A 56377-nucleotide genomic window follows, 5' to 3' on the forward strand; every position below is an offset into this window, starting at 1 on the left:
GAGGGATACGGTTTGCGTGCAGGCGTCATCCCTCATTACTGCACCAATCAGGCACGAAAGTACATAACACCCTCTAGACGCCCAGGCTCCTAAAAATGAGGACAAGAGGCGTTGATGGGGAAGCCCAATTTCAGTGATGAGTTCAAGCGTGATGCGGTGGCGCAGATTACCGAACGGGGATATGCGGTAGCGGAACTTTCGCAGCGGCTCGGGGTCATTACACATTCGCTATATGCGTGGAAGCGGCAATTCGCGAAGGTGGCAACAGGCGATACCGGCAAGGATGCCGAGATCCGGCAACTGAAGCGCGAACTGGCCCGGGTGACCAAGGAGCGTGACATCTTAAAAAAAGTCACCGCGTATTTCGCCAGGGATGCAAAGTGAGATACGCCTTCATTGCCGAGTATCACGATCATTTTGGAATTCGGTCGATGTGCCGCTGTCTGGCCGTGCAGCCCAGTGGCTATTATGCTTGGTGGAAGGAGCCGCTGAGCCGACGGGCTTGCGAGGACGCCCGACAGATCATGTTGATCCGTCAGGCCTGGAACGACAGTGGCAGGGTTTATGGCTACCGTAAGCTGCACGATGATCTGCTCGATCAGGGCGAGACCTGCTGTCCGAACCGCGTGGCACGGCTGACAAAACTGGCGGGCATCAAAGCGCAGATTGGCTACAGGCGGCGGCCAGGTAGCCATAGTAGCAGGCCATCCCTTGTCATCGACAACACGCTGGCCCGGCAGTTTGATGTCGAGGCGCCCGACAGGGTATGGGTCACAGACATCACCTACATCCGCACTCTGGAAGGATTTGCCTACCTGGCAGTTGTGCTCGACCTCTATTCGCGTCGTGTCGTGGGCTGGTCGATGCAGAGCCGCCAGACCACGGACGTGGTACTGCAGGCGCACCACATGGCCATCTGGCGACGAAAGCCCAAAAGCCGGGTGCTGATCCACTCGGATCAGGGCAGTCAGTTTACCAGCATGGACTGGACTGCCTTCATACAGGCTCACAATCTGGAACACTCGATGAGCCGACGCGGCAATTGCCACGATAATGCTGTGGCGGAGAGCTTTTTTTCATCGCTCAAGCGCGAGCGCATCCGGCGTCGAACCTACAAAACGCGCCAGGAAGCCCGACAGGACGTGTTTGACTACATAGAAATGTTCTATAATCCGGTGCGCAAGCACGTCAGAAACGGGATGCTGTCACCCGTGCAGTTCGAACAACAGCAGATTTTGAATGCTCAAGGCGTCTAGAAAACTAGGGGCTATTCATCCGGGCGTCTTCCCGCAGGCCAATGGAACAGTCGCTCTCCGGCCTCTATCGGCAGGTCATTGATTGATACGACCCGGCGGCGCATAAGCCCGGCGGTATCGAATTCCCACAGTTCATTGCCGTACGACCGGAACCACCGACCCGCACCATCATGCCATTCATAGACAAAACGGACAGCCATACGGTTATTTCGGAAACCCCAGAGTTCCTTGATCAGGCGGTATTCGTGCTTCCCGTTCCATTTGCGTGTCAAGAAGGCCACGATCTCATCGCGCCCATGGATGAATTCCACCCGGTTGCGCCATTGGCTATCTACTGTATAGGCCCGTGCCACCTGTTCCGGGTTCCGGGAATTCCAGGCATCTTCGGCAAGCCGGACCTTGCGTGTCGCACTTTCAATATCAAAAGGCGGGAATGGCGGTCGTGACATGGATAAGCCCTGTATGGTGTAGCAGTCATGGTTATTGCAGCATTGTGTTTCCTTCACGACACTGACGAAATGACAGTCATCCCTCGTTTCAGGACATGACCGGATCCATTGCCTTTGTCCTTTATCCGGATTCCCAGATGCCTGATGCGGCGGGTTCCGCCACAGCCTTCAGAATTGCAGGACGTGTGCTTGAGCAGGGTTAAAAGTGATGGTGAAAGCGATAGCCCTACACAGGGTAGCAGGACGCCTTTGACACCCCCATTGCATCCTTAGCTCCCATGCCCGAGCCGATGGCCGGGTCGAAACCCATGGGACCGGGCCTGCCATGCGATCAGGAAGCCGACCGCGACAAGCCCCATCACCGCCCAGGGAAATGATGCCGCCCCCCATGTGTCTAGCAGCGCGCCGCCCAGAAGGCCTCCACCGGCTATGGCACTGTTCCACGCCACCACATTCATCGACAGCGCGACATCCGCGCCATCGCCGGCTGCATCAGCCAGTGCTGTCTGGAGCAATGTCGCAGCACCACCAAATGTCAGCCCCCATACCGTCACCCCGATCATGATGACTGCAGGCGATGCTGAGCCGATGGCGAAAGCCGCTGCCACGACAGCGAATATGGCAAGGCTGAGCAGGACGGACAGGCGCAGGGCGTGATCGACCGTGCGGCTGGTCAGCCAGATGCCGGCAAGCGCGGCGACCCCGAACAGCAGCAGGATACGATCTGCCTGCCCCGCCAGTCCGGCCGGTGTCACGAACGGCACGATGTAGGTATAGAGAACGTTGTGCGCGAGCATCCACGCCATCACGACACCGAGGACAGACCGCACGCCCGGCATGTACAGAACATGCCGGAACGGCAGACGCTCATCATGCGCGGCACCCGGAAAGTCAGGAACTTTCACCAGCACCCATGCGATCAGCAGCATGGTCAGACCCGACATGATCCAGAAAGCCAGCCGCCAGCCAACGGCAGCGCCCAGCCATGTCCCGGCGGGCACCCCTAGCGAGAGCGCGATTGGCGTGCCGACCATGGCAATCGCCAGGGCGCGGCCCTGCTGGGCGCGCGTCACCATCCGGCGTGCATAGCCGGCCAGCAATGCCCAGGCGAGACCCGCCGCCGCACCTGCTCCATACCGGGCGACAAGGGTCATGCCGTAATGCGTCGAAAACGCGGTGATGGAATTGAATACCACGAAGCCTATGATCGCCAGCAGCAGGACCTTCCTGCGCCGCCATCGCTGCGTGGCGAGTGTGAGCGGGATTGCCGCACTCAGCGAGCCTATGGCATAGGCCGTCACCATCTGCCCGGCGAGCGCCGGAGAAATATGCAGGCCCGCACCGATCTGAGGCAGCAGACCTGCCGGAAGGGTTTCGGTCATGATGCAGATGAAGCCGGTCATGGCCAACGCGAGCAGGCCAGCAATTGGGAAGCGTGCGTCGGTTTTTTGCGTAGGCACAGTGATGGTCGGGTTCATGGGGTGCTCATATATGGATCGTTCGATACACATATAGAGTGACAGTGGCCTTGGCAATCACTTATGGATCACTTAATATGGAAGTCTTTCGGAAGGAACGATGACATGGCGCGGACCGGGCGTCCCCGTGAGTTTGACCGCGACAGGGCGATTGACGCCGCCACGGCGCTCTTCTGGGCGCAGGGGTATGAGCCGACCTCCCTGAACCAGCTCAAGGCCTGCATGGGCAATATCTCTCCTGCGAGTTTCTATGCCGCCTTCGGCTCGAAGGAAGCCCTGTTCCGCGAAGTCGTGCAGCGTTATCTGGACACATACGGGCAGGTGATGGCGCCGTTATGGGATGAAAGCCTGTCGCCGCGCGAGGCCATCGAACGGACGCTGCGCGGCTCGGCGCGTATGCAGTCCGCTCGTACACATCCTGCCGGTTGTCTGGTCGTGTGCGGTGCCAGCAATTGCTCACCTCAAAATGAACCCGTTCAGGCGCTTCTTGCGGCGGAACGACAGCGCACGCGCACCGGCATCAGGGCCTGTGTGGAGCGCGCCATCGCCAATGGTGAACTGAACGCGTCCCCGGCGACAGATGTGCTGCCCGATATTCTCACGACTTTTTTCCACGGCATGACATGCGAAGCCCGGGACGGGATGCGTCCGGACACTCTGGATGCGGCCGTCACGTCGCTGCTGACGTTGTGGGATATCAACGCGGTGAAACGGGAAACAGCAAAGCGGCCCAAGAAAAAGCTGACGGACTGACAGCGGCGAGACGATCCGGACCCGGCACAAAATTCCATATCGGTCGGTCCACAAATCCTTGACCCTGCTTCATGTCCCTATTATGGATCGGTCGATATGGAAATGGTGTCTTCGGAACCCGACGCCATGCCTCTTCAGGGAATCCGATCATGAGCCCATCAAAAATCGCCCTCGTCACGGGTGCCAATCGTGGCATCGGATACAGTATTGCCAGGCATCTTACGGCCGTCGGCATCAACGTGATCGGCACGTATCACGCCAATGCAGATGAGGCGAAGGCTGCTGAAACCGCCCTCAGCCAGAAGGACGCAAAGCTGCGCATGCTGCAGCTGGACATCGCGAACCATGCGTCGTTCACGGATTTTGCAGGGCAGGTCAAAACCCTTCTTGCAAATGAGTTCGGGCAGGGGGAACTGAATTATGTTGTCCAGAACGCGGGCAACATCATCCACACCCGCTTTGATGCCGCGACATCCGAACAGCTCGACAATCAGTACAACATCCACTTCAAGGGCCCGTACCTGCTGACGGTAGCACTCCTGCCCCTGATCCGTGATGGTGGCCGCATTCTCAACATCACCTCTGCCGCGACGCGCTTCTACCTGCCGGATCATGGGCCCTACGCGGCCATGAAAGCTGCCACCGAAGTCATCTCGCTCTATATGGCAAAGGAACTGGGTGCGCGGGGCATTACCGTCAACGCGGTCGCACCCGGCGCGGTGGCATCCGATTTTGGCGGTGGCCTGGTCCGTGACGATGCCACGATCAACAAAAGCCTCGCAGAGATCACGCCGCTGGGGCGCGTCGGCCAACCTGACGACATTGGGGCCGCGGTCCGTGGCCTCCTGTCCGACGACATGCACTGGGTGAATGGCCAGCGCATTGAGGTGACGGGAGGCCAGTCGCTTTGATCCCACACAGAAAAAGGCAGGGGAAGTCCGTATGATCAACGTTATGGCCAGCAGCGTCCTCAATGCACCCGTTTCGTCCGTCTGGGGAGTAATCCGTGATTTTGGTGCCCTTGGTCGCTGGTTGCCGGGCGCGAAAAACTGCGTGATCGAAGGCGATGATCCCGGTGATCGTGTCGGCGCGATCCGCCGTGTTGAAATGGGCGATGTCGGTGTGATCCGTGAACAGCTTCTGGCGCTGTCGGACGTGGAGCATGCGGTGACGTTCTCGATCATTGAATCGGCCCTGCCGATCCGGAACTACCGCTCGACCATCATGCTTCTGCCCATCACGGATGGCGATCGCACGTTTATCCGGTGGCGCGGCCAGTTCGAAGCATCGGCCGAGCACGCAGCCAGCATGGAGGCCCGGATGCCGACACACATCTATCAGCCGGCTTTCGACAGACTGGCGGAAATTCTGGCGTTGAGGGAAACACGGTCATGACCAGCTTTCATGGTAAATCCGTTCTCGTGCTGGGCGGCAGTCGCGGGATTGGGGCCGCCATCGTGCGTCGCTTCGCAATCGATGGCGCGAAAGTTATTTTCACGTATCTGTCATCTCCTGACGATGCCCAGGCATTGGCTACCGAGACCGGAAGCAGGGCCCTGCCCGCCGACAGTGGCGACCGCGATGCCCTCATCGCGCTGATCGCCTCGCTCGGCCCCTTGGACGTGCTGGTCGTCAATTCCGGAATTCTTGGCGCGGGTGATCCGCTGGATATGCCGCCGGATGCCATCGACCGGCTTTTCCGTATCAATACCCTCGCGCCCTATCACGCGGCAGTTGCCGCCGCACGGACCATGCCCGACGGCGGCCGCATTATCCTGATCGGCTCAGCCAATGCAGACCGGATGCCGATGCGTGGGCTTGCGGCCTACAGCGCCAGCAAGGCGGCACTGAAAGGCATGGTCAAGGGACTGGCGCGCGATTTCGGGGCGCGCGACATCACCGTCAACGTTGTCCAGCCCGGTCCCACCGATACCGACATGAACCCTGCCGACGGGCCGCTGAAGGACGTGATGCACGACTTTATGGCGATCAAGCGCCATGCCACGGGCGCGGAGATCGCGGGGCTGGTCGCGTATCTTGCCGGGCCAGAGGCTGGCATCATCACGGGGGCTGCATACAACATTGATGGTGGCTTCGCGGCCTGACGGAATGACTGATCCCCACCCATTCGCTGGAAAAAAGGAATGAGGGCCATGACCCATTCATCCGCTAATGCCGCCGACGCGGGCACTTTCAGGATTGGCGGCGATCTCGCCGTTCATCGGCTTGGCTTCGGTGCGATGCGCATCACAGGCCCGGGCATATGGGGACCGCCTGCCGATCACGACGAGGCCATTCGCACGTTGCGGCGGCTTCCCGAACTCGGCGTCAACTTCATCGATACGGCGGATTCCTACGGGCCGGATGTCTCGGAATGGCTGATCAGGGAGGCGCTGCACCCGTACCACAAGGGCCTCGTGATCGCGACCAAGGGCGGTCTGACCCGGTCAGGGCCGGATATCTGGAAGCCGGTCGGGCGGCCGGAATACCTGCTGCAGCAGGTGCACAAGAGCCTGCGTAACCTCGGCGTCGAGCAGATCGATCTGTGGCAGTTACATCGGATCGATCCCAAGGTCCCGGCCGATGAGCAGTTCGATGCGGTCAGGTCCTTCATCGACCAGAAACTGATCCGTCATGCGGGACTGAGCGAGGTGTCCGTCGACGACATCAAGGCTGCGTCAAAGTTCTTTGACGTAGCCACCGTCCAGAACCGCTACAATCTCGTCGATCGCACCAGCGAGGACGTGCTCGACTACTGCGCTGGCCAGAACATCGGGTTCATCCCCTGGTTTCCGCTCGCCGCCGGCGACCTCGCCAAGCCCGGCTCAATTCTGGACACCATGGCAGGGAAATACGGCGCGCACCCGAGCCAGATCGCACTGGCCTGGGTTCTGAAACGCAGCCCGGTGATGCTGCCAATCCCCGGCACCTCGAAGGTCGCTCATCTGGAGCAGAATGTCGCTGCTGCCAGCATCACACTGTCCGATGAAGATTTCGCGGCATTGGACTCAGAAGGACGAAAGGCGTTTCAGTCATCGCGGTAGGGGAGGCCCCTCGGACAGTCACAGTCTTGGCGCCGAAAGGCCGGTGTGACTGTCCGGACGACGCCTGACATTTTCGCTTTCGATGCCAATAAGGCTGCTCCAATGAAAATTTATGACTGGCCCACCGGGCCCTATCCAGCCCGTGTTCGGATTGCGCTGGTAGAAAAGAATCTCGCATCCAGCGTCGAATTCGTGCCGATCAACCTGTGGAAGGGGGAACACAAGACTCCGGGCTTCCTTGCCAAGAATTATTCCGGAACGTTGCCAGTTCTTGAACTGGACAACGGAATTTGCCTCGCTGAATGTACGGCGATCACGGTCTATCTTGATGCGCTTGTCGGGGAACCCACACTGACCGGTCGAACGCCGCTTGAGAAGGGCATGATCCAGATGATGACAAAACGTGCCGAGATCGAGATGCTGGACGCCATCAGCGTGTATTTTCATCATGCCACACCGGGTCTTGGTCCCGATGTGGAAGTCTACCAGAACCGGGAATGGGGCCTGCGCCAGCGCGATAAGGCCCTGCGCGGGATGCATTATTTTGATGGGGTGCTACGAAAACAGCCCTTCATAGCCGGTGAGGCTTTTTCAATGGCGGATATTGCAGTTATCGGCGGTTTTATATTCGCCAAAGCCGTAAAATTGCCGATCCCACAGGAGTGCGAAGCACTTTTAGCCTGGTTCGCGCGGATGCAGGAGCGTCCGAGTGTCCGGGCGCAACTGGCAATTGTTCCGCCAAAGCACTGACGCGCAAAGTAATCCCGAACGGACAGATAGCGTCTGTCCTCATTCGGGATACCCGGATATTTCCAGAAGGGAGATGAAAGCAGGCATTCGTGGCGGGCAATATCATTTTAATAAGTGCGCTGGATCAGCACCGTAACCACAGCAAGCAGGCCTGCGCTACCAGTCAGCAACGTCAGGAGTGCTGGGGCAACGCCAAGCTGATCGATCAGCAGACCTGTAATCCACGGTAGGATACCGCCAAGCAGATAACCGCCCGTCTGGGTTAGCCCGGCCAGTCGTGTCGCCTCTGATCTGTCGCGCGCGAAATCCAGAGGCTGGATGAGCGCTATCGGGAACAGGCCCCCAGTCGCAATCCCGATCATCACGGGCGCCAGCCATGGCACAGACTTTGCAAGCAGCAGGCTGAGCGTACCCAGAATGGCGAGGCCGGAAAAAGCCAGAGCTGCCATGATGGTTGTAAGTTTTAGAGCGCGCATGATGACATGCATGCCAAAGCTGATGCCCGTCTGGAAAAGCATCATGATGGCGACAAGAAGCCCTGCCGTATGGTCGGAATAGCCCAAGGCACCATACAGCGACGGCAGCCACGCTATTGCGATGTAATTGATTCCGGCCTGAAGACCGAAGAACAGCGTCAGTCCCAGAATGCCGCTCTGGCTGATCGTGAGAGAGGACTGTGACGCGGAGCGCGCAGGCGCAGCGATATCCTCACGCCATAGTATCCAGCAGAACCCGGCGAGTGCCGTGGGAAGCGCCCAGATAGCCAGCCCCAGCGGCCAGCTCCCGGTGACGTCACTGATGCGGGGCGTTCCGAATGCGGCCACGGCCGATCCCACGCCCATGCTGGCAGCATAGACGCTCATGGCCGCAGGCGCGCGGGCGGCAAACTCACCCTTGATGAAACCCGACAGCAGTGGCCGGATGATCGCGTCGCCTACGCCTACCCCGACAGCCGTGAAAAGCAGCAGCCCATAGCTGCCACCATCGAGGCGAAGGAGCAGGACGATCGTCAGAAGCGCCAATGCCATTATCATGGAGCGTTTCAGGCCAAGTTGCCGTTCCAGCATATGCCCGAGCGGAGAGAGTCCGCCCATGCACAGGACTGGAAGTGTGGTCAGCAAGCCCAGTTCTGCGTTGGAGATGGCAAGAGTTCGTTCGATCCGGTCGAGAATGGGAGAGAGGGATGCAATTCCGGTACGCAGGCAGATACCGGCACCGAAGATCATCAGCCAGGGCAAAAGCGTTTTGGCGGAACGTGTCATGCCCTCTGCTATACAGGCTGATTTTTTATCCGGCGCTCGACAGGATGCCATAAACTGTCGAAAATATGCCAGATGAAGCAATCCCGATCCCTGCAGGCCAGCAGTCTTGCTGATCGCACGCCTCCTACAGAGTTACGGCCAGTGCGCGTGCATGCGGAGCATCATGTGGAAGCAGCGGATGTTGAAGCTCATTGTCACGCTGATCTCGGGCAACTTCTGGCAACCACGCATGGCGTACTCCGCGTCACGACGGAAAATAGCCAGTGGCTGGTACCGCCCGGTCGGGCGCTCCTGCTGCCACCGGGTGTGGTGCATGCCGTTCACAGCCCCAAGGAAAGCAGGTTGCGTGCCGTGCTGATTGCGCCGCAGATGTGTCAGGATTTTCTGCCAGTCTGTCGCATCATCGCCATTACAACGCTGTTGCAGGCACTGATCGATGCCGTGGCTCGATGCCCATCAGATTATCCCGTTCCTTCACCGGCGTCGCGCATGGTGTCGGTGCTGCTGGACCAGATCGCGTTGGCACACTCCGAACCTCTGGGTGTACCGCGTCCTTCGGATGCACGGCTGCGGCGTGTCACGGATGCGCTGATGGCCTCTCCGGCGGATGGCCGCTCACTATCCGAATGGCAGGATGTGGCTGGGGCCAGCAGTCGGACGCTGGCCCGGTTGTTTGAAGCTGAGGTCGGCATGAGCTTCAGTCACTATCGCCGACAGGTGCAGATGCAGGCCGCCGTTGGCATGCTGGCATCAGGCCTGCCAGTTGGAGAGGTCGCGCACGCACTTGGTTATTCCACGGCATCCGCGTTTGCGTTTGCATTCCGCAAGACCCTCGGCAGTCCGCCCAGTCGATTTCGTGATCAGGTTGAATGATCTGATTATCAGTCTGTTTAAGAACGAAAGATTTCGTTCTTCGTCGAGGATATTTGGCCGCGAGGCGATAAGTCCGACCGGCTGCTCCCGCCTCATATCAGATATTCAATGAGTATTGCCTTCTTGCGTAAAGCGGTCATTGAAGAGCTGACTATCCTGTCATTATTCGTCAGATCTGCCTACTGTGACAGATAGATCAGACCAAGCTCTCTACAAAAGCCACCAATGGCCCTTTACATTTCATCTAATGTATGATTGATTGCGTCTATATACTCCTTAAGTGAAGGTAGGGAGCGACAAACACAATCAAAGCAGGTTAGCTGCAATCTATCCTGCTGAAAACTGAGGAACTCATTATGCAAGTAACGCTCACACTTAATGACCTTAACGCACTTTCTGACATTGCGCGACAGGAAATTCAGGAACTTCTGTTTCCTAAAGGCGCAGGGAAGCCTGAAGGTTACGAAAATTATGATTGGGACAACGTTTATGATCTGACGGAGAAGCAGATTGAAAGACTAGTAGCTGGTCTTGGAGAATCGTCACGTAATGCATTAAAGGTGATTGCAAGTAAAGGTCCTGCAATTGATGCCAGGGATCTGGATGAGACAGGAATTTCCAGCTATGGTTCTTTTCAGTCCGGTATTCACCGTCGTCTAAGAAAAATTACAGGAGATGAAGATGCCTGCTTATTCACTTTTGACGATTGGAATGAAGACGAAGATGGAATCGGTCACTTTGTTGTTTCTTTGAAGACCTTTGATTCTTTAAAAAAATATTTTGAGGAATAATGGTAATATTTTGAAATTGAGGTTAATATAATCTCAAAAAACTGTAAGGTGCATTACATTAAAAATGTCCGGTTTTTCATTATGTCTAGTGAGACCGGACATTTCCGTTCGTCTGTTACAAACCGCCTGTCGATTAAACGTAAATAGGGCAGCGGACAGGCAGCAATCGCCTCATTTCAGACGCCCAGAAGGCTGCTCGACCATTCGGTAAGCGGACCTATGATCACAAGTAATCAGTTATAATTGCTGTGTAGTTTCATGTCTGGGCTATGACCTGTGATACCGGGAGCACCACAATTTTACTCCAGATCGCTCTATATTCTCACGAACCCACGAGAGGAATCCAAGTGTGGAGCGTATAGATGAATAAGCGGTCGTACCTTGTGGCGCTCTCCATTGCCATGATCGCGTCAAATATTTCGCCTGCAAAAGCTGACAGTTTTGCTGAACAAACGCGCGATGCGTTCCAACCCGTAATGGAGGAATACGATATACCCGGCCTTGTTGTCGGCATTACCCGCAACGGCAAACATGAATTTTATGCCGCTGGCGTAGCATCACGAGCCGATAACCGTCCTGCCACACCTGATACTCTGTTTGAACTCGGCTCAATAAGCAAAATTTTCAATGTAACGCTTGCAGCATTGGCCGAGGAACGCGGTGAACTCAGCCTTAATGACACAGTGGCACATCATGTCTGTGCAGACGCCTGCTCGATAGGCAATCGGCTGACCCTCATGGATCTGGCAACGCACCATTCGGGAGGACTGCCCTTGCAGGTGCCAGACAACATAACCGACGTCGATGGGCTGGTGACCTAGCTCAAGAACTGGCACCCGCCGGAACCGGGAGCAAGAAGCTATTCCAACATCAGCATCGGAATGCTCGGCTACATCACCGGCAAGACCATGAACTCGAACTATAAGCAGGTCGTTCAAGACCTGCTTTTTCCGATGTTCGGGCTGCAGCATACCTGGATTGACGTACCAGAGAGCAAAATGGCCCAGTACGCCTGGGGATATGACCGAAAGACCAACGCACCAATCCGCATGACCCTTGGCGTTTTGGCAGATGAAGCCTACGGCGTAAAATCGAGCGCCCGGGACATGCTGAAGGTTCTGGATGTGGAGATGGGGCAGGGGACAGATTCGGAAGAATTGCGTAAGGCAGTCAGGAGAACCCAAGAAGGACAGTACAAAACAGCGTTCTTTACGCAGGATATGATCTGGGAGCAATACACCTGGCCCACTGAGCTGCAGAAGATGATACTGGGCAATGGCTATGACTTTATTATGAAGCCACAACCAGAACAGAAGTTGAGCCCGCCGCTCTCCCCCCAGAAAAACGTTTTCCTGAACAAGACTGGATCAACGAACGGCTTTGGCGGCTATATTGCGATTCTGCCCAGTGAAAATATCGGCATAGTTGTCCTGGCGAACAAAAACTATCCGAATGAAGCCCGGGTGAAGGCGGTCTACTCGCTCATCGAGTCACTGAATTCCAAGCCTTAGTTGCCATCGGCAAAAATGTTTGAGTTTGAAGACAGGTGTCCGAAACCGGACATTCCATTGCCCCCACATTGCCGTCATCTGACGATATGGACATGTGAAGCGTTTATGTGGCCAGTCCTACGAAGACTTTGCTTTGATTGCTATCCGTCGCTGTCCTACAGCTACTTGCAAAGGCTATCTGTTTGGGAACGCGCTGTGGAATCAGGGCCACCACGATATTCAAGGAGCGCATTCCGGACGCAGCGTCAACTTCGACCAGCAAAGAGATAACGGAACGATACATTCTGCCTGTGAACCTATTGGCTTCGGATCGAACGGATGTGGGTCTGGTCGGATCGCTTTAAACGGTGAGTGATAGAACTATGTGAACTTAACTCTTTGGACAGGACATTAACGCGACGAATTGGCGTGATGATCTGCACGGAGCACGCAACCATAATCTGTATCGATCATTATTGCACGGATTGTATGGTATATGGTCGAATGGAATCTCATCGAATGTATGGAAATTCCATCCCATGTCAGCATACCCGTATCTCGCCCACTGGAAAGAAGAGATCAGCCGCAGCCCGAACGCGATTTACATGACGCTGGCCGATGCCCTGGCACTTTCCATCCGCAAGGGCGACCTGAGGGAAGGCGACAGGCTACCACCACAGCGCATGATCGCAGAATATCTTGGCACCAATCTGACGACCGTGACCCGGGCATTTACCGAGGCCCGCCGACGCGGTCTGATTGACGCAACGGTCGGGCGAGGCACCTTCGTCCGTGTCGGTGCGGGGGAAAGCCACTGGCGCCATACCGGTCCAGCCGTAGTTGACCTGACCATGAACCTGCCGCCCATCCCGCAGGAACCGCCGCTTCAGCGGATTATCCAGAGCGACATCGCAGCCATCCTGAAGCAGCAGGATCTGAACAGCCTGATGTCCTACCGGGTGACGGGTGGCACACAGGAAGAACGCCAGCTTGGCGCGAAATGGATCGCGCCCATTATCGGTCAGCGGCGAACGGAGGAAATCCTTGTCTCGCCTGGTGCCCAGAGCGCTCTGGCGGCCATCGTCAGCACCCATACCCAGCCGGGCGATATGATTGTTACCGACCGTATTGCCTATCCCGGCATCCGGACCATCGCGGCGCAGTTTGACCTTATTCTGGTTGGTGTGGATAGCGACATGGAAGGCATGATGCCGGAGCAGTTGGATCGGGTCTGCGCCGAGCATCATCCCCGGCTGCTCTACTGCATTCCGACCATCCACAATCCCACCACGGCCACGATGTCCCTGCAACGACGCAAGGACATCCTGAAGGTCGCCCAGCGCCACCATCTGCATATCGCCGAGGATGATCCCTACAGCCTGCTGATGGACAATCCGCTGCCAGCGCTGGCGGCTCTCGACCATAGCCGTGTCAGCTATGTCGCCACGCTCGCCAAGACGCTCAGCCCGGGCCTACGCACGGCCTATGTTGCCCTGCCCAATGCGGACATGACCCGACGGGTCGCGGCGGCCATCCGGGCCATTGCGCTCACCAATGCCGGCCTGCTCAGCGCGCTCACGGCGCGATGGATGCAGACAGGGCAGGCGCATACAATCCTGCACGCCATCCAGAAAGAACTGCGCCTGCGCCAGTCCATTGCCCACAGGGTGCTGGGGGAGGGGCATTGCATGAACCCCGACGGGCCGCATGTGTGGCTGAAACTGCCGGACTGGTGGGGCAGTGCGGATTTTGTGGCCTATGCCCGCAGGCGAGGCCTCGCGCTGGTGCCCAGCACCGTTTTCACCATCAGCGGCGAGCCGCCGCAGCGGGCGCGCATTGCATTGGGCAGCGCACCGGATGCTGCAAGCCTTGAGGAATCCCTGCATGGCGTGCTGTCGGTGTTGCAGCACAAGCGCTCACCCGGCTTCGCCGATATTGTGTGACCTGCGCGCAGTGTCTGGAATCGATGGGAACATCTGATTCCGGGGCACGTCATGCGGGCACATGGAAAAACAAAAAGGCACTTCATTCACGACTGCGTGATTATAAAATCACGCTAAAACAGATCCTTATGGTTGCCCCTTACGATTGTATGGTTGTCGTATATTTTTTGTATGTCTCTGTCTTGGCAGGATGGCGGCATGTAATCTGATTTGAGCCGTTTGTACCTTTTTCATAAAGCATACAATATTTTGGCTCTCTGCCATCCCGTGCCACGTTTGCCTCGGCAACGCGGTCAGTCCCGGCTCTCTGCCGGAGACCGCAGCACACGGGAGACATACCATGCCGAAAGTTGAACACGCTCCGTACAAAGACGGCGATTGCTTCGTCAATTATGAAAACAAGGTCTTTGAGGACGTCAAAGCCCAGCCCGGCGAAAAAGCCCTCATCACCTTCCACACCGTCGCCAATGAAGGCTCGGTCGGGTTCGTCAACCTGCTGCAGGCCACCCGCCTGATCCGCAAAGGATTTGAAACCTCGGTGCTGCTGTATGGCCCGGGCGTGACCCTTGGTGTGCAGCGCGGCTTTCCCCGCTTGGGCGATGAGGCCTTTCCGGGCCACATGAACTGCAACAAGCAGATCGTGAAAATCCTTGAGGAAGGCGGAAAAGTCTATGCCTGCCGCTTCGCGCTCCAGGCCCTCTACGGCTACGGCGAGCAGAACCTGATCCCCGGCATCACGCCGATCAACCCGCAGGACGTACTCGACATCATCCTGCTGGCCCGGCGCGACAACGCCTTCATCCTCAATACCTGGACCCTCTGAAGGCCGAAGGGAGGACCGCACGCCATGTCCCGTATCGTTCGCGCCGCAGCCATCCAGATCAGCCCCGTCCTTGGTGACGATGGTCTGGGAACTGCCCGGAAAGTCTGTCAGGCCATCCGCGAGGCCGCCGAAAAAGGCGTGAAACTGGCGGTCTTTCCCGAAACCTTTGTGCCGTACTACCCCTATTTCTCGTTCATCCAGCCGGCTTTCCGCTTTGGTGGCGAGCATCTGGAACTCTACGAGCGCGCTGTCGTCATTCCCGGTCCGGTCACCGACATGGTGGCCGAGGCCGCGCGCCAGACCGGCATGGTCGTGGTGCTCGGCGTAAACGAGCGCGATTTCGGCACGCTCTACAACACGCAGATCATCTTCGACGCCACGGGTGAAATCCTGCTCAAACGCCGCAAGATCACGCCCACCTATCATGAACGCATGGTCTGGGGGCAGGGCGATGGTTCCGGGCTGAAAGTAGTGGAAAGCGCAGCCGGTCGCATTGGCGCACTGGCCTGCTGGGAGCATTACAATCCGCTCGCCCGCTACGCGCTGATGACCCAGCACGAGGAAATCCATTGCGCCCAGTTTCCGGGCTCGTTGGTCGGGCAGATCTTTGCCGACCAGATGGAAGTCACCATCCGGCACCACGCGCTGGAATCCGGCTGCTTTGTGGTGAACGCCACGGGTTGGCTGACGGAAGAGCAGATCAAGGAAATAGCCCGCGACCCTGCGCTGGAAGGGCCGCTGCGGGGTGGGTGCTTCACGGCGATCGTCTCGCCTGAAGGGAAGCTGCTCGGCACACCGCTGACGGAAGGCGAGGGGATGGTGATTGCCGATCTCGACTTCGCCCTGATTACCAAGCGCAAGCGGATGATGGATTCCGTGGGGCATTACGCACGGCCCGAACTGCTCAGCCTGCTTCAGGACCGGCGACCCGCCCGCACTGTTCATTACGTTGGGGAAGCCAATCCGGTTCCCACATCTACAGATGAGGCTGCGTCATGACCATTCCGACGCTCGGTACACTTTCTGGTCGCAAGCTCGTTACCGATCTACAGTCCTTCGGACTGCAGATCGGTGAGCAGACCGGCGGCATCGCCCGCAAGGGAGGCGCCGGTCCTTCGGATCACAAGACGATTACCATTGCAGGCCAGACCGTCATGGTCCCGGTCTATACATCTGGCGCGCGGCATTCACCATTTCAGGCCAGCCCGCCGGACCAGCACGGGGCCAGCACGCTGCTACGCGATGGGCAGACACTGGGCACCATCCATTTCCCAGCCGCCCCGCGCTTTTATGGCCTGAGCACGGCGGATGGTATTCCCTACTGGAAGATCGCCCTGCTGCATGGTCGTGACACGCTGGCGACCACGGTGCACCAGACCTGCATCCGCTATGCCGACCGGCGCACATCCTGCCAGTTCTGCGCCATCGGCCAGTCGCTGGAGGCCGATCGCACCATTGCCTACAAGACGCCAGCACAACTGGCCGAGGTCGCCAAGGCCGCCGTGGAACTCGACGGCGTGCGCGACATGGTGCTGACCACCGGCACGCCCAACGTGGTGGACCGGGGTGCAGCCGTGCTGGCGGAATCAGCCCGTGCCATCCGGACGGCTGTGGATCTGCCGCTTCAGGTGCAGTGCGAACCGCCGCGCGATCACGACTGGTTCCAGCGCCTGCGCGACGCCGGGGCCGACAGCCTGGGTATGCATCTCGAAGCCGCAACACAGGCGGTGCGTGAGAAGATCATGCCCGGCAAGGCCACGGTCAGCGTCGATCGTTATATGGACGCTTTTGCCAGCGCCGTGCCGATCTTCGGGCGCGGACAGGTCAATACCTACATTCTGGCAGGTCTTGGCGACAGCGCTGGAGACATTCTGGCCTTGGCCGAACGGCTGATCGCACTTGGGGTCTATCCCTTCGTGGTGCCGTTCGTGCCCATTTCCGGCACACCGCTGGAAAATCATGCGCCGCCTTCGGCCGATTTCATGAAGTCCGTGCTCGCACCACTCGGGCGGATGTTGCGCGAGGCGAACATGAAATCCACCGACATCCGCGCCGGGTGTGGCCGGTGTGGCGCCTGTTCCTCCCTTTCGGCGTACGAATAATGACCACGATCCTCGAAGGCGTGGACGACCGCCCGTTCATCCCTACGGAATATGTCGTGCGTCTGGCCCGCACGCCGTGGGAACGGGCGGGCTACCATGCGCTGCGCCGCGACGTGTTCTGTACCGAACAGCAGGTCTTTGCGGATGATGACCGGGACGCAATCGACGCGGTTGCCATTCCCATCATCGCGGCGTGCTGCATGGCGGGTATGCCGGACCGGGTGGTGGGCGCGGTGCGCATCCATGAAGCCGAACCCGGCGTCTGGCGCGGTTCCCGTCTGGTCGTCCATGAAGACCATCGCAAACTGGGGCGGATCGGCGCGGAACTCATCCGCATGGCGGTCAGCACGGCACACGGGCTTGGGGCCACGCGCTTCCTGGCCCAGGTACAGGAACAGAACGTGCTGTTCTTCCGCCGCCTGCACTGGACAAGCCTTGGAGCCATGACCCTGCATGGGCTGCCCCATCACGACATGCAGGCCGACCTCTCACGCTATCCGGCGCATGGCCAGGACCAGACCTGGCTGCTGCGCCCGCAGCCTCGTAACCGGCAGGTGGCATGATGGCACACGAACTGACGACACTGCTGCGCACGCTTCGACACGGTCGGGCCCTTGCGGGCAAACAGGATATTGCCGAAACCGTCGCAATTCTTGGTCGTGATACAAGCGATGGTATCCGACTTGGCGATGACTGCGCCGCCATACCGGATGGCGATGGCTATCTCCTGCTGGCCAGCGAGGGGTTTCAGGACAGCTTCGTGCGCGCCATGCCGTGGTTTGCCGGGTATTGCGGCGTGATGGTCAATATCAGTGACATCGCGGCCATGGGCGGTCGCCCTGTGGCTGTAGTGGACGCGTTGTGGAGCGATACATCCGAGGCGGCTGCGTCCATTCTGACCGGTCTGCATGAAGGTGCGCGCACCTATGGCGTGCCGGTTGTCGGCGGCCATACCAACATGCGCAGCACCCATAATTCGCTGTCAGTCGCGATCCTTGGCCGTGCCCGTCATCTGCTGACCAGTTTCGATGCCCGACCGGGCGAAGTCCTGATCGCCGCCCTCGACCTGCGCGGCCGCTGGCACGACCCGCACCCGTTCTGGGATGCCAGTTCCGCACTGTGTCATACTGAGGGGGCGGCACGCCTTCGAGATGATCTCGATCTCTTGCCCGGCATTGCCGAGGACGGCCTGAGCCGCGCCGCCAAGGATATCAGCATGGCCGGACTGCTGGGCACCGCGCTCATGCTGGCCGAATGTTCGGGTATCGGCATGACCATCACGCTCGATGACATTCCACGTCCCGACGATGCACCAATGGAACGCTGGCTGTCCGCATTCCCCAGCTATGGCTATCTGCTGACGGCCCGGCCCGAGGCGGCCGGGGCAATCATGGCCCGCTTTCATGGGCGGGGCATAGCGGCTTCTGTCATCGGTCAGTGTAACAGCACGCAGCGGCTGGATGTCACATGGGCGAACGAGAAGGAAACCTTCTGGGATCTCGCCCGGATGCCGCTCATGGGGTGTGCGCCATGAGCCTCTCCATCGGCATCCTGACCCATTCCACCAATCCGCGTGGCGGCGTGGTGCATGGCATGGCGCTGGCCGAAGCCCTGTGCGACGCAGGCCACGACGCCACGCTCATCGCGCCGGATGTAACCGGGGCCGGTTTCTTCCGCACGCCCCGCTGCGCCACAAACTGTATCCCGGCCGTGCCCGAGACCGACCTGCCAACGCTGGTGGAGCGCCGCATTGGCGAGATCAGGGACGCCCTGCGTGGGCAGCATTTTGACGTGCTGCATGCGCAGGACCCGATCAGCGCCAATGCACTGGCCGAACTGGTGGAAGAGGGACGGATACCGGGCTTTGCCCGCACGGTCCACCATCTTGACCATTTCACGCACCCGGTCCTTGCCGCGCGGCAGGAACGGGGGATCAGGGCGGCGGCCAAACTGTTTACCGTCAGCACAATGTGGGAAGATGTCCTGCGCAACGACCATGGCCGCGAAGCCCCGGTCGTGGGCAACGGGGTTGATCCCGTGCGCTTTTCGCCCCTACCAACTGCGCACGATGCCGCGTTGCGGGCGCGGTATCATCTGCCTGCCGATCAGCACCTGATTCTGTCCGTGGGCGGAATCGAGCGGCGCAAGAACACGCTGCAATTGCTCGACGCATTTCTGGCCCTTCGCCGCGAGCGGCCTGATGTGCATCTGGTTGTGGCGGGCGGGGCCTCGCTGCTGGATCATTCTGCCTACCGCACCCGGTTCATGGCGCGTCTGCGCGAAAGCGGTGCGGCCGATCATGTCACCATCACCGGGCCGGTTGCGGATGAAGACATGCCTTCATTCTACCGGCAGGCGGACGTGCTGGCCTATCCATCCGTAACCGAGGGGTTCGGGCTGTGCCCGCTGGAAGCCCTGGCTTGCGGCACGCCTGTTATTGTGCCGGCAATCGCACCTTTCACGGAGCATTTTTCGGCAACGGATGCGCTGTGGTGCCAACCGGCGCACCCCGACACTTTGTTCAGAGCGTTGCGCGACGCCCTACGCGTCGAAAGCCGTGACCATTTCCGGGCCAGCGGCCCCGCAACCGCCCGCCGTTTCGACTGGGGCAGCGTCGCCAGCCGTCACCTCCCCGCATACCGGCGTCTAGCGGCGCTGCCGCACGCTGGCATCCCTGCTTCAGGAGTTTTGTCACCATGCCCGAAATGACCTTTCGCGTGCGCTGGCCCGATGGGAAGGAGACTGACTGTTACTCCCCCTCGCTGGTCATAAGGGACCACTTCACGCCCGGTCAGGATTATCCGGTCCGGGAGTTTCTTGAAAAGGCGGACACCGCCCTGACGGACGCCAGCGAGCGTGTTCGCGCCCGCTACGGCTTCCCATGCAGCCGCGCCCTTGGCCAGCTTCAGACCATAAGGCAGGCCAGTGCGCCTTTTCTGAACCAGTCCGACGCGCAGGTGCGCGTCCTGTCTTTCAGTTATTGAGACGAAAAGAACGACCATGACACAGAACGAGAAAAGCATCCCCGTCATCATCGTGGGTGGCGGACAGGCCGGGCTCTCCATGAGCTGGTATCTCTGCCGCGAGAAGGTGGAGCACATCGTCTTTGAGGCAAAGACCGCCTGCCATTCGTGGGATGATGAGCGCTGGGACAATTTCTGCCTGGTCACACCGAACTGGCAGTGCGAACTTCCCGGTCATCCCTACAAGGGGAAAGACCCGCACGGCTTCATGGTGAAGCAGGAAATTATTGACTACGTGAAGGGATTTGTTGCCTCCTTCAACCCGCCCCTGCGTGAACACACGGCCGTCACCTCCATCACCCGCCATGAAGGTGGTGGCTATCGCGTGGTAGCAGGTGGTGAGACGTGGCACGCGAAACATGTTGTTATCGCATCCGGCGCATATCAGGACGCGGTCATCCCCGGTTATGCCAGCGGCATCGACCCCGCCATTCATCAGGTTCATTCGCAGGATTATCGCAACGCAGCCCAGTTGCCTGAAGGCGCGGTTCTGGTCGTGGGCAGCGGCCAGTCCGGCGCGCAGATTGTCGAGGACCTGTTCCTTGAAAAACGCAAGGTCCATCTCTGTGTCGGCTCCGCCCCGCGCGTCTCGCGCTTCTACCGTGGCCGTGATGTTGTGGACTGGCTTGCGGACATGTACTTCTACGACCTGACGGTGGATAATCACCCCCTGCGTGACGGCGCACGCGACAAGACCAATCATTATGTCACGGGCCGAAATGGCGGACATGACCTTGATCTGCGCAAGTTCGCGAAGGAAGGCGTGGGCCTGCACGGCACGTTGGAGACAATCCGTGACGAGGTGGCGCACTTCGCGCCGGATCTTGCGGAAAACCTTGATGATGCGGACAAGACCAATGCCGACATCAAGAAATCCATTGACGCCTACATCGCCCGTGAAGGGATCACGGCTCCGACCGAAGCCCCTTATGTGCCTGTGTGGGAGCCCGATGGCAGTAACACCCCGCTCGACCTGAAGGCTGCCGGGATCACTTCGATCCTCTGGTGCATCGGCTTCCGCCCGAACTATCGCTGGATCGACGTGCCGGTCTTCAATGGGGCCAACAAGCCGGTCTGGCATCGCGGCGTGACCGATGCGCCGGGCTTCTACTTCCTCGGCCTGCCATGGCTGCACACCTGGGGATCGGGACGGTTCTCAGGCGTTTCGCGCGATGCCGCGTGGCTGGCCAGCCAGATCACCGGCAAAGACGTGTCTGTAGCCTGAACGGAGTAACCGCCATGCTTCCATGGACAACATATGAGGCAATGTATGATGCGGCACGGAACCAGCCAGAACAGTTCTGGCTGGCTGCGGCGCAACGCATCACATGGAAGCAGGTACCTGTGAGCGCATGCAGGGCGCGGGCGGATGGCTGGCATGACTGGTTTCCCGACGCCACGCTTAATACCTGCCATAACGCCGTGGACCGACATGTTGAAAATGGTCGCGGTGAACAGGCAGCATTGATCTGGCATTCCTGCGCCACAAAGGAACGGCAGGTGGTAACCTACCGGGAACTACAGGACAGGGTGGCCCGGTTTGCCGGTGGCCTGCGCGCGCTGGGGGTAGGGCAGGGCGACCGCGTCCTGATCGCCATGCCGACCATGATCGAGACGGCCATCGCCATGCTGGCCTGTGCGCGGATCGGCGCCGTGCATGTGGTGGTTTTCGCCGGTTACGCCGGGCCTGAACTGGCACGACGGATTGATGACGCAGCACCGAAGGTCATCATCATTGCCAGTTGCAGCTTTCAGGGGCAGACGCCCATTCCATCCGCACCTGCCCTGAATGAGGCGCTGGCCAAAACGACGCACAGACCACAGGCCTGCGTGATCGTGCAGCGAGAAGCCTGTCCGGCATCGCTTCTGCCAGTGCGGGATCATGATTTTCGCACGTTGGAACAGTCCGCACCGGCAGAGCCGGTCACGCTGCGCTCCGAAGATCCCCTGTATATTCTTCACACGTCCGGCACGACGGGGCATGCGAAAGGCATTGTGCGTGACAATGGCGGGCATGCTGTGGCCCTCGCCCTGTCCATGGAGCTGATCTATGGCTGCAAACCCGGCGATACGTTCTTCACCACATCGGACCTGGGCTGGGTGGTTGGCCATTCCTACGGCGTCTATGCGCCGCTGATCAGCGGCTGCACCAGCGTGATCGTGGAAGGCGGCGCATCGGCTTCCGCTATCCGCGCGCTTTGCCATGAGCACGAGGTGAAATGCCTGTTCACCACACCCACCCAGATGCGCCTCATGCGGCAGGAAAGCCGCAACCTGTCAGGGGCCATCCTGCCAGCACTTGCCCGCATTTTCGTGGCTGGGGAATATGCGGATCCGACATTGCTGGAGTGGGCACGATCCTATTTTTGCAAACCCGTGGTCAATCACTGGTGGCAGACTGAAACGGGGTGGAGCATCACCGCTCATTTTTTTGGCCTGCCCGAGCGCGAGCCGGTCTCGCTCATGAACGACATTGGGCGGCCTGCACCGGGATTTCGCCCGGAAATTGTGCCGTCCATACCCGGTGAACAGTGCGGCGAGATTGTCCTTTCGCTGCCGCTGCCGCCCGGCTGTCTGGCAGGAGTGTGGAAAGAAGGGGCGATCCATGTTCCTGCAGCTTATCTGGACGAGACCGGCCAGTATTATCGCACCTTTGACGAAGGCATGATCGAGGCTAGTCGCACCGTGCATATGCTCGGGCGTTCCGATGATGTCATCAAGGTCGCAGGACGGCGGATTTCGGGCGTGCAGATCGAAAAGATCATCGCCACCCATCCAGCCGTTCATGCGTGTGCCGTAGTTGCAATTCCGGACGAACTGCGAGGGCAGCGACCTGTCGCTTATGTGGTTCCAGATCCCGAAGCGGAATGCGCGCCTTCTTCCGAGGAAATCGTTGCGCGGGTCAACGAAGTCCTCGGGCGCTGGATTGGCTTGAAAGAAGTCCGCTTCGTCAGGCAACTGCCGACCACCGTGTCCGGAAAGATCACGCGGAAGCGCCTGCTGGTCTCCTGACGTTGGCAGTATCGTAATGGGCTGGAGGATCTTCTCGTGCCTGAACATGCGGTGTGAGCGGATCAACCGGGTCGGCTCAGGGTTTGGAATCTCTCTTTCTGCTCCTGACTGGATTTTATCCGGGGCAGAAAACATACATCCCCTATCAGGCGACGCGGATCAGCTTGCGGTTGATGAACTCCTCGATGCCGAGGAAGGACAGTTCGCGGCCAAATCCCGAATTCTTGATCCCGCCAAAGGGTAGTTCAGGGGCTGCGGCCGTGGCCGTGTTGATGAACATCATGCCGGTCTCGACCGCTTCGGCCACTTGTTCCGCCCGGCCAAGGTCACGCGAGAACACGGAACCACCGAGGCCGTAAGGGGAGTCATTGGCCAGTTCGATGGCCTCATGCTCGCCTACGACCTTATGCACGACGGCAACGGGACCGAAAATCTCCTGATAGAAGACCGGATTGTCCTTCGCCACGTTGGTCAGGATGGTCGGTTCCATGAAGAAGCCCGTCCGCTCCATCCGCTTGCCCCCGGCCACCAGCGTCGCCCCTGTCTTGACGGCTTCGTCGGTCTGCGCCAGTGCGGTGTCGAGTGCCTTCCTGCTGCTCATCGGGCCATGGGTCGTGCCTTCGGCCAGCGGGTCGCCGATGCGAAACTGTGTGATCGCCTTTTTCAGACCCGCGAGGAAGGCATCATAGACCTTCTCATGCACGATCATCCGCTTGGCCGCCGTGCAGACCTGCCCGTTATTGGCGAACCGGCCCCATGTCGCCCACTTGACCGCGAGTTCAAGGTCCGCATCATCCAGCACGATGAAGGCATCGCTGCCGCCAAGTTCCATCGTGTCCTTCTTCAGCGCCGCCCCAGCTTCGGCCGCGACCGTCTGGCCCGCACGTTCGCTGCCCGTCAGGGCGACGCCACGGATGCGGACATCCTTGATCAGTTCAGCCGACTGGTCATTGTCGAGGAAGATGTTGGTATAGACGCCAGCAGGCGCGCCCGCATCGTGGAACAGCTTTTCAAACGCCAGCGCGCATTGCGGCACGTTGGGCGCGTGCTTGGCGATGACCACGTTGCCCGCCATCAGGTTCGGCCCCGCCACGCGGGCCAACTGGTAATAGGGGAAATTCCATGGCTCGATGCAGTAGATCAGGCCAAGCGGCTGGTTGATGATCTTTGCATGGCCTTCCTTGACCTTCAGGTGCGTGGGGGCAAGGAATTCTGCCGCACCATCGGCATAGAAGGACAGGATATCGGCGGTGATGTCGATTTCCTCCAGCGCGTCGGGCAGCGCCTTGCCCATTTCGGTCGCGATCAGGCGCGCATGGGCCACCCGGTCGCGGCGCAGCAGGTCGGCGGCCTTTGACATGATGACCTTGCGGGCCGCGATGTCGCGCTTTTTCCAGTCGGTCTTCCACACATGATCCGCGCGATCCACAATCGCCTTCATCTGCGCGTCGGTATGCAGTTCAAACGTGCGTTCCACGGTTTCCGTGGTCGGGTTGAGGGTCTGGTAAAAACTCATGGGTACATTTCCCTGTTTATTGATTATGGAAAGGGTAGTCGGTGTAGCCATGCGCGCCGCCGCCATACATCGTTGCCGGGTCCAGCGGATTGAGCGGCCAGCCCTGTTCCAGCCGCGCGGGCAGGTCCGGATTGGCGATGAACTTCCGGCCAAAGCCGATCATGTCCGCCCATCCATGGCCCAGCACATGCTGTGCCTTGTGCAGGTCGTAGCGGCCCGCGCACAGGATGCGGCCGCCAAAGATGTCGCGCACGCTGGCGCGGAAGGCGTCCGGCATTTCGGGTGCATTGTCCCAGTCGGCCTCGGCCAGCGAGACATAGGCGATGCCTGCCTCGGCCAGCACGCGCACGGCTGCGGTGTAGGTCTCTGCCGGATTGTCCTCCAGCAGGCCGAGATAGACGCGTTCTTCCGTGGTCGTGCTGAACAGCGGGGAAAACCGCACGCCCATTCTGTCGGGCGTGACGACGGCGGCGACGGCCTCCACCACTTCGTGCAGGAAGCGCAGGCGGTTGGACAGGCTGCCGCCATAGGCATCGGTGCGGAAATTGGTCCGTTCGGATAGGAACTGGTTGATCAGGTAGCCATTGGCCGCGTGGATCTCCACCCCATCGAACCCGGCGGACAGCGCGTTGCGCGCCGCCTGCGCATACATCTCCACCAGTTCGTGGATTTCAGGAATAGACAGTGCGCGTGGCATGTCGGGTGGCACCAGTTTTCCCGTGCCCGGCCCCGTGGGGATGAATACGTTGACATCTGTTGCCGCAACCGCCGACGGAGCGATCGGGGCCTCATGACCGGGCTGCAATGCGCGGTGGGACACGCGGCCGACATGCCATAACTGCGCAAAGATGGGCCGCCGCTTTGCGTGTACCGCGTCAGTGACCAGTTTCCAGCCCGCGACCTGTTCAGGGGAGTAGATGCCCGGTGTCCAGGCATAGCCCTGCCCGCGGGGTTCGATCTGCGTGCCTTCGGTAATCAGGAAACCCGCCTGCGTGCGCTGTGCGTAATATTCGGCCATCAGCGCATTGGGAATATCGCCGGGCTGGGTGCTGCGGCAGCGTGTCAGAGGTGGCAGGAAGATCCGGTTTTCCAGCGACAGGTCGCCCAGCCGCACAGGTCCGAATAAAGAAGATGAAGACATGATCAACCCTGTTTACAAATGCAGGCCATCCGTCCGGCCCGCATGTAAACATTGACCCAGCCTGCGGTGTGCGCAAGAACGCACATAAACCGCCACTAGTGTCAGGAATGATACCATGCCCCGCATCCGTCATACCACGCTGGCCTGCAGTCCCGGCTGCACGGTGGAAGCCACGCTCGAACTGTTCGGGGGCAAGTGGAAGGCGCTGATCCTGTACCACCTGTTCGAGGACGGGGTGCTGCGGTTTGGCGAACTGCGCCGCCGCCTGCCCAACGTCACGCAGCGGATGCTGACCAACCAGTTGCGAGAACTCGAAGCCGACGGCCTGGTGTCACGCACCGTCTTCCCCGAGGTGCCGCCGCATGTGGAATATGCCCTGACCGAGTTGGGCAAGACGCTGAAGCCGGTCATTCAGGCGCTCAAGATGTGGGGAGATCGCTATGCCCATTCTGTCCAGCGGAACAAAGCTGCTGATTGAGATTGGCTGAGAATGTTTGCAAAAAACCAAGGAGACGGCTGGCTTCACTTTCCTCGCGATGGAATAATCCATAATCAGGCAGCCCGAGATTTCGGGAAATACGATATTTGGTGATTATCTATCGCCGAAGTATTGATCGCCTTCAGGACGTGAGCAGGCAGAGGCTGGACATTGCCGGATTACTCGGTCGCGACCTGGCTGGCTACCGCCGTAAGAAATGCCTGATGGGGGAAAGACATCACGCCGTATGCCGACAGGAGTGCTGTTCTACTTCAAGGAAGCGGCCCGGATCGTAGCCTCCAGCCAAGCACTAATGCGTGTCGCGACCTCTGCCTCAATGCCAAAATAGCCGTGTGGCGTAAGCGAACTACACTTCTTTTCAGACCGGGTTATGCCGCCTGCCACCATTAACACGGTGACTTCACGACTGCCCGTCATGGCCGCGCCAATTCGCTTTGCATCCTGTGGCGGGGCAACATTGCATCGGTCATCGTAATTGGCGACAACGAGAACAGGCGCCTGCACCTTCTCCGGATGGGCGCTGAAAACGGTTTCTCCGCTGCCGCCCATAACGGATACCGATTCAGTCAGCACAACACCGGCAATATCCCCTGAAGCGGCATGGGCTGCGCCATTGACGGCAGCAATGGCACCCTGGCTTGTACCAAGTAGAAAAACAGGCCCTGAGTCCTGTCTATGCACGAAAGCGATGATATCCTCGACAAGATGGGCATAATGCGCGGAACTACGCTGCCCGCGCAGATTGAGACGGCCAACTGTATCGGGAATGAGAACCGCAAACCCCTGCCTGTTCCACGCGGCACGCGTTCGCACGACGAAGTTGTCGCCATGACGGATGTGCCCGTCCTGCCCGAGGCCAATGTCACCAGTTCCGCCCGGGAACATGATGATCGTTGCCAATGGCCGTTCCGGGGAACTGAAAATGGCCCGGACAGACCCGCCTGCACGGAGAGGTATATTCAGGACACGTTCAGTGATGCCCGGATCTGGAATGTTGCCAGTCATTCCTAGTGCGGTGCGATCACCGGCAAATCCCACGCATGGCAGGAGAACGCAGGCAGCCAGCACGATAATCGTGCAGCACAGATAGTTCGGCATGGGCCTGTGCTGACTGCTTCTGATCATTTCACCCAATGCCCAGGCCCATTATTGCTCATGGTCCGAAGACCAGACGTGGTCTCCGAGCCGCCTCATATATCATTGTGGCGTTCCGTTTGTGGAACGGCCAGCCTTCAGATGGCCTGACCGCCAGAGACTTCGATCCGCTGCGCGTTGACCCAGCGATTATCCTCGGACAAAAGCGAGGCAATCATGGGGCCAATATCGTCAGGAAGGCCGGGACGCCCAAGTGCAGTGATCTCCCCAATATGGCGGGCAATGTCCGGATTGTCCCGTACCATGCCGCCCGAGAAATCGGTCTGGATCGCGCCTGGCGCTACCGTATTGACGGCAATGCGGCGGGAGCCGAGTTCCTTGGCCATGTAGCGTGTCATCACTTCCACCGCGCCCTTCATCGCGGCATAGGCAATCCAGCCGGGATAGGAAAAGCGCGTCAGGCCGGATGAGATGTTCACGATCCGCCCACCATCCGCGATCAGCGGCAGTAGGGTCTGCGTCAGGAAGAACGGACCCTTGACGTGAACGCGGTAGGCGGCATCGAAATCCTCTTCGGTCACCTCGCCGAACAGCCCCTCATGGGACGTACCGGCCATGTTGACCAGATAATTGAAACGCGCGGCTCCCCATTCGCCCAACACGCGTCGGACCTCATTGGCAAAGGCAGGAAAGGCGTGTGTATCGCCGGTGTCGAGTTGCAGGGCCACCGCGCGGGTGCCGCTGCTCTGGACATTCTCGGCCACCTCATCGGCTGCGGATCTGTTGGTGTGGTAGGTGAAAATCGACGAGACGCCGCGTCGGGCGAGAGCCTCAACGGTGGCGCGGCCCAGTCCACGGCTGCCGCCGGTGACAATGGCAATGGTGTTCGCGTCTGGCATGGGTCTCTCCATCTGATGAGGGACCGATCTTGGTCACAACGCCGCCTGTTCGATAAGATCGCTCTTTCCGCCAGCATTGTTTTGCGCCATGGAATAATCCCATGGACAGGCTTGCTACACTCGACCTCTTCGTCCGCATTGTTGACCGCAGCAGCTTCAGCGCCGCGGCAGCAGATTGCGGCGTCTCCCGCCCGGTTGCGACCGCTGCGATCAAGGCGCTGGAGCAGAGGCTCGGCACCCGACTGCTGCACCGATCGACCCGCCACGTCCGGCCAACCGAGGAAGGGGCCGCCTATTATCGCCGCTGCGTGGCGATCCTGGCGGACCTTGAAGATGCCGATCGTGGTGCGAGTGGCGCTGTGGCCGGCCTGTTGCGCGCTGACGTCATTGGGCGTCTGGCCCGTATGACCCTGCTGCCAGCATTGCCGGACTTCCTTGCGCGCCATCCGGCGCTAACCGTTCATGTTGGCGAGGGCGAACGGTTTGTCGATCTGGTGCGCGAAGGGGTGGACTGCGTGGTCCGGACCGGAACCCTGCCGGACAGTGACATGATCGCCCGGCCACTGGGTGTGATGGAAGAGGTGACGGTCGCCAGCCCGGCCTATCTGGCGCGGCACGGAATGCCCGCCTCTCCTGACGATCTCGATGGACATCAGATGATCGGCTTCGTATCCTCACGCACCGGTCAGCCTCTGCCACTGGAGTTTATGCGCGGCGAGGAGGTGATTGAGGTCTCGCTTCCCGCACGCCTGCTGGTCGGCGGCGTTGATACCTGCGCCGAAGCGGCCAGGCTCGGCTTTGGCCTCGTGCAGGTGCCGCGCTATGGCCTTGAGGATGACCTTGCAAATGGCACGCTGATCGAAGTCCTCCCTGATTTCCCACCCACGCCAACGCCGGTTTCTGTGCTTTACCCGAGCAACAGGCAGCTTTCTCCGCGTGTGCGGGTGTTCGTGGACTGGCTGGTGGAGATTATTGGCCCGCGCCTTCATCCACAATGCGCGTAAGCGTCCCTACGCGGGCGCGAAGGCGAGATAGAGCGAGATCGTGGCAATCGAGAACACGGTGGAGGCCAGAACGACCCGTCCGGTAAGGGCTGCCTCCCGATCATAGAATTCCGCCAGCATGAACGAGCCGGTTCCCGTGGGGAGGGCGGCAAGAAGCACGGCAATATGTGTCATCGCCGGCGGCAGGTGCAGCACGGGCGCTGCGATGATCCACGTAACCAGAGGCTGGGCGATCAGTTTCAGGCCGACAAGAATGGCGGCAGTCGACGGGCGTGCAGACGCACCACCGGCCGAATTCCCGGCAAGGAACAGACCGAGGGCGATCAGGGCGCAGGGGGATGCAGCCCCGCCGAGAAGCTTCAGGAAGGCATGAACGGGTCCCGGCAGATGCCCACCGGATACCATGACAAGGCCACCAAGGGCTGGCGCCACCAGCAAAGGATTTTTCACCAGCGAAAAGAGCGTTTTCGCAACGATGTCGCGCGGTCGTGCTTCAGTCTGCAATCCGGCCTCGATCAGGACAATCGCTATAACAAACAGTACACAGACCGTCACGATCGTGGCGATGAGCGTCGGCGCCATGCCGGTATCGCCGACAAGAGACAGGACGAGCGGGAAACCGACGAACCCCGTATTGGCGTAGCTCGCGTTCAGTCCGTCAATGGCGGCATCGGCAAGATGATGTCCTGTTGATACCCGCCACCACAGCGTCCCGGCAAACACGATAAAACAGCCGAGCGTGAACGCCGCAATGAATCCCGGCTCCCACAGATCAGTCATTTTTGCATTCGCCACGATGTCGAACAGCACCGCGGGCAGCGCAAGGTAGACGACGAGCCGATTGACCTCGCGCGTGGCATTGGGACCCAGCGCGCCTGATTTGCGTGCGATCCATCCGGTAAGGATGAGGGCGAAGATAGGCAGGACGATCAGCAGATTGTTCAGCATCAGGGATCTCGGGCGGTCAGCAAAAGCGTGACGCTACCGGAGGCTATTGATATAATCCAATGCTCATATGGTTCACGATCAATGCTTTCAGGGTATCAGATGGACACGCGGCATATGCGGTATTTCATGGCCCTGGCGGAGACGCTTCATTTCGGTCGGGCCGCCGGGCGGATGAACATGAGCCAGCCGCCGTTCAGTCGCCAGATTGCCATGATCGAGCGCACGTTGGGCGTGAAGCTGTTTGAACGAAACTCGCGCAATGTGGCGCTGACCCCAGCCGGAAAACACTTCATGAAAGACTGCCGAAACGTGCTCGGGCAGTTTGAGGAGGCCTGCCGGGATGTCGGGCTGATTGCCAGCGGCATGAAAGGCGAGATGCGGTTTGGATTCATGATGCACGCCGCCCACAGCGTCGTGCCGCAACTTGTGCAGCTTTATGCGGAGGCAAGGCCGGATGTCCGCCTTGTGCTTGATGAACGCACGCCGACAGAAATCGATGAGATGCTGGTGGCAGGAACACTGGATGCCGCCGTAACATTTGACTGCGGATATGCGCCGCACCTGCAGACCGTGCTGCTGGCCAGGGAGCGATTACGCATCATCATGCGAAAGGACCATCCCCTTGCCACGGTCGGCCAGATCGGCCCTGAGGAACTCCGCGAGGAGAAGATCATCGCGGCACCTGCCGCGACGGCGCCGGCTCTGCGATCCGCGATCAACAGCTATTTTTCGGCCAGGGGAATTGTCCCGCATGTCGTGCTTGAACCGCGGTTGCAGCACACGATCATCCAGCTTGTTGCAAAAGGGCTGGGCGTAGCCCTTATCCCCGCATCGCTGTGTACCGAACTGGGGGCAGGACTGATATCACGGGCTTTGACAAATGCGCCTCAACTGGACGTTGTCCTTCGCGCGCCGATTACTACAAAAAACCCCGCAGTCTCGACATTCATGGAAATCGGGAAATCGATACAGCGGGCTTTACTCTAAATCCATGTAACCTATGCAGAGAGGCTGCTTCCAATATCTTCGCTATCCGTATTCCATCGTCATGAGTAGAGTAATTTCATGATGTCTTCCGACGCCAGACCCAGACCAAGCATAATCATGATCGCTCCGGATATGTAGCCGGTCACGATGGATGCTCTGGGGCGGCTGCTTAATATTGTCCGCGCGCCAAATCCGACCATCAGATAGATGGATACGCAGTTTATTGTGTGAATGATGCCCAAGATCCCGATCTGTAAAAAGATCGGCCACGATGAACCCGGATTTGTAAACTGGGGCAAAAGGGCAAGAAAAAACAGAAGAGCCTTGGGGTTCAGGCCACTGATGGCGAACCCTTTGGTAATCCAGCGCCGTGCGCTTGTTTCCCGTTCCTGTCCCTCTTTCGGCAAGGGAGGATGACGCAGCAGGGAAATGCCGAGTTTTATGAGATAGGCCGCGCCTGCAAATGTCAGAATGGTGACTGCAAGCGGCATGCTGGCCACAAGCGCACCGATACCACCAGTGACTGTTCCTGTAATGGCGATATATCCCACAAACAGGCCAAATACCGCGGGAATGACTGCGGCATGAGCACGTATCCCAGCGGAAATGACATACGCCCAGTCAGCACCAGGAGTTGCGGCAAGGAGGATGGAGATCGTCCAGAAGGCAAGAAGTGTATGCAAAATCATCGAAGACGCGTCGCTTTAGAAGAAAATTCACAAGGTCCCACGGCGTTTCATGCTCTCCGATTATGATCCGGATCACCATTCCTGCGACGCGAGAGAGGGCAGGATAGCGCGGACCAGCGGATATGGGGTTGCGTTTATGCCAATTTTTCCGCCAATATCTGGCATATGATTGCGCCAGAATGTTTATGCATGATATAAAATGCCAATGAAACTGGATGCGATTGATCGGCGTATTCTTCACGTTCTTCAGGAAGATGGCCGCTGCCCTAACAATGAACTTGCCAGGCGCGTCGGGCTTTCTCCCTCGCCATGTCTGCGCCGGGTGCGGATGCTGGAAAAAAGTGGCGTTATCGAAGGATATGTCGCCGTTGTGAATCCCGCAAAAGCCGGGTTCGGCGTGACGGCTTTTGTCAGGATATGGCTGACGGGAGAAGACGAACGGCAGTCCGAGCATTTTGTCGAGGAAATTGGAAAACTTCCACAGGTGACGGAAGCGCATGTCCTTGCGGGAGATTGTGATTTCCAGTTGCGCGTTGTCGCCGAAGACCTTCCAGGACTGAGACGTTTTCAGAGCGAATACCTTGCGCTGATCAAAGGCGTGCGAAGTATGAAGACCGACATTCCTCTCCTGAAGGTCAAGAACGCAAGCTTTGCATAAGATCTCTCACCAATCATGCTGGAGATGATGGAAGCGAAGCGGGCTGCCAATTATATTGGCTCGTTCTTGAAAGCATCGTCTGGAGATCAATTCTTCCGTTCTGATCTGACAGAATGCACAACATTCAGGCACGTAAATACGCCTGAAGGCGCGGAATGACAAAGTCGAGAAACACCCTCACGCGCTGGGGTGTCTGTTTGCTGCCAAGATAGAGCGCATGGATCTGTTCTTCGTCCTGCGCGTCCGCATGAGCCAGAACCTCAATGAGACGGCCGGCCTTGATGTCATCGCGCACATGATAGTCGCCGAGCCGCGCCAGCCCTGCACCCCGTAGCGTCAGCCGTCTGACTGTCTCGCCGTTATTGGCAAGTAGGGGACCTCGGACGATACGATCCGTAATGCGGCCTTTCTCCTGCAGCGGCCAGACAGGGGCGGCACGCCGGAAATTGAAGCCAAGGCATTTGTGTTGGTCCAGATCATCAATGCGCTGCGGTGTGCCAAACCGTCTCAGGTAATCCGGCGATCCGACAATCTTGCGTCGTGCCGTGCCGATACGCCGGGCTGTCAGATTTGAATCCTGCAACGGTCCGACCCGAAAGGCGATATCCGTGCGGTCAAGATAAAGGTCCGTCAGTTCATCGGAGAGCGACAGATCAATGACGATATCCGGATAGGCATCCCAAAATTCGGGAAGGAGAGGCTCAAGCGCCAGCGCTCCAAAGGCCACCGAAGCATTGATGCGCACAGTGCCGCCCGGCCGAACCGATCCTGTGGTGAGCGCATGTTCCATATCGTCAAGTTCGGCGATCAGCGCCTGAGCACGCTCGTAGTAAAGCTGCCCTTCCGGCGTAACGGAAAGCCGCCGTGTCGAACGTTCGAGCAGGCGTACGCCAAGGCGTGTTTCAACGCGGGCGATCAGTTTGCTTATCGTCGAGGGCGTTGTCATTGACAGGCGGGCTGCCTCGGAAAAACTGCCGCTTTCCACGACACGCAGAAACATCTGCATTTCGCCAATCCGGTTATCCATCAGCACCTCTTTGATGAAACAGGTTCACAAGTGTTGTGGAGAAGCAACGGATTATCAAAGCCTGTCAAGTTTATCATGTTGCGTAGGGAACAGATGCCGCTCGCACCACTGATGCGCCGTCATATTGAAAATTCTTCCGGACAATGGTTCTGAATTCTGAGCAGGCATATCCGGGATGCTTTTTGCAGGACATTATTACGATGAAAAACATTCTTCTTCTGAACGGCGGCAAGGCTTTCGCCCATTCTCATGGTCGTCTGAACGACACGTTGCATGACGCCGCCCTTGAACTCCTGTCGAACGCGGGTTTCAACACGCGGCAGACAAAAATCGATGCTGGCTATGATATTCAGGCCGAAGTCGAGAATATCCTGTGGGCGGATCTGGTCATCTACCAGATGCCGGGCTGGTGGATGGGCGCGCCGTGGACGGTCAAGAAGTATGTTGATGAAGTCTTCACCGCCGGTCATGGCACGCTTTATGCCAATGATGGGCGCAGCCGGTCGCATCCTGAGCGCAAATACGGTTCAGGCGGCCTGCTGCAGGGGAAGCATTACATGCTTTCCCTGACATGGAACGCCCCGGAAGAGGCCTTTGTCGATCCGGCACAGTTCTTTGAAGGGAAGGGGATTGATGCGGTCTATTTCCCGTTCCACAAGGCGAACCAGTTTCTGGGTATGGCACCGCTTGCAACGTATCTTGCGTCAAACGTTATGAAGGAACCGGCGGTTGATCGGACCGTCGCGCGCTACCGTGCCCATCTTGCAGACGTTCTTGGCTTTGTCCTGCCAGAGGGCGGTGCTGAAGCATAGCACGAATCGCAGGGTTTTTTCCGGGTAACATGGAACCGAGAGAATAACATGAAGACATGGATACGTTGGGGGAGTGCCGGAGTGATCGGCCTTGCAGTGCTGGGTGCAGCGACATGGGAACTCATCCTGCGTCCGGAAACCGCATCCCTTCCCGTGACGGCAGGAACAGGCCCGCACCCAGATCTGCCGCAGCCCAACCATACCCTGTTTCCGACTGTCAATGTCGCGACACCTGTGGGTTGGGCGGAGGGAAAGGTACCCACACCCGCTCAGGGGCTGGCGGTTGCGCCCTATGCGAAGGGGCTTGACCATCCCCGATGGCTTTATCGGTTACCCAATGGCGATATTCTGGTGGCCGAGAGCAACTCGCCCAAAACGGATGTCCAGACGCTCAAGAATCGCATTGCGGGGTTTGTGATGGGCAAGGTTGGCGCGGGGGAGGCCAGCCCGAACCGGATTATCCTGCTGCGCGACACAAAGGGCAATGGGTCAGCGGATACCCGCACGGTGTTCCTCGACCATCTCTACTCGCCCTTCGGCATGGCGCTGGTGGGCAATGATCTCTATGTCGCCAACGCCAACGCAATCCTTCGTTTTCCCTATCATGAAGGTGATACGCGGATTGATGCGCCGGGAACCAAAGTTGTGGACCTGCCGGCAGGCTACAACCATCACTGGACAAAAAACCTGCTCGCCAGCCCGGACGGGCGTTTCCTGTATGTGACCATCGGGTCCAATAGCAATGTCGCCGATAACGGGATGGACGTCGAAGAGGGGCGGGCGCGGATCGACAGGCTTGATCTGAACACGGGAAAGCTGACGCCCTATGCAACCGGGCTGCGCAACCCGAACGGCCTGGCCTTTGAGCCGGAGAGCGGTGCCCTGTGGGTGGTGGTCAACGAGCGTGACGAAATCGGCAGCGACCTCGTTCCCGACTACATCACCTCGGTCAAGGAAGGCGCATTCTATGGCTGGCCTTACAGCTATTACGGCCAGCATGTTGATACACGGGTCTCGCCGCAGCGACCGGACCTTGTGGCACAGGCAATTGCGCCGGATTACGCGCTTGGCCCGCATACGGCCTCCCTTGGCATCACCTTCTCTCAGGATGCCACCCGGCTTCCGGATGCCTGGCGTCATGGGCTGTTCGTCGCACAGCATGGATCGTGGAACCGTCGCCCCAAGAGTGGCTACAAGGTCATCTATGTGCCGTTCGCCGATGGGAAGCCGTCCGGGCCGCCGGTTGATGCACTTACGGGTTTCCTGACGACCGACGAAGAGCATGTGCATGGTCGACCCGTGGGCCTCACGGTTGACAGGTCGGGCGCATTGCTGGTGGCAGACGATGTGGGTGGTGTTGTGTGGCGTGTGTCCGGTAACACCGCCGAATGAGTGGGGTGCAGACTGGCCGCACCCGGCTCATTTTTTAGATCCGTTCAGAACTGACGCATCAGGAGAAAGGTTACCTGAAAAAGAGGAACCGGCGTCATCGAGGCCCGTATCTGGAGCGATCAGTATCTCAGGTCATGACGGCTTCGAGGCTGTATTCCTTCGCGTCCAGCCCGAGAAACGCGCAGATCGCTGTGACAACCAGCATATGGTCGTCACGCTGATCCAGTCCCGAGACGGTTACGGAGCCGATCACGCCGGTTTTGTCCAGTACGATCGGGAAGGCTCCGCCATAGGGAGCATAATCCCGGAGCGATAAACCATAGCGTTCCTCTAGCGTCACGCCCTTTGTTTTCAGTTCAAGCCCGATTGCGTAACTGCTCCGCCGATAGTGATCGACCATGTTGGATTTGCGGCGGATCCAGTCGGTATTGTCCGGCGTCGATCCCGGCAGGGCAGCAAAGAACAGGGGACGGTTGAAGGTCCGGACATCTATGGCGATCGGTGCCCGGTTCGTCTGTCCCCATTCCCGCAGGAACTGGCCGAGCTGCCATGCATCGGCCTCGTCGAATTTTGCAAAGGCGAGTTCGCGTTCCTGCTGCGCGATCATGCGCAGGTCATCTGCTATGGCCATGCGGCGATTTCCTCATTGGTAAGATCCAGCCCGACGGATGCTTTCTCATGGGCGGAGCGGTTTGCGGCTTCGATAACGGCCATCACGGCCAGTGCCTGAATCGGCGGTATCGGGTTCGGGCCAATCCCTGTCAATGCATCCACGATGCCAGCGTAATAACGCCGCTGATCGCCCATGAGTGCCGGAATCTCCTGTTCCGATCCATTTCCACCGTAGGCAAGAAGCGGGTCGGGATCATGCCCCCAGCCAGCATCGCCGGGTGTCATGCCTGCAAGGAGTTGGGCTTCCTGACCGTCCGGCCTGCGTTTGAGGATGCTGCCTTTCTCGCCGTGTATGATGAAACGCGGCACCCCGCCTGCCACCAGCATACTGCCGTGCAGGATCACGCGATGTCGGTCATATTCCAGCACCACATGCGCCCAGTCATCCGACAGGGCGCCTTCACGTTGCATCATCAGGTCGCCATGCACGGCAAGAGGCAGGCCAAACAGGCACAGCGCCTGATCGACCAGATGCGGGCCAAGATCGAACCACAGGCCGGCCCCCGGCTCGTTGCCTTCGCGCCAGCGTTTGCGGACCACGGGCCGGAAGCGGTCGAAATGGGATTCAAAATGCGTCACCCGACCGATCAGTCCGCCGGCAATAGCATTCTTCACGCTCAGGAAATCACTGTCCCAGCGCCGGTTATGGAAGACTGACAGCAATCTGTCCTGCCGGGCCGCCAGCGCCACCAGTTCGCGCGCCTGCGCCAGAGTCAGCGTGAAGGGCTTGTCCACGACGACGTTCTTGCCAGCAAGCAGCGCCTGTCGTGCCAGCGGTGCATGACACTCGTTCGGGGTTGCGATGACAACAAGATCGACATCCTCACTTGCCATGAGTGCTGCGGGATCAGCGTCAACCGCAACGTCAGGCAGATCGGCATGCACCTTCTCGCTGTTGCTCGATGCGACACGGGTAATCCGCATGCGCGGTTCCGCCATCAGCAGGGGCTTGTGGAATGTCTTTCCCGCAAATCCATAGCCAATCAGGCCGACGCGGATAAGGGGAGGAAACTGGCTCATGATCCGATGCCCTTCAGGATGCTATGATGAATTCCGGCCCCGCCTGCCCTATGTCGGCGCTGGCCGGGGAGCGGTCCGAATAGACACGGCAGAATTGCGCCAGGTCTGCGACGTTGTGCGGCTCGACACGACCAAATTTGAGATGATCGGCGAGCAGCCAGGCTTCGCTGGCAGCGTCGATCATGCTCCGCTTCATGTCGGCGTCGCGTTCCTCGCCTGCTGTCACCGATCCGCGGGCACTGACCGCGCAGGCCCCGAGGATGGCAATGTCGGCGCGATACAGGCCCAGAACGGACCGGGCGGCCGCACCGGAGAACAGCCGTTGCCGGGAATCCCATTCCCCACCCGCCAGAATCAGCCGGAGTGCTGGGCGTCCCTCGATCCGGCTGGCGATATCGAGCGAATTGGTGATGACCGTTGCTGGCATTGTCAGTGCCTCGGCCATTGCAAGCGTTGTGCTGCCGGCATCAAGGAATAACGTGGTCCCGGCCGGAACGGCCGCCGCCGCTGCTTCACCAATCCGTTTTTTCTGCTCGGGCAGCAGGCTGGAGCGTGTCGTGCGCGCCATGCCGCCAAGATTAATCGACACGGCCCCGCCGTGTGTCTTGTGAAGGCACCCCTGCTTTTCCAGTTCGCACAGGTCGCGCCGAATGGTGTCATCCGACACGCCCAGAGCCGCCGCCGCTTCGGACACGAGCAGTTCGCCCGTGTCGGTCAGCATGGCGAGCAGGCGATGTTGCCGTGAAAGTTTGCTCATATGCGGTCACTAACAAATGCCGCACAAAAACGCAATATAATGCATAAAACCGCAAATGTTGGTTATGGGCGGCGGATTTCCGGCTTTTTTCAGGGAATCAGCAGGAACTTGCCGGTCGTCTTGCAGCTTTCCATGCCGGCATGGGGGGCGTCGGCCAGCGGGTAGGTGCCGCCGATGTGGACCTTCAGCCTGCCTTCGATGATCCAGTTGAAAAGTTGCGCCGAATGGGCGTGCAGCAGGTCCGGCGTAGGGACGTGGTTCCTGAAGACCGCATAGCCGATCTTGACGCTGTTTGGGATGCTGGTGATTTCCACCGGGCAGAACCAGCAGAGCGTGCCAGAGCGGCGCAGCGCATCGAGCGATGCCTTCCACGACACAGGACCCATACCATCTTTGCCGCCGTGTCTGGTGCGTAGCTTATGGCCAGAAGTCGCGCGGATATTGCGCTGTTCGACAAGATTATTGACAGTTATTGCAAGAGCGGACTTCTGGAATAATCTCAGCGTGGATTGTGCGCGTGGCATGGCGTTGCGTCGCCGCGCATAGGCAACTTCCTCCACTCTAGGTCATTTTCGGTATAACTGCCTGCGAACCACGAAAACTGTCTGGATTGACCTGCTTCAGCACAGGTTATTGCAACCGATCCGGCGTTGTATGACCTGAGATGTCTCCGCGCGAAAGATGAAATCCTGACCAATGGAGTGCCGTGATGCCCTATTCATCAATCAACGATCTGCCAGACCGTGTCCGTCTGCATCTGCCCACCCATGCCCAGGAAATTTTCCGGGCCGCATTCAACAATGCCTGGACCGAATATGGTGCAAAAGGTGAAGACCCCGAGGAAGCGGCCAATCGCGTGGCGTGGGCGGCAGTGAAGCGTAAATACGTCAAGGACGGTAACGTCTGGGTCGCACGGCATGATGCCTGACGGACCTGTAGTGTTTCAGAAGCATCTGCCTGTCCTCTGAAGGAACGTATCACTCACGCGAACCGGTCAAACAGATCGACCACGCTGCCGGGTGCATCCGGTCCAAAAAACAGGGCCAGATTTTGCGCGGACCGGCGCGCCACTTCGTGGCTTCGGGGAAAAAGCGTCGCCTCATAGGCCGCTACAGCCGCGTTCATGTCATCGGGGTAGGCGATGAGCGATTGGCCGAGTTCCGCGCCGTCATACAGGGCAAGATTGGCCCCTTCACCCGCGAATGGGGACATGAGATGTGCGGCATCGCCAATCAGGGTCATGCCGGGTTGGTGCTGCCAGCGCAGTCCGGGCGGCAGGGCATGGATCAGGCGGATCGCTGGCTCGGTAATACTGTCGGTAATGAAGCGTGTCAGGTACGGTGCCCAGCCTGCAAACTGCCGTGCGATTACGTCCAGTCCCGCGTGGCTATCGCTGAAATCAATGGACTCGAGCCATGTTTCCGGCCGGTTCAGCGCCACATATCCCGTCACACTTCCATCGGCATTGCGATGCACGATGATACCCTTGCCCGGTGCCACCGCCATCAGGGTGCCTGTGCCGATTATCGCACTATGCGCATCGGCCACAGGACATGCGATCTCGATAAAGCAGGTGCCTGAATAAACGGGTCGGGCAGTGGTAAGAAGCGGCCGGACCTTCGACCACGCACCATCGGCACCGACAAGCAGATCTGCTGTGGTTCTGGCACCATTGGCAAAAACGATCTCATGCTGGCCGTTGGCAACTGGCGATACGGACATGACCTTATGGCCCCACCGGATCGCAGCAGGGGGCAGGGAAGCAATCAGCATGTGGCGCAGCTCGCCCCGGTCAACTTCCGGGCGCGGGGACAGGGTCTGTCCAGCCCGGTCGAACAGGATGATCCCGTTCTTGTCCACAACGCGCTTCGCATCCTCGCCCGGACGGACAAGGCGGCGGAAAGCATCATGCAGCCCCGCCGCTTTCAGCGCGCGCTGGCCGTTATGTTCGTGGATATCAAGCAGGCCGCCCTGTTTTCTGGCGGCGGGTGATGTCTCGGCCTCGTAGACCGTGGCCTCGATCCCGTGCAGGTGCAGGATACGGGCAAGAATCAGGCCGGCAGGGCCCGCTCCGATGATCGCAATGGTCCGTCGCATGATCGCGCTCCCTGTAACGCATCGGCATCTGCCGATGCGGGCTGTGTTTTTCGGAGACGCTGGCCGATCATGCCACGGCATGAAGGACGTATGTGCGACAGCCTCGGGAACTGAAAGTAGGCCACGGACAGTCGTTTTTCGCGGAAGCCGGGCATTACAGGAAGCTGGACGTATCTGCAAGGAACGGCGGTTCAGACAGATCCATCACGCGGGCAACGGCCCGTTCGGGAACATACCCGATATAATTGTCAGGCTGGCTTCTGCGCGCCCCGCGCAATTACGATGCCGACACCCGTGACCCGGCAATGAGAATATCAACAAGGCGCTTCGCACTGGTCTCCCAACCGGGACCAGCCGCGTAGTTCGAAACCCCGGCCAGGGCACGCAGCAGGTCAACAGGCTCGATATCCGCGCTGATGTCGCCACTGGCAACGGCAGCGGCCACAAGCCCGTCGATCGCACCCTGCAGGACCGTGCCGGACTGGGCATAAAGTGCACTCGTGCCGCCTGCCAGCCCGTTGAGGGCAGGGGCGATCACCAGCTTGGCGGCAATATAGTCAACAAACAGCCGCATCCACGCCCGCAGCGCCTCCACGGGCGGATGCTGCGCAGCAAGGACCGGTGCAGCATCGGCAAGGCGGTCGAGTTCAGCGCGATAGACTGCCTCGATCAGCGCATCGCGATTGGGAAAATGACGGTAAAGCGTGCCGATCCCCACACCGGCACGACGGGCGACCTCATCCAGCGGAATATCGGTTTCCCCCGCCGTGAAGGCCGCCTTGGCCACGTTCAGCAGGTTTGTCCTGTTGCGCTGCCCATCGCTGCGCGGTCGGCGGCGCGGCTTTTTTTCCTCGGTCACCGGTTTCCCTCTTGTTAAGCGGAGTAATTCTCCGCATATATAAAGCGGAGCCATGCTCCATATAACATCCCGCAGGCCATTTTGGCAAAAAACGGATGCATCCTTTCAGGGAGTTTCCCTCATGACACAGACTTTTGGCGCAAGCTCGACAACAGAAGATGTCCTCTCCGGCGTATCGCTGAAGGGCAAACGGGTCCTTGTAACTGGCGTTTCTGCCGGTCTGGGCGTTGAAACCGCACGTGCCCTTGCCGCACATGGTGCCCATGTGGTGGGTGCCGCGCGCAATCTGGAAAAAGCAGAGCATGCCACCACGCAGGTCCGCGCGGATGCGGCGCGTGGGGGAGGGAGCTTTGAACTGGTCGCCCTTGACCTTGCGGATCTGGGCAGTGTCCGCGCCTGCGCAGATCAACTGAACGCAACCGGTCTGCCGTTCGATCTGGTCATCGCCAATGCGGGCGTGATGGCCACGCCGTTTGGTCATACAAAGGACGGGTTCGAGACACAGTTCGGCACCAACCACCTGGGGCACTTCGTCCTCGTCAACCGCATTGCGGGGCTGATGCACGCCGGTGCGCGGTTGGTCAATGTATCCTCGGCCGGACATCGCTTTGCGGATGTGGACCTGAAGGACCCGAATTTCGAGCATACGCCGTATGATCCGTTCATCGCCTACGGCCGTTCCAAGACAGCCAACATCCTGTTTGCCATAGCCTTTGACGCACGGCACCGCACGCACGGCGTGCGCGCCACAGCGGTGCATCCGGGTGGAATCCTGACCGAACTGACGCGTTACATGCCAGCAGGCGGCATTGAGGCGATGGTGGCGCGGATCAATGAACAGGCTGCGGCTGAAGGCAAACCGCCGTTCCAGTTCAAGACCATTCCACAGGGGGCGGCCACGTCCGTCTGGGCGGATGTAGTGGGGGCTGCTGACGCGGTCGGCGGCCATTACTGTGAAGACTGCCACGTAAGCCCGGTCGTGCCCGATGACCAGCCGATCAGCTTGGTCAGTGCGGGCGTAAGGGCCTATGCGGTCGATCCCGAGCATGCCGAGGCATTGTGGGCAAAAAGCGAGGAAATGGTCGGGGAGAAATTCTCCTGAAGCATCCATGTTCCTGTTTGTGGCATAATGGATGTTCCTGACGCCCATAAGACAGTTTACCGATATGAATGGCCCGGGCGCAGGGGGATGGAAGATGTCTCCCTACGCTTCCGTGCGAGGATATTGAATGCGCCTTGTTGTTTTCGGCCTGCCCCTTCTTGTCGTGATCCTCAACTGGCTCTGGCCGTTGCCCCTTCCGCTGGGGCTGAAGGGGATTGCTGCGGCACTGGTGGTCGTGGCCGCACTTTACCACTACTGGTCCCGGCTTTCCTCAGGTTCCATCTTTGCTCCCGAATTTCCCCAGCCTGTCATTATCCTGTTCAACTGGGCATTCGGAGCGATCCTTTTTCTTACCCTGCTCCAGGTCATGCTTGATCTCGGTGCGCTGCTCGTTGCGCTGGTAACGTGGCAGCCGGTGCATATCCCGGTGGCGGCGCGGGCGGCCGTGGGTGGTCTTGCCGGGATGCTTTCCGCTATCGGCGTTGCCAATGCGCTGCGGGTGCCGCCGATCAGGGACGTGAGTGTGACCATTCCCGGCCTGTCGCCAGCATTTGACGGCTATCAGCTGGTCCAGTTGACCGACATGCATATCAGCCGGTTGTTCCCCGCCAGATGGGCAAGGGCGGTTGTCGAGCGCACCAACGCGGCCGGTGCCGACATGATTGTCGTGACGGGCGATTTCATTGACGGCTCAGTGGCCATGCGCCGTGCTGACGTGGCACCGCTTGCGGGGCTACATGCGCTGGACGGTGTTCTGGCGATCCCGGGAAACCATGAATATTTCTTCGATTATGGCGACTGGATGCAGCACCTGTCGGAACTGGGCTTCCACATGCTGCTCAACCGCCATGTAGTCATAACGAGGGCAGGGGCCGGACTGGTCATTGCAGGCGTTACCGACCGGTCGGCACCCGCGCATGGGCAGGCTGGTCCTGATCTGGCTGCGGCCCTTGCGGGGATTCCTGCCGGTGCCCCGATTGTGCTGCTTGATCACCAGCCCGGTGATGCGCATGAAGCTGCCGTACAGGGTGTTGCCCTGCAACTGTCGGGGCATACACACGGCGGGATGATTGTTGGCCTCGACCGCCTTGTCGCACGCGGCAACAGCGGGTTTGTCTCCGGGCGCTATGATCTGGGGGGCATGGTGCTTTACGTCAGCAATGGCACCGGGCTGTGGCCGGGCTTCGCGCTCCGGCTGGGCAGGCCATCCGAAATCACCCGTTTCATCCTGCGTGCAGGATAAGGGGAAATTTTATCCTGTTCTTGAAAATTTCAATATTCTAATGCGCTTTTCTGTGTCGTTCGAGTGATGGATCCTGTCCGTCCGGTCCTGCAGGGGACCTCTTTTTACGCAGTGAACACGTATGCGCATAGTATGATCGGCTGCACCAGAACTTCATTGCCCGTGAGGATGAGACCGCACTGGGGAAAAGCGTGATGATATGGTTTTGAACGCCGTATCCAGCAATATGAACTACCATCAGGGCAAGAAGAAAACCGGTTTGCACGATGAGAAACGATGATGAACTGGCCTGAACATCTCGGCCTGACAATTCCGTTGGTACAGGCACCGATGGCCGGTGTCTCCACGCCGGCCCTTGCTGCTGCTGTTTCTCAGGCCGGGGCACTTGGTTCAATCGGGGTAGGGGCCGCTGGTGTTGCAGTCGCGCATAAAATGATCTGCCAGATACGCCAGCAGACGGCGGCCCCTTTCAACGTCAATCTGTTCGCGCATAAGGCACCCGAAATCGACCCGGCCCGTGACAGGGTCTGGCTAGCATGGCTGAAACCGCTTTTTGCCGAGTTCAATGCTCTCCCACCAGCCAGCCTGCATCCCATATACCGAAGCTTCAATGATGATCCGGACATGCTCGACATGCTTGTGCACATGAAGCCACCGGTCATCAGTTTCCATTTCGGGCTTCCTTTCACCGAGAAGATTACGACCCTGAAGGCGACAGGTGCCGTCTTGCTGGCAACAGTCACCAGTCTGGAGGAAGCCCGCGCTGCGGAGACCGCAGGGATGGATGCGATTGTAGCGCAAGGGATCGAGGCGGGCGGCCATCGTGGCATTTTCGATCCGGCGGGGCACGATGATGCTCTGGGAACATTTGCCCTGACCCGCCTTCTTGTGCGCAAATGCCGCATTCCGGTGATTGCCGCAGGCGGTATCATGGATGGAGCAGGCATGGCGGCTGCCCTTGCCCTGGGTGCCGTCGCCGTACAGATGGGCACGGCCTTTATTCTCTGCCCGGAGACAGATGCGGACGAAGCGTACCGAAAGGCTCTGGCAGGACCAGCCGCGTTTCATACACGCATGACCGATCTCGTTTCAGGACGGCCTGCGCGCTGTCTTTCAAACCGGTTTACGGGTCTGAGTGACAGTGCCGACATTCCACCGGTTCCCGATTACCCCATTGCCTATGATGCGGGGAAAACACTCAACAAGGTCGCCAGAAACTGTGGTGAAAGTGGTTTTGGTGCTTATTGGGCCGGACAAGGCGCCCCACTGGCTCGGGCTATGCCAGTGGGTCAACTCATAGACAAACTGAAGGAAGAACTGCATAGGGCACGTTATTTAGAGACATAATCGCTCTAAGCTGTCCGGCGTTGCCAACTTCATTCAAAACTGGACAGTATGGTTTGATACCTTGTGGTGAATGTCGAGGACGCTCTAGCGCTGTCGGAAGTCACTGATCTCTGAAATCGAATATGCCTCAGGAATTTTCTATCTCCTCCTTTTGTGTACATGATATGATGACACATAAGGAGGGGACCATGAGCGAGCATCTTTCAGATAACGCGCCATCCCCACAGAAAATCGGTGTTCGGGAGTTCCGGGGAAACCTGACAGCGTATCTGCGTCAGGTCAGACAGGGTGGCAAGATCCTCGTGACGTCTCACGATCTGGTTGTCGCTGAACTGCGTCCGTCTGCTCCTTCCTATCGTTCCCGTCGTAAGCCAGGAGCTCTTCGCGGGAGGATCAGAATGAGCGAAAGATTTTGATCAGACACCGCCGGACATTCTTGAAAGCATGGAACGCAACCTGTGAAGGTTCTGCTCGATACGCATGCGTTGCTCTGGTAGCTTTCGGACTCCGACAGGCTGGGGAGAATGCACGGGAGATCATAGCAGATCCTCATGTCTGTGCCTCTGCATCATCGTGATCCGTTTGACCATCTCCTGATGGCGCAGGCGCAAGCTGAACACGCCACATTCCTTTCGGAAGACGGACAAATGGATCATTACCCCATCAAGCGAATACGCTGTTCGTGAAACAGAAACTGCCGTCAGAATACGCCCTCATCTAAGACGAAAGACGATCAATGGTACGTTCCGAACAGCAGACATCAGTATCGACATATAGCAATCCGTAAGCGGCTGAAGAACGTCGGCGCACTTGGTAGCAAAGATAGGGCCGCGCAGGCTAAATACCTGCATCGACCCTAGCTTGGTTTTAGCCTTCGACGGTTCTAGTTTTCTCGCTGTCGAGTAACGCCATCTGTTTTGGATCGTAACGTTCTCCGGCCGCCGCCCCTTTGGGAACAGCCTGCTCGATAGCAGCCAGATCATCGGGCGTCAGCACAAGATCAAGCGCACCCAGCGCCTCGGAGAGCCGATCGCGCCTACGGGCCCCTACAAGTGGTACGATATCGTCACCCTGTGCGGCCACCCAGGCAATTGCCAACTGGGCCACGCTCGCGCCCTTGGTGGCTGCAATTTCGCGCAATGTTTCCACAAGGGCCAGATTGTGCTCGACATTGCCTTCCTGAAAGCGGGGGCTACGAACCCGAAAGTCCCCTGGCCCCTTCGCTCCTTGCCAGTGCCCGCTGATTAGACCGCGCGCGAGCACGCCATACGCCGTTATGCCGATGCCGAGTTCACGACAGGCAGGAAGAATTTTGTCCTCGATGCCACGCGAGATCAGCGAATATTCAATCTGAAGATCGCTGATCGGATGGACGGAAGCCGCGCGCCGGATGGTTTCCGGGCCAACTTCGGAAAGGCCGATGTGCCGGACATAACCAGCCTGAACCATCTCGGCAATGGCACCAATCGTCTCTTCAACCGGCACTGCCGGGTCCAGCCGTGCAGGCCGGTAGATGTCGATATGATCAAGCCCTAGCCGTTGCAGGGTATAGGCCAGGAAGTTCTTCATGGCGGCAGGCCGCGCGTCGTAGGAACCCCAGTTGCCGCCCGGATCCCGCATTGCACCAAACTTGACGCTGACAAGGAATCTGTCGCGAGGAATATCCCTGATCGCCTCACCGATCAGCATCTCGTTATGGCCCATGCCATAGAAATCGCCGGTGTCGAGAAGCGTGATCCCAGCGTCCAGCGCGGCATGGACGGTAGCGATGCTTTCTTTCCGGTCAGCCGGACCATACATGCCGGACATGCTCATACACCCAAGACCGATTTCGGATACCTCAGGGCCGCTCTTACCAAGTTGCCGCAATTTCATATTTGAGAAAAATCCCTATTTCTTGAAGCAGAACCCTATCACACAGGCGTTCGATGGAACAAACGGACACGCGATAGTCGCCTCATCTCGGAGATTTAGTATATCGCCAAGCGAACTCTTAAGCGGACGCTTGCTTGCCTTACTGATAGCAACTCACTCCCGAAACAATCCCAGCCGGTTCAAACCACGGAACACCCTCTGTCCCTGAAAACTCAGTGCGATCATAACAAAGAGGGTGACGGGACCGAGTATGCCCTGCAGCGCATGGGCTCGCGCGACAGGCAGATGTTGCGCCATCCAAAACCAGACAAAAGCCCGTACCGCAAAATAAGCGGCCCAGACCCATGTATACGCCCGGAAGAACGTCTGCAGATCATGCCGGTCTGTGGGGAAGGGTTTACCCTGCCGCTGTTCGGCAATGTCCTGCACCAGTGGTTTGCGCCCGAGTGCGCCGATGACAAACATACTCGCAATCAGCAGGTTGGCAGCAACACTCTCAAACGAAGCCCAGGCCTCTCTTCTTGTCGCGAGGTCCAGCGCGGCCAGTGCCAGAGCCAGCCCGTTGAACAGATGCCAGACCCGTGGAAAGCCCAGAGCGCCCTGCCAGCGACGTAGTCCGTCAGCCAGAACGAAAGCCAGTACCGCCATGGAGGCATAATGCTCATAGCCGAGCGCGTCACAGCCCCAGAACAGCAGCAATCCGCCGGTTTCGAGCAGAAGGGCCTTTAAAGTAGCAGCCCGGCTCATCGCAACAGCCCTCCGGTCAGAAGAACATCCGGCACAAAACTGCCATGAAAGCCGTCAGGAACCCTCTGCGGCAGGATTACGGAAGCGACCGGACCATCAGCGACATGGGCTGCATCAAAAACGGCCAGTCGCGACGAAGGAAAATCCGGTCGCCAGATCACGCTCAGAAGCCAGCCGTCATCTGATCTGGCACAGGGGTGGCGCGGTACGAAGACCGGTTCCGAGACCGACGCCTGCATTCCGAAATCGAACTGATCGACTGTTCCATCGCCTGGATTGAGCCGCGCGATGGCCTGAAAGCCCGAATGCTCCGCATAAACGCGGCTTGTGCAGTAGATCTGGTCATACCGGCTTCCCGCGAGACGATCATCTATCCTTCCGAATTCGCCACACATATCATGCAAGGGTTCGACCCGAACCGGTGCATGCCCGTTGAGCGCCACGCTCCATCTGCAGGGGCGCCCCTGTCTCTGCGTGGGCTGTTGTCCGTCCGGACCGGGAAACAGTGGCGGCGTGTCATATACGAACAGGTCGAAATAGAGGCGTTCGTGATCCTCCCATGCATTGGCAATATGAAAGGCGTAGACGGTCGGTGCCTCATACCACCGCACGGCGTCGCCAGACTCCCCACGTTCCAGCACAGCCAGATAACTGCCCAGATCAGGACGCCACGCAAACCTGAACGTGTCGACAGACTCCCTGACAAGTGGAAAGACCGGCAGGGCAATGTGTCGGGTTGTAACGGCTGCATCATGGATCATGCTGCTGAATGGCGCTTCAAAGCGTGTTTCCCAGTTCAGGTGACCCGACCTGTCCAGAGTTCCACAACGGATGGCATGTGATCCAGCTCCGTCAGCAGCATAGCCAAAAAAGACGAGTTCCCCCGTTAAAGGATCATGCTTCGGGTGCGCCGTGAAAGGACCAGGCTGGTAACACGCGCCCGAGCGTGTCAGCGTCGACGGCGTCAGGGCAACCGGTGGATGCGCTTCTTCCAGGGCCATCAGTGAGCCCGCATGGAAAACGGCATGCGTATTGGCTTTCCCGAGAGCATGCTCTGTCTGTGGCAGGACCCAACGGTTGCGGTAGGAACATCGCCCATCCGCGAACGAGACGGCATGGATCATGCCATCACCCACAAACCAGTGTCCTTCTGGCGTTCCCGGACGAGGATTGGGACCGTTACGATACAGCGTCCCTTGCAGGCCGGACGGCAATTTTCCCCGCACTGCAAGTCCACATACGTCGATTTCCTGCTCGATCGGCGCTCTGTTGGCTACCATCATCTTCTCCGGTCTTTACGACGTAAAGACTGATGGATGAAGAAAGTGCTCGTCAAGTTATTTTTACAGTGTAAATTTACGTCTGGAGGATCAGGATGAAGACGCCCACGAAAAGCAGCTATCATCATGGAGACCTGCAAAAAGCCCTGCTGTACACTGCCCGGCTCATGCTGGAAAAAGATGGCATTGCGTCCCTGAAGCTTAGGGCGATTACCCGGAATGCCGGCGTCTCCGCGACGGCCGCAACCCCGCATTTTGGCAACCTGACCGGTCTGCTGAGCGCGCTAGCCGCACAGGGTTTCGATGAGCTTTCCGAAGCCATGTCGCCCGTATATGCCAAAGAGCCCCGAGATGTCGGTCTGGCCTACGTCCGTTTTGCGATCGCCAATCCGGGGCTCTTCACACTTATGTTTCGCAGTGACGCCGTCGACTCGGATCATCCGGCCCTTGCGACAGCGTCAGCCGGAGCATTTGCCAGACTGGCGGCTCTTCCGGCATCTGATCAGCCCGGCATCTCTCCGGAAGCAGCCATGGCCTGTCTCTGGGCGAAGGTTCATGGACTGGCCGTGCTTGCGATAGACGGGTTACTTGCGGCACTGATCCGGCACAGCGGCACAGCCCTCACGATCGATCAGCTGGTTGAGGAGGCTTTTCGTTGACATCCTGTTGGCTTCCGTAGCAGCAGAGCTTTGCTGCTGTCTTCACGTGACGTCATTGGGTGCCTTAACTGAACTTACTGATCAACCAGCTGAAAAACGTGGCGTGCCAGAGCGTCTGGGCGCCGAGCTGGCAGTGTTCCGCCCCACCGGAGAGGGTGGCGAAGGTGACCGTTTCGACGGATCGTGCGGTGGTGCAGGCCTTTGCAAAATCATCAGCCTGAGAGACAGGGACGAAGTGGTCATGTTCGCCAACGAGGATCAGGACGTCAGCAGTGATTTTTCTGGCCACGTCTTTGAGTGTATAAGGTCTTATGGCTTTGAATAGCCCCTAGATTTCTGGACGCCTTGAGCATTCAAAATCTGCTGTTGTTCGAACTGCACGGGTGACAGCATCCTGTTCCTGACATGCTTGCGTACCGGATTATAGAACATTTCTATGGTGTTAGGCACGTCCTGCCGGGCTCCCTGGCGCGTTTTACAGGTTCGACGCCGGATGCGCTCGCATCTGAGCGATGAGAAAAAACTTTCCGCCACAGTATTGTCGTGACAATTACCGCGGCGGCTCATCGAATGTTCCAGATTGTGAGCCCGTATGAAGGCAATCCAGTCCATGCTGGTAAACTGACTGCCCTGATCCGGGTGGATCAGCACCCGGCTTTTGGGCTTTCGTCGCCTGATGGCCATATGGAGCGCCTGCAGCACCACATCCGTGGTCTGGCGGCTCTGCATCGACCAGCCCACGACACGACGCGAATAGAGGTCGAGCACGACTGCCAGGTAGGCAAACCCTTTCATGGTGCGGATATAAGTGATGTCTGTGACCCATACCCTGTCGGGCGCCTCGACATCAAACTGCCGGGCCAGCGTGTTGTCGATTACGGGGGATGGCCTGCCACTATGGCTACCTGGCCGTCGCCTGTAGCCAATCTGCGCTTTGATGCCCGCCAGTTTTGTCAGGCGTGCCACGCGGTTCGGACAGCAGGTCTCGCCCTGATCGAGCAGATCATCGTGCAGCTTACGGTAGCCATAAACCCTGCCACTGTCGCTCCAGGCCTGACGGATCAACTTGGTCTGAATTGCCCCGGGTTTTGTGGAGACAGCAAGACCCGAGAGGTAAGAAGAATTCATGAGTAACAAATCGAAGCGTTTTCCGCCTGAATTTCGTGAACGTGCAGCCTGCATGGTTCTGGAGGAAGAGAAGAACCATCCTTCGCGGTGGTCTGCGGTGATGATGATCGCCCCAAAGCTGGATATTCACCCTGACACGCTGTCAAAATGGACCCGTCTGCATGAGCGGGCCAATGCGCCTGCGGTGAGTGAGTTGCCTGATCGGGAGAAGATCAGGCAACTGGAGCGAGAGAACCGCGAATTGCGGCAGGCCAATGAAATCCTGCGTAAGGCTTCTGCGTATTTTGCCCAGGCGGAACTCGACCGCCGGTTCAGGCCATGACGCGCTTCATTGAGGAGCACCGGCAGACATATGGTGTCGGGTCAATCTGCAAGATCCTGCCGATTGCACCATCTGTCTATTATGCAACCGTTGCCAGGCAGAAAAATTCCTGTGTGCGCAGCCAGAAAGACAAAGAGTTGTGCAATGAAATCCGTAGAGTATGGAACGATAATTTTTGTGTCTATGGAGCGCGCAAGGTCTGGCATCAGCTCAGACGCGAAGGCAGGACTATCGCCCGCTGCACGGTAGAGCGGCTGATGCGCCAGATGGGACTTGAAGGCGTCATTCGTGGCAAGGGGATCAGAACCACACGGCCTGATCCGCAACGTCCGTGTCCGCAGGATCTGGTGCAACGCCAGTTTCATGCTCCAGCCCCCAACAGGCTCTGGGTTTCGGATTTTACTTACGTTTCCACATGGCAGGGCTTTGTTTATGTGGCCTTCATCATTGATGTGTTTGCCCGCGTGATTGTGGGCTGGCGCGTCTCGTCCACTGCCCATACCGACTTCGTACTGGATGCCCTGGAGCAGGCTCTGTGCCAGAGGCAGCCTGAGGGAAAAGTGACCCATCATTCGGACCGCGGCTGTCAGTATGTGTCCATTCGCTACACGCAAAGACTGGCTGAAGCGGGTCTCGTTGCTTCTGTCGGAAGCGTTGGTGATTCCTATGATAACGCTCTGGCTGAGACCATAAATGGTCTCTACAAAACTGAACTCATCTATCGGCAGGGGCCATGGAAAAACAGGGAAGCGGTTGAACTGGCAACACTTAAATGGGTCGACTGGTTCAACAATCGACGGATCCTGTCCTCCATTGGAAACATCCCCCCAGCAGAAGCTGAGGCTCGCTTTTATGCACAACAGAAATCACATGCATTAGCTGCGTAGTTCAGATAAAAACGTCTCCACAAAACCCGGGGCAATTCAGTCTGTCGGATATCCTCGCAAGCCCGTCGGCTCAACGGCTCCTTCCGCCAGGCATAGTAGCCACTGGGTTGCACGGCCAGACAGCGGCACATCGCCCGAACTCCAAAATGATCGCGATGCTCGGCAATGAAGGCGTATCTCACTTTGCATCCCTGGCGAAATACGCGGTGGCTTTTTTTAAGATGTCGCGCTCCTCGGTGACCCGGGCCAGTTCGCGTTTCAACTGCCGGATCTCGGAATCCTTGCCGGCATCGCCCGATACCACCTTCGCGAATTGCCGCTTCCACGCATACATCGAATGTGTGCTGACCCCGAGCCGCTGCGAAACTTCCGCTACTGGATATCCCCGCCCGGTAATCTGCGCCACCGCATCACGCTTGAACTCATCACTGAAATTGGGCTTCCCCATCAACGCCTCCTGTCCTCATTTTTGGGAGCCTGGGCGTCCAGAAATCTAGGGGCTATTCAAGCCCTAGCGCCGCTCATGATCGGCAGGCTTTCCAAATATGGTGGCATTGACGCGAAAACCGTTGCGAAGGCGATTGCCAGACTTGTGGGGCAGGCAGGTGATGGATACCGGACATATGACAACGCGGACCTGCGCCGCATCGCCAGTCAGACTGCAAGCCGATGAGGGTGCCCGGTTCGGAACAGCCCGATCAGATTTCTTCAGGCTTCGATCTGGACGCCCGGATTCAGTCTGCCCCAATATAAATTAGTACAAACCGTTCAACAGACATAAAATAGGCAGGCAACAGGTTGCTTCTTATTGCCGGTTCCCGTTGAGGGAGAGACCGGGCACGCATCATTGTGCCCGATCTCGCCTGTTTCGTCAGAACGCCGCGTCGATATCGACCACGTTGATCAGCTTGTGGTTGATGAACTCCTTGATGCCAAGACCGATCAGTTCACGGCCATAGCCCGAGTTCTTGATACCACCGAACGGCAGGTCCGCCTTGGGCGACAACGGATGGTTGATAAACACCATGCCGGTGCGAATGGCGCGCGCCACCTGTACACCGCGGGCCTCATCCTGCGTAAATACGGAGCCACCCAGCCCGTAAGGGGAGTCATTGGCGATACGGATGGCGTCCGCATCATTCTTTGCACGGTAGATCTGGGTTACTGGGCCAAAGAATTCCCAGTGGCGGGCCGCATTCTTCCCATCAAGGTTGGACATCAGCAGCGGCTGGAAAAACGCGCCCTGTTCGGGCACCGGCGCGCCGATGATCTCGACCTTTGCACCCAGGTCCATCGCCCGCGTAACCTGATCGCGCAGGTCGTCCGCTGCGGCCTGTGAGGACAGGGGGGCCAGTGTGGTGGTCGGGTCCATCGGGTCACCGGCCTTCAGGGCGGCGACACCTTCCTTGTACAGGGCAAGGAACTGGTCATAAACCGCATCCGCCACGATCAGCCGCTTGGCCGAGACACAGACCTGACCGGCATTCCAGTGGCGACCGATAACCGCCCAGCGGGCCGCTTTTTCAACATCGGCGTCATCCAGAACGATGAAGGCATCCGCGCCGCCCAGTTCCATGGTCGCCTTTTTCAGCGCCTTGCCCGCAATGCCGGCAATCACGGTGCCAGCACCTTCCGAACCCGTCAGAGCGACACCGCATACGCGCGGGTCGTTCAGGATCATGGCAGTATGGGGACGTGCCGCATACAGGTTGCGGAACAGGCCCTTGGGCAGCCCCGCTTCGGCCATCAGCGTATCAAAGGCGGCAGCGCATTGCGGCAGGTTGGAGGCATGCTTGAGCAGCACGGCGTTACCAGCCGAAAGCTGCGGCGCGATAATGCGCACGACCTGATAGAAAGGAAAATTCCACGGTTCGATCGCCAGCACGATGCCCAGCGGTTCGTGAACCAGAACGGGCTTGCCTTCCGCCGGGTTGGCGACGGGGAGTATTTCCGGCTTCAGCAGTTCTTCGGCGTGGTTTGCGTAGTATTCGAAAATCTCGGCGGAAAGAATGACTTCTTTCTTTGACTCTTCGAACAGCTTGCCCATTTCCAGCGTGCCAAGGCGGGCATATTTGTCAATGTCACGGCGCAGGATGGCGGCCGCCGCGTTCATGACCTTTGCCCGGTCGGCAAAGGACGTGTCGCGCCAGCTTTCAAAAGCGGTATGCGCTTCGGCCAGTGCGGCCTGCACTTCCGCATCCGTGGCATCGGTGAAGGTGGCGACAACTTCATTGGTATAGGGATTGGTTGATGCGTAAGCCATTTTGGATATCTGTCCCTTAATATAGCCAGTTATGTCCGGGAACGGCGTGTGGCCGTATCCCGGTGGTTGTTCAGTGGAAATCAGGCAGCGGCTTCAAGTATCAGGCGGCTGACATCAAGCGTGACATCACCGTTTTCGCCCAGGTGGGTCATGCCGTGATCTTCAAGCTGACCAACCAGGTCGTTGATGCCTTCCGCCCCGATGCCGTAGGCAGACAGGCGGGTCGGCACGCCAAGGTTTTCAAAGAATTCCTCGGTCTTGCGAATGACGGCATCGATCCGCTCGTCTTCCGTGCCTTCGGTCAGGTTCCACACCCGTGCGGCGTATTGCAGCAGCTTGGCGCGCTTTTCGGCGCGGCGCACCTTCAGCAGGGCAGGGAACACCATGGCCAGCGTGCGGGCGTGGTCGATATGGTATTTCGCCGTGATTTCATGTCCGATCATGTGCGTGGTCCAGTCATGAGGCACGCCCGCGCCGATCAGGCCATTCAGCGCCAGGGTTGCAACCCACATGAGGTTGGAGCGCAGGTCATAATCTTCCGGTGTTGCGACAATACGCGGCCCGATTTCCACCAGGCTGGACAGCAGCCCCTCGGAAAAGCGGTCCTGTGCCATGCCATCGACCGGATAGGTCATGTACTGCTCCATCACATGCACGAAGGAGTCCACGACACCATTGATGACCTGCTTCATGGGCAGGCTCATGGTGCGCATGGGGTCCAGCACGGAAAAGCGCGGATAGACCAGCGGGTTGGAGAACAGCAGCTTGTCGCCCGTGGACTGGCGTGAAATCACGCTCAGGCAGTTCATTTCGGACCCGGTGGCGGGCAGGGTGACAACGGTGCCCAGCGGCAGCGCCTTTTTCGCGGCCTCGCCCTTGCTGACCAGAATGTCCCACGGCTCGCCTTCATACGGCACGGCGGCAGCCACGAACTTGGTGCCATCCATGACCGACCCGCCGCCCACGGCCAGCAGGAAATCGAGCTTTTCCGCCCGCACCATGGTCACGGCCTTCATCAGGGTTTCGTAAGTCGGGTTGGCTTCAATGCCACCAAACTCACGGAAGGTCCGGTTGCCCAGGGCCGCACGGACTTCGTTCAGCGTGCCGCTGCGCTCGGCGCTGGAACCACCATACAGCACGAGCACGCGGGCTTCGGGCGACAGTTGGTCATCAAGGCGCGCAATCATGCCTTTGCCAAACAGGACCCGCGTGGGGTTGTAGAATTCGAAATTCTGCATCTTTACACCTATTGGACCGGTCGTCTCTATTAGACCGGTCATCTATTAAAATCGCAGGACAGGCCGTTGTGGCCCGTCCGGCACGCTAGATTTCCAGAAGCCGCCTGCTTGCCTCCCAGGCATGATCAAACGGCGGAGAACTATGGGTGATTTTTACCATGAGCGTTGACCCCAGCCAGAGCTGGTAAAGGGAGGCCGCCAGCATCAGCGCGGGCTGTGTGCTGCCGATGGACCCTTCTTCCTGCCCGCTGGCAATGACGGTGCTGATCCGGTCAATGACCGTGCGGGTACCGACATCGAGAATGGCGCGCATCCGTTCGGACAGGTCCGAGACTTCCGCTGCAAGCTTTACGATGAGGCATTTGTTGCCAATCTGCCCTTCGATATGGGTATCGCGCCAGAACTGGCAGTAGCGGGTAATCCGCTGTGCGGCGTTCTCATCATCGTTTCCCAGGATGTCATCCATCTTTATCAGGTAATCGTCGATATAGGTCTGGAGCAGGGCCTCGCCAAAGGCTTCCTTTGATTCGAAGTAATGGTAGAACGACCCCTTGGGGATGCCCGCGACATCGAGTATCTGCGCCAGACCGACGGCCGAGAAACCACGCTGGCCGATAAGCGGGCGGGCCGCTTCCAGAATGTGCTGCCGGGCAGCGCGATGTTTCTCTGCGATCTTCATGGAAGTCTATATACGGGTGACCGGTCTAGATGTCCAGACAAAAATTAGACCGGTCGTCTCTTTCTTGTTTTATGACTGAACGAGCCCGTGCGCACCGGCACATAAAACGTATTATAAAAAAGTAATTTCCGAACATGACCGACAATAAGATCGATATAGTTCTCTAAAATGGTCGCATCGCAATCCAGGGAATATACTATTTTAAATGAAAATCATTTTCATTGGGCGGATTTTTTAAAAATCTGCCCTTATCTTCCTAATATTCAGGTTCACGTCAGGTTTCTCTGGTATCAGCGTCAAGTCATTATCATGATGGCGTAGGTTTATATATCATGGGGGAATAAACATATAGGTCATGCAAAGAAGACCGTTAAGCTGTCTGTATGCAGCCTGCATTGATTGTCTGCATGTCCAGATCGTCCGGGCAAAAAAAGCGGAACAGACGACATATGTATGACCCTGACGCAGGCCATCCGCCCGCAGGTG

At 58.6% G+C, this 56377-nt stretch carries 54 protein-coding genes, 5 pseudogenes and 1 other annotated feature; of the genes and pseudogenes, 34 read left to right on the forward strand and 25 right to left on the reverse strand.

All coding sequences use genetic code 11. The features are described 5' to 3' along the window. Positions 1-114 precede the first annotated feature (114 nt). Positions 115-1256 (forward strand): IS3 family transposase gene (locus QEG70_RS00005; protein ID WP_308718751.1). Its coding sequence is split into 2 segments (ribosomal slippage): positions 115-340 and positions 340-1256, totalling 1143 coding nucleotides; the frame shifts between segments, so codons are not numbered across the junction. A gap of 11 nt (positions 1257-1267) precedes the next feature. Here QEG70_RS00005 and QEG70_RS00010 read toward each other — a convergent pair. Next, the gene (locus tag QEG70_RS00010; protein WP_308718752.1) at positions 1268-1705 is read right to left on the reverse strand and encodes a nuclear transport factor 2 family protein; all 438 of its coding nucleotides are present in this window, start codon (positions 1703-1705) and stop codon (positions 1268-1270) included. A gap of 269 nt (positions 1706-1974) precedes the next feature. After that, entirely contained in the window at positions 1975-3183 is a 1209-nt protein-coding gene (locus QEG70_RS00015) for an MFS transporter (RefSeq protein WP_308718753.1), read from the reverse strand. 105 nt (positions 3184-3288) lie between these two features. On the opposite strand from QEG70_RS00015, the gene QEG70_RS00020 reads away from it, so the two are divergent. The 6 genes from QEG70_RS00020 to QEG70_RS00045 all read left to right on the forward strand — a co-directional run bounded on the left by QEG70_RS00020 (position 3289) and on the right by QEG70_RS00045 (position 7730). Then, positions 3289-3936, forward strand: coding sequence for a TetR/AcrR family transcriptional regulator (locus tag QEG70_RS00020; RefSeq protein WP_308718754.1), 648 nt, complete (start codon positions 3289-3291; stop codon positions 3934-3936). A 149-nt stretch (positions 3937-4085) separates the two neighbouring features. Then, entirely contained in the window at positions 4086-4847 is a 762-nt protein-coding gene (locus QEG70_RS00025; protein ID WP_308718755.1) for an SDR family NAD(P)-dependent oxidoreductase, read from the forward strand. A gap of 31 nt (positions 4848-4878) precedes the next feature. After that, the gene (locus QEG70_RS00030; RefSeq protein WP_308718756.1) at positions 4879-5331 is read left to right on the forward strand and encodes an SRPBCC family protein; all 453 of its coding nucleotides are present in this window, start codon (positions 4879-4881) and stop codon (positions 5329-5331) included. Then, positions 5328-6041: an SDR family oxidoreductase gene (gene bdcA / locus QEG70_RS00035; RefSeq protein ID WP_308718757.1), complete on the forward strand. Its 714-nt coding sequence runs from the start codon at positions 5328-5330 to the stop codon at positions 6039-6041. Before QEG70_RS00030 ends, bdcA begins: the two co-directional genes overlap by 4 nt. A 48-nt stretch (positions 6042-6089) precedes the next feature. Further along, the gene (locus QEG70_RS00040; protein WP_308718758.1) at positions 6090-6980 is read left to right on the forward strand and encodes an aldo/keto reductase; all 891 of its coding nucleotides are present in this window, start codon (positions 6090-6092) and stop codon (positions 6978-6980) included. A gap of 102 nt (positions 6981-7082) precedes the next feature. After that, the gene (locus QEG70_RS00045; RefSeq protein ID WP_308718759.1) at positions 7083-7730 is read left to right on the forward strand and encodes a glutathione S-transferase; all 648 of its coding nucleotides are present in this window, start codon (positions 7083-7085) and stop codon (positions 7728-7730) included. 107 nt (positions 7731-7837) lie between these two features. Here the strand turns inward: QEG70_RS00045 and QEG70_RS00050 are convergent, their stop codons facing one another. Beyond that, positions 7838-8992 (reverse strand): MFS transporter, encoded by a 1155-nt coding sequence (locus QEG70_RS00050; RefSeq protein WP_308718760.1) that lies wholly within the window; start codon positions 8990-8992, stop codon positions 7838-7840. A gap of 165 nt (positions 8993-9157) precedes the next feature. Between QEG70_RS00050 and QEG70_RS00055 the strand changes: the two genes are divergently transcribed. The 13 genes and pseudogenes from QEG70_RS00055 to QEG70_RS00115 all read left to right on the forward strand — a co-directional run bounded on the left by QEG70_RS00055 (position 9158) and on the right by QEG70_RS00115 (position 23049). Next, positions 9158-9865, forward strand: a complete 708-nt coding sequence (locus QEG70_RS00055; RefSeq protein ID WP_308718761.1) for an AraC family transcriptional regulator — start codon at positions 9158-9160, stop codon at positions 9863-9865. A gap of 356 nt (positions 9866-10221) precedes the next feature. Then, positions 10222-10656 (forward strand): hypothetical protein, encoded by a 435-nt coding sequence (locus QEG70_RS00060; protein WP_308718762.1) that lies wholly within the window; start codon positions 10222-10224, stop codon positions 10654-10656. A 401-nt stretch (positions 10657-11057) separates the two neighbouring features. After that, positions 11058-12167, forward strand: a pseudogene (ampC, locus tag QEG70_RS00065) (class C beta-lactamase). A 518-nt stretch (positions 12168-12685) separates the two neighbouring features. Further along, on the forward strand, positions 12686-14089 hold the full coding sequence (locus QEG70_RS00070) for an aminotransferase-like domain-containing protein (protein ID WP_308718763.1): 1404 nt from the start codon (positions 12686-12688) through the stop codon (positions 14087-14089). Positions 14090-14429: 340 nt separating this feature from the next. Next, positions 14430-14912, forward strand: coding sequence for an MSMEG_0572/Sll0783 family nitrogen starvation response protein (locus QEG70_RS00075; RefSeq protein ID WP_308718764.1), 483 nt, complete (start codon positions 14430-14432; stop codon positions 14910-14912). Between the two features lie 24 nt (positions 14913-14936). Next, positions 14937-15911, forward strand: coding sequence for a Nit6803 family nitrilase (locus QEG70_RS00080; RefSeq protein WP_308718765.1), 975 nt, complete (start codon positions 14937-14939; stop codon positions 15909-15911). After that, on the forward strand, positions 15908-17014 hold the full coding sequence (locus QEG70_RS00085; RefSeq protein ID WP_308718766.1) for an MSMEG_0568 family radical SAM protein: 1107 nt from the start codon (positions 15908-15910) through the stop codon (positions 17012-17014). Before QEG70_RS00080 ends, QEG70_RS00085 begins: the two co-directional genes overlap by 4 nt. Then, positions 17014-17577, forward strand: coding sequence for an MSMEG_0567/Sll0786 family nitrogen starvation N-acetyltransferase (locus QEG70_RS00090; RefSeq protein WP_308718767.1), 564 nt, complete (start codon positions 17014-17016; stop codon positions 17575-17577). The genes QEG70_RS00085 and QEG70_RS00090 overlap by 1 nt, the downstream gene beginning before the upstream one ends. Then, positions 17574-18548: a sll0787 family AIR synthase-like protein gene (locus QEG70_RS00095; protein ID WP_308718768.1), complete on the forward strand. Its 975-nt coding sequence runs from the start codon at positions 17574-17576 to the stop codon at positions 18546-18548. Before QEG70_RS00090 ends, QEG70_RS00095 begins: the two co-directional genes overlap by 4 nt. After that, a complete protein-coding gene (locus tag QEG70_RS00100; RefSeq protein WP_308718769.1) occupies positions 18545-19723 on the forward strand; it encodes an MSMEG_0565 family glycosyltransferase in 1179 nt (392 codons plus the stop codon). Before QEG70_RS00095 ends, QEG70_RS00100 begins: the two co-directional genes overlap by 4 nt. Beyond that, entirely contained in the window at positions 19711-19998 is a 288-nt protein-coding gene (locus tag QEG70_RS00105) for an MSMEG_0570 family nitrogen starvation response protein (protein WP_308718770.1), read from the forward strand. Before QEG70_RS00100 ends, QEG70_RS00105 begins: the two co-directional genes overlap by 13 nt. Positions 19999-20014: 16 nt before the next feature. Further along, positions 20015-21262 carry an MSMEG_0569 family flavin-dependent oxidoreductase gene (locus QEG70_RS00110; RefSeq protein WP_308718771.1) on the forward strand — a complete coding sequence of 416 codons (1248 nt, stop codon included), beginning with the start codon at positions 20015-20017 and terminating at the stop codon, positions 21260-21262. A gap of 14 nt (positions 21263-21276) precedes the next feature. After that, positions 21277-23049 carry an AMP-binding protein gene (locus QEG70_RS00115; RefSeq protein WP_308718772.1) on the forward strand — a complete coding sequence of 591 codons (1773 nt, stop codon included), beginning with the start codon at positions 21277-21279 and terminating at the stop codon, positions 23047-23049. Between the two features lie 145 nt (positions 23050-23194). Here QEG70_RS00115 and QEG70_RS00120 read toward each other — a convergent pair whose 3' ends face one another. Beyond that, the gene (locus tag QEG70_RS00120) at positions 23195-24565 is read right to left on the reverse strand and encodes an NAD-dependent succinate-semialdehyde dehydrogenase (protein ID WP_308718773.1); all 1371 of its coding nucleotides are present in this window, start codon (positions 24563-24565) and stop codon (positions 23195-23197) included. 16 nt (positions 24566-24581) lie between these two features. Then, positions 24582-25706 carry an alkene reductase gene (locus QEG70_RS00125; protein ID WP_308718774.1) on the reverse strand — a complete coding sequence of 375 codons (1125 nt, stop codon included), beginning with the start codon at positions 25704-25706 and terminating at the stop codon, positions 24582-24584. A 115-nt stretch (positions 25707-25821) separates the two neighbouring features. On the opposite strand from QEG70_RS00125, the gene QEG70_RS00130 reads away from it, so the two are divergent. Next, positions 25822-26184 (forward strand): winged helix-turn-helix transcriptional regulator, encoded by a 363-nt coding sequence (locus QEG70_RS00130; RefSeq protein WP_308718775.1) that lies wholly within the window; start codon positions 25822-25824, stop codon positions 26182-26184. A 267-nt stretch (positions 26185-26451) separates the two neighbouring features. On the opposite strand, the gene QEG70_RS00135 is transcribed toward QEG70_RS00130, so the two are convergent. Continuing rightward, positions 26452-27303 (reverse strand): alpha/beta hydrolase, encoded by an 852-nt coding sequence (locus QEG70_RS00135; protein WP_308718776.1) that lies wholly within the window; start codon positions 27301-27303, stop codon positions 26452-26454. A 134-nt stretch (positions 27304-27437) separates the two neighbouring features. Beyond that, positions 27438-28199, reverse strand: coding sequence for an SDR family NAD(P)-dependent oxidoreductase (locus QEG70_RS00140; protein ID WP_308718777.1), 762 nt, complete (start codon positions 28197-28199; stop codon positions 27438-27440). Between the two features lie 101 nt (positions 28200-28300). Between QEG70_RS00140 and QEG70_RS00145 the strand changes: the two genes are divergently transcribed. Beyond that, a complete protein-coding gene (locus tag QEG70_RS00145) occupies positions 28301-29203 on the forward strand; it encodes a LysR family transcriptional regulator (RefSeq protein ID WP_308718778.1) in 903 nt (300 codons plus the stop codon). A 6-nt stretch (positions 29204-29209) separates the two neighbouring features. On the opposite strand, the gene QEG70_RS00150 is transcribed toward QEG70_RS00145, so the two are convergent. Beyond that, positions 29210-30151, reverse strand: a complete 942-nt coding sequence (locus QEG70_RS00150) for an AEC family transporter (RefSeq protein ID WP_308718779.1) — start codon at positions 30149-30151, stop codon at positions 29210-29212. A 99-nt stretch (positions 30152-30250) separates the two neighbouring features. Here QEG70_RS00150 and QEG70_RS00155 point away from each other — a divergent pair, with 99 nt between their 5' ends. Continuing rightward, complete coding sequence (locus QEG70_RS00155; protein WP_308718780.1) at positions 30251-31138, forward strand: LysR family transcriptional regulator; 888 nt, start codon at positions 30251-30253, stop codon at positions 31136-31138. 59 nt (positions 31139-31197) lie between these two features. On the opposite strand, the gene QEG70_RS00160 is transcribed toward QEG70_RS00155, so the two are convergent. Further along, positions 31198-31827, reverse strand: a complete 630-nt coding sequence (locus tag QEG70_RS00160) for a LysE family translocator (protein ID WP_308718781.1) — start codon at positions 31825-31827, stop codon at positions 31198-31200. 205 nt (positions 31828-32032) lie between these two features. Here QEG70_RS00160 and QEG70_RS00165 point away from each other — a divergent pair, with 205 nt between their 5' ends. Beyond that, complete coding sequence (locus QEG70_RS00165; protein ID WP_308718782.1) at positions 32033-32485, forward strand: Lrp/AsnC family transcriptional regulator; 453 nt, start codon at positions 32033-32035, stop codon at positions 32483-32485. 124 nt (positions 32486-32609) lie between these two features. Here QEG70_RS00165 and QEG70_RS00170 read toward each other — a convergent pair whose 3' ends face one another. Beyond that, the gene (locus QEG70_RS00170; protein ID WP_308718783.1) at positions 32610-33512 is read right to left on the reverse strand and encodes a LysR family transcriptional regulator; all 903 of its coding nucleotides are present in this window, start codon (positions 33510-33512) and stop codon (positions 32610-32612) included. A 200-nt stretch (positions 33513-33712) separates the two neighbouring features. On the opposite strand from QEG70_RS00170, the gene mdaB reads away from it, so the two are divergent. Together mdaB and QEG70_RS00180 are read left to right on the forward strand one after the other, a co-directional pair. Then, positions 33713-34324 (forward strand): NADPH:quinone oxidoreductase MdaB, encoded by a 612-nt coding sequence (gene mdaB, locus QEG70_RS00175; protein ID WP_308719411.1) that lies wholly within the window; start codon positions 33713-33715, stop codon positions 34322-34324. A 48-nt stretch (positions 34325-34372) separates the two neighbouring features. Continuing rightward, the gene (locus QEG70_RS00180; protein WP_308718784.1) at positions 34373-35716 is read left to right on the forward strand and encodes a PQQ-dependent sugar dehydrogenase; all 1344 of its coding nucleotides are present in this window, start codon (positions 34373-34375) and stop codon (positions 35714-35716) included. A 127-nt stretch (positions 35717-35843) separates the two neighbouring features. Here the strand turns inward: QEG70_RS00180 and QEG70_RS00185 are convergent, their stop codons facing one another. The 4 genes from QEG70_RS00185 to QEG70_RS00200 form a co-directional block, all read right to left on the reverse strand. Beyond that, entirely contained in the window at positions 35844-36347 is a 504-nt protein-coding gene (locus QEG70_RS00185; RefSeq protein ID WP_308718785.1) for a heme-degrading domain-containing protein, read from the reverse strand. Next, positions 36338-37408: an oxidoreductase gene (locus tag QEG70_RS00190; RefSeq protein ID WP_308718786.1), complete on the reverse strand. Its 1071-nt coding sequence runs from the start codon at positions 37406-37408 to the stop codon at positions 36338-36340. The genes QEG70_RS00185 and QEG70_RS00190 overlap by 10 nt, the downstream gene beginning before the upstream one ends. Positions 37409-37421: 13 nt before the next feature. Beyond that, positions 37422-38165 (reverse strand): DeoR/GlpR family DNA-binding transcription regulator, encoded by a 744-nt coding sequence (locus tag QEG70_RS00195; protein ID WP_308718787.1) that lies wholly within the window; start codon positions 38163-38165, stop codon positions 37422-37424. Positions 38166-38254: 89 nt separating this feature from the next. Continuing rightward, positions 38255-38725, reverse strand: coding sequence for a zinc-binding dehydrogenase (locus QEG70_RS00200; protein ID WP_308718788.1), 471 nt, complete (start codon positions 38723-38725; stop codon positions 38255-38257). Between the two features lie 149 nt (positions 38726-38874). Between QEG70_RS00200 and QEG70_RS00205 the strand changes: the two genes are divergently transcribed. Then, on the forward strand, positions 38875-39093 hold the full coding sequence (locus tag QEG70_RS00205) for a ChaB family protein (RefSeq protein WP_308719412.1): 219 nt from the start codon (positions 38875-38877) through the stop codon (positions 39091-39093). A 53-nt stretch (positions 39094-39146) separates the two neighbouring features. Here QEG70_RS00205 and QEG70_RS00210 read toward each other — a convergent pair whose 3' ends face one another. After that, a complete protein-coding gene (locus QEG70_RS00210; RefSeq protein ID WP_308718789.1) occupies positions 39147-40262 on the reverse strand; it encodes an FAD-dependent oxidoreductase in 1116 nt (371 codons plus the stop codon). A gap of 277 nt (positions 40263-40539) precedes the next feature. Next, positions 40540-41121 carry a TetR/AcrR family transcriptional regulator gene (locus QEG70_RS00215; protein WP_308718790.1) on the reverse strand — a complete coding sequence of 194 codons (582 nt, stop codon included), beginning with the start codon at positions 41119-41121 and terminating at the stop codon, positions 40540-40542. Between the two features lie 121 nt (positions 41122-41242). Here QEG70_RS00215 and QEG70_RS00220 point away from each other — a divergent pair, with 121 nt between their 5' ends. The 5 genes and pseudogenes from QEG70_RS00220 to QEG70_RS00240 form a co-directional block, all read left to right on the forward strand. After that, positions 41243-42223: an SDR family NAD(P)-dependent oxidoreductase gene (locus QEG70_RS00220; protein WP_308718791.1), complete on the forward strand. Its 981-nt coding sequence runs from the start codon at positions 41243-41245 to the stop codon at positions 42221-42223. 127 nt (positions 42224-42350) lie between these two features. After that, complete coding sequence (locus QEG70_RS00225; RefSeq protein WP_308718792.1) at positions 42351-43466, forward strand: metallophosphoesterase; 1116 nt, start codon at positions 42351-42353, stop codon at positions 43464-43466. Between the two features lie 276 nt (positions 43467-43742). Next, positions 43743-44813, forward strand: coding sequence for an NAD(P)H-dependent flavin oxidoreductase (locus QEG70_RS00230; protein WP_308718793.1), 1071 nt, complete (start codon positions 43743-43745; stop codon positions 44811-44813). 122 nt (positions 44814-44935) lie between these two features. Further along, positions 44936-45275 (forward strand): annotated as a pseudogene (locus tag QEG70_RS00235) (type II toxin-antitoxin system Phd/YefM family antitoxin). A gap of 80 nt (positions 45276-45355) precedes the next feature. Next, positions 45356-45499, forward strand: a pseudogene (locus QEG70_RS00240) (type II toxin-antitoxin system VapC family toxin); the annotation flags it as partial. 181 nt (positions 45500-45680) lie between these two features. Here QEG70_RS00240 and QEG70_RS00245 read toward each other — a convergent pair. From QEG70_RS00245 to QEG70_RS00255, 3 genes are all read right to left on the reverse strand, one after another. After that, positions 45681-46688, reverse strand: coding sequence for an aldo/keto reductase (locus QEG70_RS00245; RefSeq protein ID WP_308718794.1), 1008 nt, complete (start codon positions 46686-46688; stop codon positions 45681-45683). A gap of 153 nt (positions 46689-46841) precedes the next feature. Beyond that, the gene (locus tag QEG70_RS00250) at positions 46842-47435 is read right to left on the reverse strand and encodes a DUF3159 domain-containing protein (RefSeq protein ID WP_308718795.1); all 594 of its coding nucleotides are present in this window, start codon (positions 47433-47435) and stop codon (positions 46842-46844) included. Next, the gene (locus QEG70_RS00255; RefSeq protein ID WP_308718796.1) at positions 47432-48718 is read right to left on the reverse strand and encodes a carotenoid oxygenase family protein; all 1287 of its coding nucleotides are present in this window, start codon (positions 48716-48718) and stop codon (positions 47432-47434) included. Before QEG70_RS00255 ends, QEG70_RS00250 begins: the two co-directional genes overlap by 4 nt. A gap of 92 nt (positions 48719-48810) precedes the next feature. Between QEG70_RS00255 and QEG70_RS00260 the strand changes: the two genes are divergently transcribed. Continuing rightward, on the forward strand, positions 48811-49374 hold the full coding sequence (locus tag QEG70_RS00260) for a TetR/AcrR family transcriptional regulator (RefSeq protein WP_308718797.1): 564 nt from the start codon (positions 48811-48813) through the stop codon (positions 49372-49374). Between the two features lie 64 nt (positions 49375-49438). On the opposite strand, the gene QEG70_RS00265 is transcribed toward QEG70_RS00260, so the two are convergent. Together QEG70_RS00265 and QEG70_RS00270 are read right to left on the reverse strand one after the other, a co-directional pair. Then, positions 49439-49663, reverse strand: a complete 225-nt coding sequence (locus tag QEG70_RS00265) for an alpha/beta hydrolase family protein (RefSeq protein WP_308718798.1) — start codon at positions 49661-49663, stop codon at positions 49439-49441. 20 nt (positions 49664-49683) lie between these two features. Beyond that, positions 49684-50454, reverse strand: a pseudogene (locus tag QEG70_RS00270) (IS3 family transposase); the annotation flags it as partial. 46 nt (positions 50455-50500) lie between these two features. On the opposite strand from QEG70_RS00270, the gene QEG70_RS00275 reads away from it, so the two are divergent. Beyond that, positions 50501-51711 (forward strand): IS3 family transposase gene (locus QEG70_RS00275; RefSeq protein ID WP_308718799.1). Its coding sequence is split into 2 segments (ribosomal slippage): positions 50501-50786 and positions 50786-51711, totalling 1212 coding nucleotides; the frame shifts between segments, so codons are not numbered across the junction. Further along, positions 50779-50895: a sequence feature (AL1L pseudoknot), on the forward strand. It overlaps the preceding gene by 117 nt. A 17-nt stretch (positions 51712-51728) precedes the next feature. Here QEG70_RS00275 and QEG70_RS00280 read toward each other — a convergent pair. From QEG70_RS00280 to QEG70_RS00295, 4 genes and pseudogenes are all read right to left on the reverse strand, one after another. Continuing rightward, positions 51729-52159, reverse strand: a pseudogene (locus QEG70_RS00280) (transposase); the annotation flags it as partial. A 423-nt stretch (positions 52160-52582) separates the two neighbouring features. After that, complete coding sequence (locus QEG70_RS00285; protein ID WP_308718800.1) at positions 52583-53974, reverse strand: NAD-dependent succinate-semialdehyde dehydrogenase; 1392 nt, start codon at positions 53972-53974, stop codon at positions 52583-52585. Between the two features lie 80 nt (positions 53975-54054). Further along, positions 54055-55212: an iron-containing alcohol dehydrogenase gene (locus QEG70_RS00290; RefSeq protein ID WP_308718801.1), complete on the reverse strand. Its 1158-nt coding sequence runs from the start codon at positions 55210-55212 to the stop codon at positions 54055-54057. Positions 55213-55297: 85 nt separating this feature from the next. Then, positions 55298-55891, reverse strand: a complete 594-nt coding sequence (locus QEG70_RS00295; protein ID WP_308718802.1) for a TetR/AcrR family transcriptional regulator — start codon at positions 55889-55891, stop codon at positions 55298-55300. Positions 55892-56377 lie beyond the last annotated feature (486 nt).

It is taken from the genome of Komagataeibacter xylinus (assembly GCF_031081985.1).
GTDB lineage: Bacteria > Pseudomonadota > Alphaproteobacteria > Acetobacterales > Acetobacteraceae > Komagataeibacter > Komagataeibacter xylinus_E.

Bases quoted from the DNA above. Each gene is read 5' to 3' on its own strand.
- QEG70_RS00010 (WP_308718752.1), bottom strand. From the start codon at position 1,705: ATGTCACGACCGCCATTCCCGCCTTTTGATATTGAAAGTGCGACACGC.
- QEG70_RS00015 (WP_308718753.1), bottom strand. From the start codon at position 3,183: ATGAACCCGACCATCACTGTGCCTACGCAAAAAACCGACGCACGCTTC.
- QEG70_RS00020 (WP_308718754.1), top strand. From the start codon at position 3,289: ATGGCGCGGACCGGGCGTCCCCGTGAGTTTGACCGCGACAGGGCGATT.
- QEG70_RS00025 (WP_308718755.1), top strand. From the start codon at position 4,086: ATGAGCCCATCAAAAATCGCCCTCGTCACGGGTGCCAATCGTGGCATC.
- QEG70_RS00030 (WP_308718756.1), top strand. From the start codon at position 4,879: ATGATCAACGTTATGGCCAGCAGCGTCCTCAATGCACCCGTTTCGTCC.
- bdcA (WP_308718757.1), top strand. From the start codon at position 5,328: ATGACCAGCTTTCATGGTAAATCCGTTCTCGTGCTGGGCGGCAGTCGC.
- QEG70_RS00040 (WP_308718758.1), top strand. From the start codon at position 6,090: ATGACCCATTCATCCGCTAATGCCGCCGACGCGGGCACTTTCAGGATT.
- QEG70_RS00045 (WP_308718759.1), top strand. From the start codon at position 7,083: ATGAAAATTTATGACTGGCCCACCGGGCCCTATCCAGCCCGTGTTCGG.
- QEG70_RS00050 (WP_308718760.1), bottom strand. From the start codon at position 8,992: ATGACACGTTCCGCCAAAACGCTTTTGCCCTGGCTGATGATCTTCGGT.
- QEG70_RS00060 (WP_308718762.1), top strand. From the start codon at position 10,222: ATGCAAGTAACGCTCACACTTAATGACCTTAACGCACTTTCTGACATT.
- QEG70_RS00070 (WP_308718763.1), top strand. From the start codon at position 12,686: ATGTCAGCATACCCGTATCTCGCCCACTGGAAAGAAGAGATCAGCCGC.
- QEG70_RS00075 (WP_308718764.1), top strand. From the start codon at position 14,430: ATGCCGAAAGTTGAACACGCTCCGTACAAAGACGGCGATTGCTTCGTC.
- QEG70_RS00080 (WP_308718765.1), top strand. From the start codon at position 14,937: ATGTCCCGTATCGTTCGCGCCGCAGCCATCCAGATCAGCCCCGTCCTT.
- QEG70_RS00085 (WP_308718766.1), top strand. From the start codon at position 15,908: ATGACCATTCCGACGCTCGGTACACTTTCTGGTCGCAAGCTCGTTACC.
- QEG70_RS00090 (WP_308718767.1), top strand. From the start codon at position 17,014: ATGACCACGATCCTCGAAGGCGTGGACGACCGCCCGTTCATCCCTACG.
- QEG70_RS00095 (WP_308718768.1), top strand. From the start codon at position 17,574: ATGATGGCACACGAACTGACGACACTGCTGCGCACGCTTCGACACGGT.
- QEG70_RS00100 (WP_308718769.1), top strand. From the start codon at position 18,545: ATGAGCCTCTCCATCGGCATCCTGACCCATTCCACCAATCCGCGTGGC.
- QEG70_RS00105 (WP_308718770.1), top strand. From the start codon at position 19,711: ATGCCCGAAATGACCTTTCGCGTGCGCTGGCCCGATGGGAAGGAGACT.
- QEG70_RS00110 (WP_308718771.1), top strand. From the start codon at position 20,015: ATGACACAGAACGAGAAAAGCATCCCCGTCATCATCGTGGGTGGCGGA.
- QEG70_RS00115 (WP_308718772.1), top strand. From the start codon at position 21,277: ATGCTTCCATGGACAACATATGAGGCAATGTATGATGCGGCACGGAAC.
- QEG70_RS00120 (WP_308718773.1), bottom strand. From the start codon at position 24,565: ATGAGTTTTTACCAGACCCTCAACCCGACCACGGAAACCGTGGAACGC.
- QEG70_RS00125 (WP_308718774.1), bottom strand. From the start codon at position 25,706: ATGTCTTCATCTTCTTTATTCGGACCTGTGCGGCTGGGCGACCTGTCG.
- QEG70_RS00130 (WP_308718775.1), top strand. From the start codon at position 25,822: ATGCCCCGCATCCGTCATACCACGCTGGCCTGCAGTCCCGGCTGCACG.
- QEG70_RS00135 (WP_308718776.1), bottom strand. From the start codon at position 27,303: ATGCCGAACTATCTGTGCTGCACGATTATCGTGCTGGCTGCCTGCGTT.
- QEG70_RS00140 (WP_308718777.1), bottom strand. From the start codon at position 28,199: ATGCCAGACGCGAACACCATTGCCATTGTCACCGGCGGCAGCCGTGGA.
- QEG70_RS00145 (WP_308718778.1), top strand. From the start codon at position 28,301: ATGGACAGGCTTGCTACACTCGACCTCTTCGTCCGCATTGTTGACCGC.
- QEG70_RS00150 (WP_308718779.1), bottom strand. From the start codon at position 30,151: ATGCTGAACAATCTGCTGATCGTCCTGCCTATCTTCGCCCTCATCCTT.
- QEG70_RS00155 (WP_308718780.1), top strand. From the start codon at position 30,251: ATGGACACGCGGCATATGCGGTATTTCATGGCCCTGGCGGAGACGCTT.
- QEG70_RS00160 (WP_308718781.1), bottom strand. From the start codon at position 31,827: ATGATTTTGCATACACTTCTTGCCTTCTGGACGATCTCCATCCTCCTT.
- QEG70_RS00165 (WP_308718782.1), top strand. From the start codon at position 32,033: ATGAAACTGGATGCGATTGATCGGCGTATTCTTCACGTTCTTCAGGAA.
- QEG70_RS00170 (WP_308718783.1), bottom strand. From the start codon at position 33,512: ATGGATAACCGGATTGGCGAAATGCAGATGTTTCTGCGTGTCGTGGAA.
- mdaB (WP_308719411.1), top strand. From the start codon at position 33,713: ATGAAAAACATTCTTCTTCTGAACGGCGGCAAGGCTTTCGCCCATTCT.
- QEG70_RS00180 (WP_308718784.1), top strand. From the start codon at position 34,373: ATGAAGACATGGATACGTTGGGGGAGTGCCGGAGTGATCGGCCTTGCA.
- QEG70_RS00185 (WP_308718785.1), bottom strand. From the start codon at position 36,347: ATGGCCATAGCAGATGACCTGCGCATGATCGCGCAGCAGGAACGCGAA.
- QEG70_RS00190 (WP_308718786.1), bottom strand. From the start codon at position 37,408: ATGAGCCAGTTTCCTCCCCTTATCCGCGTCGGCCTGATTGGCTATGGA.
- QEG70_RS00195 (WP_308718787.1), bottom strand. From the start codon at position 38,165: ATGAGCAAACTTTCACGGCAACATCGCCTGCTCGCCATGCTGACCGAC.
- QEG70_RS00205 (WP_308719412.1), top strand. From the start codon at position 38,875: ATGCCCTATTCATCAATCAACGATCTGCCAGACCGTGTCCGTCTGCAT.
- QEG70_RS00210 (WP_308718789.1), bottom strand. From the start codon at position 40,262: ATGCGACGGACCATTGCGATCATCGGAGCGGGCCCTGCCGGCCTGATT.
- QEG70_RS00220 (WP_308718791.1), top strand. From the start codon at position 41,243: ATGACACAGACTTTTGGCGCAAGCTCGACAACAGAAGATGTCCTCTCC.
- QEG70_RS00225 (WP_308718792.1), top strand. From the start codon at position 42,351: ATGCGCCTTGTTGTTTTCGGCCTGCCCCTTCTTGTCGTGATCCTCAAC.
- QEG70_RS00230 (WP_308718793.1), top strand. From the start codon at position 43,743: ATGATGAACTGGCCTGAACATCTCGGCCTGACAATTCCGTTGGTACAG.
- QEG70_RS00245 (WP_308718794.1), bottom strand. From the start codon at position 46,688: ATGAAATTGCGGCAACTTGGTAAGAGCGGCCCTGAGGTATCCGAAATC.
- QEG70_RS00250 (WP_308718795.1), bottom strand. From the start codon at position 47,435: ATGAGCCGGGCTGCTACTTTAAAGGCCCTTCTGCTCGAAACCGGCGGA.
- QEG70_RS00255 (WP_308718796.1), bottom strand. From the start codon at position 48,718: ATGATGGTAGCCAACAGAGCGCCGATCGAGCAGGAAATCGACGTATGT.
- QEG70_RS00260 (WP_308718797.1), top strand. From the start codon at position 48,811: ATGAAGACGCCCACGAAAAGCAGCTATCATCATGGAGACCTGCAAAAA.
- QEG70_RS00285 (WP_308718800.1), bottom strand. From the start codon at position 53,974: ATGGCTTACGCATCAACCAATCCCTATACCAATGAAGTTGTCGCCACC.
- QEG70_RS00290 (WP_308718801.1), bottom strand. From the start codon at position 55,212: ATGCAGAATTTCGAATTCTACAACCCCACGCGGGTCCTGTTTGGCAAA.
- QEG70_RS00295 (WP_308718802.1), bottom strand. From the start codon at position 55,891: ATGAAGATCGCAGAGAAACATCGCGCTGCCCGGCAGCACATTCTGGAA.